36 protein-coding genes (2 of these 36 cut by a window edge) are annotated in these 57,671 nt (G+C 62.7%); 5 read left to right on the top strand and 31 right to left on the bottom strand.

What is annotated here, in order from left to right; all coding sequences use genetic code 11:
- The 10 genes from groL to glmS all read right to left on the bottom strand — a co-directional run.
- Nucleotides 1-479 carry the start of a chaperonin GroEL gene (groL, locus tag FHU29_RS20290; RefSeq protein WP_064438333.1) on the bottom strand. Its footprint begins 1,135 nt before the window's first position, so the window shows 479 of its 1,614 coding nt (coding positions 1-479); its start codon is at nucleotides 477-479; the stop codon falls past the left edge of the window.
- Nucleotides 480-616: 137 nt separating this feature from the next.
- Nucleotides 617-919 (bottom strand): co-chaperone GroES, encoded by a 303-nt coding sequence (gene groES / locus FHU29_RS20285; protein WP_013808821.1) that lies wholly within the window; start codon nucleotides 917-919, stop codon nucleotides 617-619.
- Nucleotides 920-1,142: 223 nt separating this feature from the next.
- On the bottom strand, nucleotides 1,143-2,180 hold the full coding sequence (gene tsaD, locus FHU29_RS20280) for a tRNA (adenosine(37)-N6)-threonylcarbamoyltransferase complex transferase subunit TsaD (protein ID WP_064438334.1): 1,038 nt from the start codon (nucleotides 2,178-2,180) through the stop codon (nucleotides 1,143-1,145).
- Complete coding sequence (gene rimI / locus FHU29_RS20275; protein ID WP_064438335.1) at nucleotides 2,177-2,638, bottom strand: ribosomal protein S18-alanine N-acetyltransferase; 462 nt, start codon at nucleotides 2,636-2,638, stop codon at nucleotides 2,177-2,179. The genes tsaD and rimI overlap by 4 nt, the downstream gene beginning before the upstream one ends.
- A complete protein-coding gene (tsaB, locus tag FHU29_RS20270; protein WP_064438670.1) occupies nucleotides 2,635-3,345 on the bottom strand; it encodes a tRNA (adenosine(37)-N6)-threonylcarbamoyltransferase complex dimerization subunit type 1 TsaB in 711 nt (236 codons plus the stop codon). Before tsaB ends, rimI begins: the two co-directional genes overlap by 4 nt.
- Before the next feature lie 32 nt (nucleotides 3,346-3,377).
- The gene (gene tsaE / locus FHU29_RS20265) at nucleotides 3,378-3,854 is read right to left on the bottom strand and encodes a tRNA (adenosine(37)-N6)-threonylcarbamoyltransferase complex ATPase subunit type 1 TsaE (protein WP_260152979.1); all 477 of its coding nucleotides are present in this window, start codon (nucleotides 3,852-3,854) and stop codon (nucleotides 3,378-3,380) included.
- Nucleotides 3,790-5,007, bottom strand: a complete 1,218-nt coding sequence (locus FHU29_RS20260; protein ID WP_232322830.1) for an alpha/beta fold hydrolase — start codon at nucleotides 5,005-5,007, stop codon at nucleotides 3,790-3,792. The genes tsaE and FHU29_RS20260 overlap by 65 nt, the downstream gene beginning before the upstream one ends.
- Nucleotides 5,008-5,011: 4 nt before the next feature.
- On the bottom strand, nucleotides 5,012-6,208 hold the full coding sequence (alr, locus tag FHU29_RS20255) for an alanine racemase (protein WP_064438672.1): 1,197 nt from the start codon (nucleotides 6,206-6,208) through the stop codon (nucleotides 5,012-5,014).
- A 5-nt stretch (nucleotides 6,209-6,213) separates the two neighbouring features.
- A complete protein-coding gene (locus tag FHU29_RS20250) occupies nucleotides 6,214-7,701 on the bottom strand; it encodes an NAD(P)H-hydrate dehydratase (RefSeq protein ID WP_064438337.1) in 1,488 nt (495 codons plus the stop codon).
- An 18-nt stretch (nucleotides 7,702-7,719) separates the two neighbouring features.
- Nucleotides 7,720-9,582 (bottom strand): glutamine--fructose-6-phosphate transaminase (isomerizing), encoded by a 1,863-nt coding sequence (glmS, locus tag FHU29_RS20245; protein WP_064438338.1) that lies wholly within the window; start codon nucleotides 9,580-9,582, stop codon nucleotides 7,720-7,722.
- Between the two features lie 200 nt (nucleotides 9,583-9,782).
- Here glmS and FHU29_RS20240 point away from each other — a divergent pair, with 200 nt between their 5' ends.
- A complete protein-coding gene (locus tag FHU29_RS20240; protein WP_064438339.1) occupies nucleotides 9,783-10,718 on the top strand; it encodes a dienelactone hydrolase family protein in 936 nt (311 codons plus the stop codon).
- Here FHU29_RS20240 and FHU29_RS20235 read toward each other — a convergent pair.
- From FHU29_RS20235 to eccCa, 9 genes are all read right to left on the bottom strand, one after another.
- The gene (locus FHU29_RS20235) at nucleotides 10,638-11,552 is read right to left on the bottom strand and encodes a hypothetical protein (RefSeq protein ID WP_064438340.1); all 915 of its coding nucleotides are present in this window, start codon (nucleotides 11,550-11,552) and stop codon (nucleotides 10,638-10,640) included. The two genes, FHU29_RS20240 and FHU29_RS20235, sit on opposite strands and share 81 nt — an antisense overlap.
- Nucleotides 11,549-11,851: a hypothetical protein gene (locus tag FHU29_RS20230; protein ID WP_157094853.1), complete on the bottom strand. Its 303-nt coding sequence runs from the start codon at nucleotides 11,849-11,851 to the stop codon at nucleotides 11,549-11,551. Before FHU29_RS20230 ends, FHU29_RS20235 begins: the two co-directional genes overlap by 4 nt.
- Before the next feature lie 100 nt (nucleotides 11,852-11,951).
- Entirely contained in the window at nucleotides 11,952-13,301 is a 1,350-nt protein-coding gene (glmM, locus tag FHU29_RS20225; RefSeq protein ID WP_064438342.1) for a phosphoglucosamine mutase, read from the bottom strand.
- A gap of 147 nt (nucleotides 13,302-13,448) precedes the next feature.
- Complete coding sequence (gene rpsI / locus FHU29_RS23440) at nucleotides 13,449-14,042, bottom strand: 30S ribosomal protein S9 (protein ID WP_064438343.1); 594 nt, start codon at nucleotides 14,040-14,042, stop codon at nucleotides 13,449-13,451.
- Nucleotides 14,039-14,482, bottom strand: a complete 444-nt coding sequence (gene rplM, locus FHU29_RS20215) for a 50S ribosomal protein L13 (protein WP_013808834.1) — start codon at nucleotides 14,480-14,482, stop codon at nucleotides 14,039-14,041. Before rplM ends, rpsI begins: the two co-directional genes overlap by 4 nt.
- Before the next feature lie 185 nt (nucleotides 14,483-14,667).
- A complete protein-coding gene (locus FHU29_RS20210; RefSeq protein ID WP_083962055.1) occupies nucleotides 14,668-14,955 on the bottom strand; it encodes a WXG100 family type VII secretion target in 288 nt (95 codons plus the stop codon).
- 42 nt (nucleotides 14,956-14,997) lie between these two features.
- Nucleotides 14,998-15,312: a WXG100 family type VII secretion target gene (locus FHU29_RS20205; protein WP_013808836.1), complete on the bottom strand. Its 315-nt coding sequence runs from the start codon at nucleotides 15,310-15,312 to the stop codon at nucleotides 14,998-15,000.
- 118 nt (nucleotides 15,313-15,430) lie between these two features.
- Nucleotides 15,431-16,804: a type VII secretion-associated protein gene (locus FHU29_RS20200; RefSeq protein WP_157094854.1), complete on the bottom strand. Its 1,374-nt coding sequence runs from the start codon at nucleotides 16,802-16,804 to the stop codon at nucleotides 15,431-15,433.
- Nucleotides 16,804-20,850, bottom strand: coding sequence for a type VII secretion protein EccCa (eccCa, locus tag FHU29_RS20195; protein ID WP_064438673.1), 4,047 nt, complete (start codon nucleotides 20,848-20,850; stop codon nucleotides 16,804-16,806). The genes FHU29_RS20200 and eccCa overlap by 1 nt, the downstream gene beginning before the upstream one ends.
- Nucleotides 20,851-21,090: 240 nt before the next feature.
- Here eccCa and eccD point away from each other — a divergent pair, with 240 nt between their 5' ends.
- A complete protein-coding gene (gene eccD / locus FHU29_RS20190; RefSeq protein ID WP_341478986.1) occupies nucleotides 21,091-22,566 on the top strand; it encodes a type VII secretion integral membrane protein EccD in 1,476 nt (491 codons plus the stop codon).
- Nucleotides 22,566-23,984, top strand: coding sequence for a type VII secretion-associated serine protease mycosin (gene mycP, locus FHU29_RS20185; protein ID WP_064438347.1), 1,419 nt, complete (start codon nucleotides 22,566-22,568; stop codon nucleotides 23,982-23,984). The genes eccD and mycP overlap by 1 nt, the downstream gene beginning before the upstream one ends.
- A gap of 3 nt (nucleotides 23,985-23,987) precedes the next feature.
- Here the strand turns inward: mycP and FHU29_RS20180 are convergent, their stop codons facing one another.
- From FHU29_RS20180 to FHU29_RS20165, 4 genes are all read right to left on the bottom strand, one after another.
- Nucleotides 23,988-24,611: a TetR/AcrR family transcriptional regulator gene (locus FHU29_RS20180; protein WP_064438348.1), complete on the bottom strand. Its 624-nt coding sequence runs from the start codon at nucleotides 24,609-24,611 to the stop codon at nucleotides 23,988-23,990.
- Nucleotides 24,612-24,727: 116 nt separating this feature from the next.
- Entirely contained in the window at nucleotides 24,728-25,861 is a 1,134-nt protein-coding gene (fbaA, locus tag FHU29_RS20175) for a class II fructose-bisphosphate aldolase (protein ID WP_269747815.1), read from the bottom strand.
- On the bottom strand, nucleotides 25,858-26,958 hold the full coding sequence (locus tag FHU29_RS20170; protein ID WP_064438350.1) for a glycoside hydrolase family 76 protein: 1,101 nt from the start codon (nucleotides 26,956-26,958) through the stop codon (nucleotides 25,858-25,860). The genes fbaA and FHU29_RS20170 overlap by 4 nt, the downstream gene beginning before the upstream one ends.
- A 41-nt stretch (nucleotides 26,959-26,999) precedes the next feature.
- Nucleotides 27,000-27,611, bottom strand: a complete 612-nt coding sequence (locus FHU29_RS20165; protein WP_221195264.1) for a TrmH family RNA methyltransferase — start codon at nucleotides 27,609-27,611, stop codon at nucleotides 27,000-27,002.
- A gap of 310 nt (nucleotides 27,612-27,921) precedes the next feature.
- Between FHU29_RS20165 and FHU29_RS20160 the strand changes: the two genes are divergently transcribed.
- Nucleotides 27,922-28,398, top strand: coding sequence for an alpha-isopropylmalate synthase regulatory domain-containing protein (locus FHU29_RS20160; RefSeq protein WP_064438352.1), 477 nt, complete (start codon nucleotides 27,922-27,924; stop codon nucleotides 28,396-28,398).
- Here FHU29_RS20160 and FHU29_RS20155 read toward each other — a convergent pair.
- The 3 genes from FHU29_RS20155 to FHU29_RS20145 all read right to left on the bottom strand — a co-directional run bounded on the left by FHU29_RS20155 (nucleotide 28,370) and on the right by FHU29_RS20145 (nucleotide 33,149).
- Complete coding sequence (locus FHU29_RS20155) at nucleotides 28,370-29,242, bottom strand: hypothetical protein (protein ID WP_064438353.1); 873 nt, start codon at nucleotides 29,240-29,242, stop codon at nucleotides 28,370-28,372. The two genes, FHU29_RS20160 and FHU29_RS20155, sit on opposite strands and share 29 nt — an antisense overlap.
- Nucleotides 29,243-29,350: 108 nt before the next feature.
- Complete coding sequence (locus FHU29_RS20150; RefSeq protein WP_064438354.1) at nucleotides 29,351-30,784, bottom strand: HAD-IB family hydrolase; 1,434 nt, start codon at nucleotides 30,782-30,784, stop codon at nucleotides 29,351-29,353.
- The gene (locus tag FHU29_RS20145; RefSeq protein ID WP_064438355.1) at nucleotides 30,771-33,149 is read right to left on the bottom strand and encodes a glycerol-3-phosphate 1-O-acyltransferase; all 2,379 of its coding nucleotides are present in this window, start codon (nucleotides 33,147-33,149) and stop codon (nucleotides 30,771-30,773) included. The genes FHU29_RS20150 and FHU29_RS20145 overlap by 14 nt, the downstream gene beginning before the upstream one ends.
- Nucleotides 33,150-33,288: 139 nt before the next feature.
- On the opposite strand from FHU29_RS20145, the gene FHU29_RS20140 reads away from it, so the two are divergent.
- Nucleotides 33,289-34,542, top strand: coding sequence for a YibE/F family protein (locus tag FHU29_RS20140; RefSeq protein WP_064438674.1), 1,254 nt, complete (start codon nucleotides 33,289-33,291; stop codon nucleotides 34,540-34,542).
- Here the strand turns inward: FHU29_RS20140 and FHU29_RS20135 are convergent.
- The 5 genes from FHU29_RS20135 to FHU29_RS23765 all read right to left on the bottom strand — a co-directional run.
- Nucleotides 34,537-35,112 carry a vitamin K epoxide reductase family protein gene (locus FHU29_RS20135; RefSeq protein WP_064438356.1) on the bottom strand — a complete coding sequence of 192 codons (576 nt, stop codon included), beginning with the start codon at nucleotides 35,110-35,112 and terminating at the stop codon, nucleotides 34,537-34,539. The genes FHU29_RS20140 and FHU29_RS20135 overlap by 6 nt on opposite strands.
- Nucleotides 35,109-35,819, bottom strand: coding sequence for a DsbA family protein (locus FHU29_RS20130; protein ID WP_064438357.1), 711 nt, complete (start codon nucleotides 35,817-35,819; stop codon nucleotides 35,109-35,111). Before FHU29_RS20130 ends, FHU29_RS20135 begins: the two co-directional genes overlap by 4 nt.
- A gap of 86 nt (nucleotides 35,820-35,905) precedes the next feature.
- Nucleotides 35,906-36,424 (bottom strand): hypothetical protein, encoded by a 519-nt coding sequence (locus FHU29_RS20125; RefSeq protein WP_064438358.1) that lies wholly within the window; start codon nucleotides 36,422-36,424, stop codon nucleotides 35,906-35,908.
- A 21-nt stretch (nucleotides 36,425-36,445) separates the two neighbouring features.
- Nucleotides 36,446-37,276 carry a crotonase/enoyl-CoA hydratase family protein gene (locus tag FHU29_RS20120; protein ID WP_064438359.1) on the bottom strand — a complete coding sequence of 277 codons (831 nt, stop codon included), beginning with the start codon at nucleotides 37,274-37,276 and terminating at the stop codon, nucleotides 36,446-36,448.
- Nucleotides 37,277-37,282: 6 nt separating this feature from the next.
- Nucleotides 37,283-57,671, bottom strand: partial view of a non-ribosomal peptide synthetase gene (locus FHU29_RS23765; RefSeq protein WP_064438360.1) — the 3' portion only. Its footprint extends 1,781 nt past the window's final position; 20,389 of the gene's 22,170 nt are visible here — the last part of the coding sequence; its start codon lies off the right edge, out of view — the gene reads right to left on this strand; it ends in the stop codon at nucleotides 37,283-37,285.

Below are 57,671 nucleotides of genomic sequence, written 5' to 3'. Positions count from 1 at the left end.
ACCATGTTCCCGATCTCCTCGTCACGTGAAGAAACCGTCGCCACCTGGGCAATCCCCGACTCACCTTCGACGGGTGTCGCGGTCGCGACAAGCTGCTCCGCGATCGCTTCTGCCGCCTTACCGATACCGATACCGAGGGACATCGGGTTGGCACCTGCTGCCACGTTGCGTATACCGGCGCTGATGATCGCCTGCGCCAGAACGGTTGCTGTGGTCGTCCCGTCACCCGCGACATCGTTGGTTTTGGTTGCGACGCTCTTCACCAACTGAGCGCCGAGGTTTTCAAACGGATCTTCAAGGTCGATGTCCTTGGCAATCGTCACACCGTCGTTGGTGACGACCGGACCACCGAACGCCTTGGCGAGGACAACGTGACGACCACGCGGCCCAAGTGTCACTTTTACCGCGTCAGCGAGCGCATCCACACCACGCTCTAGCGCGCGACGCGCATTTTCATTGAATTTAATCTGCTTCGACATGTCGGTCTCTGTGCTCCTGAGATTGCGGGCGGACGTTCTCAGTGGGAGACCCGCCCATGGATGCCCGACCGCCCCGGTCCCAATAGTTCAATGACTTGGGCGCCGGGGCGGTCAGTAGTGTCAGATCGGCAGATGCGTCACTTCGACACGACTGCGAGGACGTCACGCGCCGACAGGATCAGGTACTCCTCACCGGAGTACTTGATTTCGGTGCCGCCGTACTTGCTGTAAATCACGACGTCGCCTTCTTTGACGTCGAGCGGGATGCGCTTTGCGCCACTCTCATCCCAGCGGCCGGGCCCGACTGCAATAACGGTGCCCTCCTGCGGCTTTTCCTTAGCGGTATCAGGAATAACCAGACCGGAGGCGGTAGTCGTCTCGGCCTCGTTAGCCTGAACGAGGATCTTGTCCTCGAGCGGCTTGATGTTCACGCTCGCCACGATGAACCCTCCACATTTGCGATGGTGTCCGGTTTGACGACCGGACGGCTTGGTTCGTTCTACGATTCGCGACACTTCTTCGAGCCCCGTCGTCGCGGGTGCCGGGACCAATTCCGCGTCGACTAGCACTCTATACACGAGAGTGCTAGCACTCAAGGCCGGCGCCCGCATATGCGGTCAGCCTGCAGCGAACGCGGTCCCGCCGAACGGGCTTATGGCCTCGCTAACCGCGAATCTGACTCACCGTCACGGATAAAGCCGGATCTGTCGCGGCGCCGAGCCCAGACGGCTCCGCACCGGCATGCACCAGATGCGCACCAAGAGCCGCAATCATCGCACCGTTGTCCGTACACAGCCGCGGCCTCGGCACACGCAACTCGAGACCCGCGGCCTCGCAACGCTCTTCCGCCAGTTCCCGCAACCGTGAGTTCGCGGCCACGCCGCCGCTGATGACGAGCGTCGACACGCCGGTGTCCAGCGCGGCCCTCACCGCTTTCAGCGATAGGACGTCAGCCACTGCTTCCTGGAACGACGCTGCGACATCCGCTTTGCTCACCGGTCTGCCAGCGCGCTCGGCTTGCTCAACGTGGCGTGCGACAGCAGTTTTCAAGCCGGAGAAGGAGAACGCGTGCCGCGCGTCCCGAGGACCGGTCATCCCCCGCGGAAAGGTGACCGCATGACGATCGCCTGTCTGTGCAAGCCGGTCGAGTACGGGGCCACCGGGATAGCCAAGCCCGAGGAGCCTCGCGATCTTGTCATAGGCTTCCCCTGCCGCGTCATCCACGGTGGCTCCGAGTTCCGTGATCGGTTCTCCGAGGGAACGAACGTGGAGCAGACTCGTGTGGCCGCCCGAAACGAGTAGCGCGACGCACGGCGGCAGTGGGCCATGCTCTAGAGCATCCACCGCGACGTGGCCACCCAGATGGTTGATCGCATAGAACGGCACATCCCACGCCGCGGCATAGGCTTTCGCGGCCGCGACACCCACCAATAGGGCTCCAGCCAGTCCCGGGCCGATCGTTGCAGCGACCACATCGGGTTTCGAGATACCAGCCGCATCGAGTGCTCTGCGCATCGTCGGAACGATCGCCTCGAGATGCGCACGCGACGCGATCTCAGGAACAACGCCCCCGAACCGTGAGTGCTCGTCAACGCTCGATGCCACTTCGTCGGCCAGAAGCGTGACCGACCCGTCGGAGTTCAGCTCAGCGATCCCCACGCCCGTCTCGTCACACGAGCTTTCGATACCGAGAACAATCACGGCCCCTCCCTCTTCATTACATAAGCGTCGGCGCCGCTTGGCTGGTAATAACGTTTCCGGAGCCCGACCACTTCAAAGCCCACGCCGCGGTAGAGCTCCTGAGCGGCTTCGTTGTCCGTCCGGACGTCGAGCCACACTGGCCCGCCGTGCAGATCAGCAACGGCAAGCAGATCATCGAGCAACATCCGGCCGATGCCGCGGCGCTGATACTTAGGGTCCACCCCGATCGTGTGGATTTCGTTCTCAGGATCGTCAGCCGGGCCCAGAAGCGCAATTCCGGCGTAGCCGACTAACTGCCCGTCGCAATCCGCTGCGACGTAGTGGTGGTCGGGGCTCCGGAGTTCCTGCTCGAAAGCCCAGGCCGGCCATGGGTTATCGCGCGCGAAAAGCTGGCGTTCCAGATTTGCGCAGCGCTTGGTGTCTCCCATTGCTAGAGGGCGCAGGAGTACCGTCGTCATGCCGTACCTCTGGTGAGGAACCCTGGCGGCGGTATCGGATCTGGCTCACGGCGCGGTGCACCCGGTTCAGTCGCGTCGGGCCGCCGTAAATACAGCGGTACCAGCGGATCGGGTACGCGGCGATCGACAATGTCTCGTGCTGCGACAGCGACGAGACCTGCGGGGGCCGGGCTCTGGACCTCGACGTACGGCAGGCTGAACAGGTCAGCGTGATCTCTCGATCCCGCAATGACGTGTGAGGGATCCGCCTGGACGTGGGCGGGACGATGCACCGCTGGCCCCTCAATCCGGTGGCCATCCCGGTAGCGAGCCCAGTAGACCTCGCGCCGGCGAGCGTCAGTCACCACCAGGAGCTCCTGCCCCGGACCCACCTGTGCCGCCATCGCGTCCAGGCTGCACACCCCATACACCGGCACACCCAGGGCATCGCCAAATGCGGCCGCCGTAGCCATGCCGACACGCAGGCCCGTATACGGGCCGGGACCTGTTCCCGTGACAATCGCATCAATCTCGCTGCGCTGGACGTTCGCTTCCTCCAGGCAGGCCAGAATCTGCGGCGTGAGCACCTCAGCGTGCGCTCGCGCATTCACTGTCACACGCGTCGCCAGGACACGCGGACACAGTTCCGTCGAGTGTTCTGACCGGCCAAGCCGGACAACACCCGCAGTTACCGCAGGGGTGGACGTATCAACCGCAACTACCAGCACGAGTGTCCAGAGTACCGGTTCAGGGTTGTCCACTACTTCGTGTGATTGACCCACTGCCAGTGGGCTACGCGAACCTCGTCATCAGTATGACGCTCGAGACGCACGAGCAAATGCCGGTCGGCAAGCCGCTCCGCGAGCCCTTCTCCCCATTCCACGACAACCACTGCATCGTCGAGTTCGGTGTCCAGATCGAGCGCGTCAAGCTCATCGAGCGCGAGCCGACCGCCATCATGGGCGCGGTCTGAATCACCGAGCAGCCGATAAGCGTCGACGTGAACCATCGCGACCGGCGGCCCCCCGCCGCGCCGGGACACCCCGGCGCGATGTTCTCGCGCGATGATGAACGTCGGCGAACTAACAACACCCATAACCCCGAGACCAGCACCAATACCACGGGCTAACGCTGTCTTGCCGGCGCCGAGCGGCCCTGACAGGACGACAACATCACCTGCGGTGAGGTCTGCCGCCAAACGCTGACCAAACTCCTCCGTGTCCTGCACGGTCAGCAACTGCTCTGAATACACCCGTGAGAGACCTTTCCGTCCGTGCGTGTTCAAGGGAGCGATCTATCAACCGTTCGAGCGCTTCGGAAACGACCTGTGGCTGCTCCATTTCCACCATGTGCCCGGCTTTCGGCACGCGCAACAACTCTGTATGCGGCAATGCTTCTGCCATCGCGACTGAGTTCCGGAATGGGGTGACCATGTCGCCGTCCCCGCACACGACGAGCGCTGGGATCGGCTTCAGCACCGGAAGCGCCAAAGATTCGTCATGCTCGACAAGCGCAGCGAGAAAGTTGACCATCGTGAACAGGTTGGTCTCATTGGTCATCTGCTCGGAGAAGCGAGCGACCTCGGGTGTGATCCTGCGATCGCCATATGAAGTGACCTTCAAGATTGGCGACAGAATAGGCCGGATGACATCCCGGCTTTGCTGCACCACGGCCGGAGCTGCCTTAACCGCCAGCCGCGCGGCCTTCACAGCAGGCGTGTCGAGCACGCGGGCGACGCCCGCAGCCGAGAGCCCGCTTGCCGCGGTCGCAACGAGCCCCACCCCGATGACGCGCTGACGAACAACGTCGGGATACTGCCGCGCGAATGCCAGGACGGTCATGCCACCCATCGAGTGTCCGACGAGAATCAGGGGTCCGGTTGGAGCCTTCTGCTCGATCACCGCTGCCAGGTCGCGCCCGAGTTGCGGGATTGTGCTCGACTCAGCCGACGGCATACCCGATTGGCCATGCCCTCGCTGGTCGTAGAACACCATCCTGATGTCGTCACCGAAGGTGCGCTCAAGGTCTATGCGCTGAAAATGCCACGCGCCCATATGCAGACAGAAACCGTGCGCGAACACCACAGTTAGCGGTGCATCCGGAGGGCCAACTTCGCGCACGTTCAGTAGCAGGTGGTCCTCGGTCAGCACGATGCTCGCCCGGTCTGTCTGCATGAGACGGAAGTCATGTTCGAAAGCTGTTCTGCTGGAACGGCCCTCCGGGTCAGCACCGACGCTCTTTGCTGACCGCCTTAGCTTCGCCGCGCGCACCAGCCGTCCCACGCCGCGACCGACGCCACGCCTGCGTCGGCCAGGCCGCCGTGGCGGCTTTCCTTCGCGTTCGTGCTCATCAGCTAAGTCGGGTTGCTCCTGCGCAACCGGTTCCGCCACCACACTAACCCCCCACGTAGGTGCGCACTGCGCGCCCCTTTATACCGGTCACGACCTCGTAGTGAATGGTGCCGAGCGCATCCGCCCAGTCCTGGGCCAGAGATTCCCCCTCGTCCCCTGGACCGAACAGCACTGCCGTATCGCCCTCTTTCACAGCCACAGCGCCCTCAGCGCCACCTTCCGGCCCCAGATCGACAACGAACTGGTCCATACAGACACGACCCACGGCCGGGTACCGGTGACCGTTGATCTGCACCCCGAACTTGCCCGTGAGCAGACGCGACACTCCATCGGCGTACCCGACTGGAAGGAGCGCAACGTTCGTGTCTCGCGGCGCGATCCATACGTGCCCGTAGGAGACGCCCTCCCCGGCTGCGACCCGCTTGATGAGCGCTACCCGCGTCCTGGCCGTCATGGCAGGCCGCAGACCCATCTGTCCGCGCTCCGGGACGGGAGAAAGTCCATAGAGCGCGATCCCCGGACGCACCATATCGAAGCGCAAGTCCGGCCGGGTCATCGTCGCGGCGGAGTTGGAGAGATGTAAGAGCCCAGGCTCAAGACCGTGCTGCTCGGCGTCAGCGACCGTCTCCCGGAACCTCGCCGCTTGCTGATCGATGATGGGGTGGTTGGGCTCGTCTGCGTGGGCGAGGTGGGAGAAGAATGAGGTCAGAACGACCGCGTCTTCCGCTACGGCTTTCCGCAGAGCATCACGCAGGACGGGCCACTCGAAGGACGAGACACCGTTACGGTTGAGCCCCGAATCGACCTTCACCGCGATGCGCGCCTGTATTCCAGTTAGCCGCACCGACCGGAGAACACCGTCAAGGTGGCGCGGCGACGCCACACCAATATCGACGTTTCGTGACAGCACCGGCGCGAAATCAGTGTCGGGCGTGTGTAGCCAGCACAGCAGCGGCGCATCAATACCGGCATCCCGGAGGTGTACTGCCTCCTCGACTGTCGCGACGCCGAGTTGCGATGCGCCCGCAGCGAGCGCCGCCCGTGCGACTGGCACCGCGCCGTGGCCGTAACCATCTGCTTTGACGACAACCATGACGTCCGCAGACCCAGCGCATTCCCTCAATACCTCGGTGTTCGCAGCAATGGCCCTCAGATCGACCGCGGCTTCGAACTGTGGGCGGGATGCCACTTCGCTCTGCAGCGGCGATGCGAACCCGCCCGGCGTGGATGTTCCGTGCATGGAAGTCACGGTGCAGATCCTGCCATCAGCGACCGGTATCCGGCACGCTTGGTGGCATCCGCCACACCGGGTGTTGCCGCTAATCGCAATGCGCCGATGGCTGGACGCACAGCACCCATCAGCGTCGATGCTGAAGCAGGTGCGCCCGGGGCGCCCGCCGCTATGAGTGCCGCGCGTGCGTGCACGTGTGCGCCCATCGCAGCAGCGATTAGCGGTGACGCGCCGCTGGCCAGCAGTGCACCCACGATTCCGGAAAGGACATCCCCAGAACCGGCGGTCGCCGCCCAGGAACTTCCGGCCTCAACGACGAGGACTTCGCCGGAAGGATCAGCGATCACTGTCGCTCGGCCTTTGAGTAGAACCGTGACGCCCCAGTCCGAAGCGAGCTGCTGCGTCGCAGCGAGCCTGTCGGGGCTGGGCGCCGCACCCGTAAGCCGCTCGAACTCCCCCGCGTGCGGTGTCAGGAGGGTCGGCGCCTTTCTCCCGCGCACCAGGCTGGGGTTGTGAGCTACGAGCGTTAATCCATCGGCGTCGACGACAGTGGGGAGCTCCTGCGCGAGAAGCGCAGCGAGCACCTTCGACTCCTTCTTCCCGGTTCCGAAACCTGGACCCGCGACCCAGGCCTGAATGCGGCCAGCGTCCTCGATCGCTGTGGTCGCGATGACTTCTGGGTACCGTGCAAGCACCTGCTCGCGCGCGGTTCCGGCATACCGGACCATTCCCGACTTCGCTGCCACCGCGCCGCCCACGCACAGTACGGCCGCACCGGGGTAGACGTCGGAGCCCGCCGAGATGCCCACGACGCCTTGTGTGTACTTATCATCCTCAGCGGCCGGCACCGGCCACGCTCCGCCAACTTCCGTATCTGTCAGCGATTGCACCATCGACTTGGGCAGTTCAAGACCGATGGGTACGTACACGATTCGCCCACATTGATGTGCGGCAAGGGCATGAACACGTTTGTACCCGCCGAAAGTGACGGTGAGTGCAGCCTGAACTGCGGGGCCGTCTACGCTCCCCGTGTTGGGGTCGACTCCACTTGGCAAATCGACAGCCACAATTGGCGCGGTGACGGCCGCGACGTGCCGAGCCGCGTCGGGCCGCAAGGACCCTTTGCCTGAGATGCCGACGATGCCATCGAGCACGAGGTCGGCAGGCCCAAGTTCGGCAACAACACGACCACCGGCCTGCAGCAACGCTCGCAGTCCGGCTTTGTGGGCCCGCTCCGGTTTCAGCAGCACCGCCTCAACCGCGACGCCCCGTCGACGCAGGAACGCGCCCGCCCAAAGCGCGTCGCCACCGTTGTCACCAGAGCCTGCGAGCACCCCGACGCGCCGCCCCGCAATGCCACCGGTCCGTCGTCGGAGTTCGGCTGCTACCTCGGCCGCTAACCCCCACGATGCGCGGCGCATCGGTACCCCCTCCGCAACACGTGCGAAGAGTTCCGCCTCTGCGGTCCGAATTTCGTCAGCAGTGAAGTACGGGACTGTCATGCCAGCTCACCAGACCGATTACTCGACGGTGACGGACTTTGCCAGATTCCGCGGCTTGTCGACGTCGTACCCTCGGGTTTGAGCGACCTGGGCTGCGAAGACTTGCAGCGGGATGGTCGACAGCAGTGGCTGAAGCAGCGTCGGAGACGCGGGAATCTCGATGAGATGGTCCGCGAATGGGCGCACCGCCTCGTCTCCTTCTTCCGCGATGACGATGGTTTGTGCCCCGCGCGCCTGGATCTCTCTGATGTTGCTGAGCAGCTTCGAATGCAGCACCGCACGTCCCTTGGGTGACGGCATGACGATGATGACCGGCAGGCCGTCTTCGATCAGCGCGATCGGGCCGTGCTTCAACTCACCTGCAGCGAAACCCTCAGCGTGGATGTACGCAAGTTCCTTGAGTTTCAGGGCGCCCTCAAGCGCAACGGGGTACCCCACGTGGCGGCCGAGGAAGAGGATCGTCGACTGCTGTCCCAGCTCACGGCCCAGTTCACGGACGTTTTCGACGTTCGACAGCAGTTTCTCGATCAGCGCGGGCATTTCCGCCAGATCCTTGAACTCCCGCGCAACCTCATCGGGATACTTCGTGCCACGAGCCTGCGCGAGCGCGAGACCAACAAGGTAGTTGGCCGCGACTTGTGCAAGGAAGGCCTTGGTCGAAGCCACACCTATCTCTGGTCCCGCATGGGTGTACAGCACCGCATCAGACTCACGAGGGATCTGCGAACCATTGGTGTTGCATACCGCGAGCACACGAGCCTTCTGGTCGCGCGCATGGCGCACCGCTTCAAGCGTGTCCGCTGTCTCGCCTGACTGTGAAATCGCAACTACCAGCGTGGACCGGTCAAGCACAGGATCCCGGTAGCGGAATTCACTTGCGAGTTCTACTTCGACAGGCAGCCGAGCCCAGTGCTCAATCGCGTACTTCGCCACTAGTCCAGAGTGATAGGCCGAGCCACACGCCACGACGAAGACCTTGTCGATATCGCGAAGGTCCTGGTCCGAAAGCCGCTGCTCATCAAGGACGATGCGCCCGTTGGTGAAATGTCCACGCAACGTGTCCGCGACTGCGAGGGGCTGCTCCTCGATCTCCTTGAGCATGAAGAAATCGTGGCCGCCCTTCTCCGCGGCCTCGAGGTCCCAGTCAATATGGAACGGATGCCCGGCTTCGGGGTTCCCGTCGAAATCCAGAATGCGGTACTCGTCCGCGGTGATCACAACGACGTTGTCCTGGCCGAGTTCCACGGCTTCACGAGTGTGCTCGATGAATGCAGCAACATCTGAGGCAACGAACATCTCGCCCTCGCCGACACCGACAACCAGCGGCGTGGATCTGCGCGCAGCCACGATCGTGCCCGGGTGATCAGCGTGGGTGAAGACGAGCGTGAAGGCCCCTTCAAGGCGGCGCAGCACTTTCAGCGCGCTCGCCTCGAAATCACCGGCCGTGTCACCCTCCGCGTAAGCGCGAGCGACAAGGTGCACCGCAACCTCAGTGTCCGTGTCACTGAGCAACTCCACGCCGGCATCTTCGAGTTCGCCGCGCAGCGGCGCGAAGTTCTCGATGATGCCGTTGTGGACAACCGCGATACGCCGGGTTTCATCGGTGTGCGGATGCGCGTTCCGATCCGTCGGACGCCCATGGGTAGCCCATCGAGTATGACCCATCCCGGCAGTACCCGCGAACTCGCCCTGCCCTGCCTCCGCCAAAGCGGATTCAAGGTTGACAAGCCTGCCGGCCCGCTTTTCTATTGCAACGCTGCCCTGCCCGTCGAGCACTGCCACGCCTGACGAGTCATAACCCCGGTATTCCATCCGGCGTAGTGCCTCGACAAGGATGTCTAGTGCTTCGCGGTGGCCGACATACCCGACAATCCCGCACATAACGCAACAGCCTACTTCCCTTTTCAAGTGATAGCCGCGCGTCTCGTCAATCGGCGGTGCGCACTTGCCCACAGTAGGCGTTGACCAGCGACGTTCCTCACCTCGGCCGAGTGTCGCGGCTTGAATCGCCGTCACCGACATTCACGCGCGTCTCACACACTTGCCCCGAGACCCGGGGAATGTGAGCTAACGTCGACAACGTGGCGTCAAACCCTAAGAAGCTCGTTGCAAAGCTGTCGCGACGCGGGCCGCACCGCGTGCTGCGCGGCGATCTCGCGATGGCTGGCATGCCAGGACTTGTTTTCACGCCGGAGAGCGGGTTCAGCCTGCCCGCGATCGCGTTCGGGCATCAATGGATGACCAGCCCCGACCGTTACATCGGAACCTTCAAACATCTCGCGTCATGGGGTTTTGTTGTCGCGGCCCCATCGACCGAACGCGGTCTCGTACCATCCGCGAACCGGCTGGCCGCCGATCTCAACACCACCCTGGAGATTTGCACGAGTGTCCGGCTCGGGCCTGGCGAAATCAGCGTTCATCCCTCGAAGCTCGCTCTCGCTGGACACGGCTTCGGGGCGGGCGCTGCGATTCTCGCTGCGGCTGCTCGTTCCGGGAAGCAAGTCAAAACGGTGGCGTCGCTGTATCCGGCACCCGTCAGCCCCTCAGCGGAAAGGGCAGCGGCGAAACTTGACGTCCCCGCCCTCATCCTCGCGGCTGAACTGAAGTCGATTTCCTCGAACGCGCGCGCGGTAGCTGCGGAGTGGAAGGGGGATGCTGTGCTTCGTCTCGTGGAGAAGTCAACGGTTGCCGGCATCCTCGAGGGACGCAGCATGCTGAACTGGCTTGGACTTGGTAAAGGCAATCGGAAGACGCAGCGAATCACGCGGGCCCTGCTGACGGGCTACCTACTTTCCCAGCTCGCGGAAGACAAAACATACAACGTTTTCGCCGATCCCGAGGTGCCCCTGAAAGGCACATTCACGGTGGACCCCACCGACCCGTTGCCTGAGGACGAATTCATCGCGCTCTTCGCCCCGCCGACCGAGGCCCAGCCGCTAACTGGTCCGTTCACGGTGCAGGCCGAAGTCACTGGACCGATGGAGCAAGGCGCCGGAGGACTCCTCCCGCGGCGCTGACGGCTCCTCCCACAGCAGAGTCGTCTCCGTGCCCTGGTTCGGCGCCGGTGTAACGGGCTCCGGTATCGCTTCAGCCAGAAGCTGAGGCGCAGGCTCGCTCACAACCTCCACGCTCGTGTTGATTGCGGTGATGGCGCCGATGGCGGTCGCTGCCCGGATGAACTCCGCGGTGACGGTCTCGTCGCAGGACACGCACTCCGCGACGATGCGGCGCTCGATTTCCTCCGCGAAAGGCAGTAACCGCTCTCGCACCCATCGGCTGACTCCGTCCTGCACTAAGCCCAGCTCCAGGAGCGACGACAAGAGTTTGTTGTCCGAAAGGTGCTCGACAATTGCGGAGAGGTCGCGGACGGCCACCCCGTCTAGTGCCGTGTTGCTCAGTGCGCTCAATGCGCGAAACTTGTGACAGAGCGCCGCCGCCACACCGTCCGCCGCACGCTCAAGTACTCGCGCGGCTTCAGCTGTTCTCTCGCTTGCCTGCCGTGAAATCTCTGCATGCTGTAAAGCCTGCGCTGCCGCCGCACCGTGAAGGACCTGCGCTGCCGCGTGTTCTTGCATTGCAGCGTCGGTGAGGAGTTGCGTCATTCTGCTCGCCAGCGTCGCAATCGCCGCACAATCCGCGAGATCGATACGCTCTTCTGCGGTCATCAGCGCGACCAGTTCAGCTGCGCCATAGGCGGGGGCATACCCTTCGCTCGGCTCGCCCACAGTGTGAGCAGCCCGCACCGCGACGTCGCCGACGCCGGCAAGAACTCGTATTGCCTCCGAATGGGCGCCGATCAGATTGCGGACGTGCAGCGCAGCGGCCCCGGAGACCCCGGAGAGCGCTGTCACAGCTCAAGTCCGTGTGATAGTGCCACCGTACGGAGGTACCGTGCGTTGTCCTGCTCCTGGTGCGTGAGGCTGTCCATCGCAGCCGGGATGCTCACCGCGAATTGGCTGCGAGTGACAGCGTAGGCTTCGGTCCAGTTACGAAGCTCTGCACATGCCCGGTCGATAGCTGCCTCGCCAGACTGCAGAAGCTCAGCATGACGCGATAGGAGTGCGGCGTCCGCCGCGGCACTTGCGGCACGAGCGAGCCGCGCCCGCACTTCGATCGCAGCGTCAAGTCCTACCGTAATTCCGCTACCCACACCGATCCCCTTGCACCAATTGATCCCCAACGGGGGCATACCGTGGGTAGACGCATGTGCGTGCCGGTTGGTTCCACCGGCATGACTAGAGGTTGGGAAGTTAAACAGCCGAGACCGTGCGCGCGAGACCCTCAGCGAGCTTTTGCGCTTGTTCCGCGGATGCCGCCTCGACCATCACCCGGACCAGCTGTTCGGTACCTGACGCGCGCAGAAGTACCCGGCCGGTCTCACCCAGCTGGCGTTCGGCATCCGCGATAGCCGCAAGCACAGCGGTATCTCCGGCCACAGCCGCCTTGTCTGACACACTGACGTTGACGAGAACCTGGGGAAGTACAGTCATCACCGCTGCGAGATCGTGGAGCGACTTACCGGTTTCAGTCATCCTGGCCATTAGCTTCAGCCCGGTCAGTATCCCGTCGCCGGTCGTACCGAACTGCGGCAACACAATGTGACCCGACTGTTCACCACCGAGCGAAAACCCTCCCGCACGGAGTTCCTCCAGCACGTACCGGTCACCTACAGCAGTTGTTCGCAGAGCAATACCCGCGTCCTTCATCGCGAGATGAAGTCCCAAGTTACTCATGACGGTGGCGACGAGTGTCTTATGCGCCAATTCACCCGCATCACGCATCGCCAGGGCAAGAATCGCCATGATGGCATCTCCGTCGATCGCGTTGCCACGGCTATCGACCGCGAGGCAGCGATCAGCGTCACCATCGTGTGCTATACCGAGGTCGGCGCCATGCGCTGTCACTGCTTCCTGCAGCACACTAAGGTGTGTTGATCCGCAGCCCTCATTGATGTTGAGGCCGTCGGGGGAATTGTGGATCGGGATAACCGAGGCGCCGGCGGCCTGATAGGCGACAGGTGCCGCCTCTGAAGCAGCGCCGTGAGCGCAGTCGACAACCACGGTCAGTCCAGCGAGTGATTGCGGCACAGCTAAATTGAGGTGGTTGAGGTAGCGCGGCAGGGCGTCCGCTGCATCAGTGATGCGGCCCACCGCCGAGCCAGTGGGCCGCGCAGAGGATGAGCCCGCGCTTACGATGGTCGCGATCTGATCCTCAGTGGCGTCGTCTAGCTTCTGACCGCCTGGTCCGAATATCTTGATGCCATTATCCGGCATCGGATTGTGGGAGGCGGAGATCATGACGCCAAGCGCAGCATCATAGGCGCTCGTCAGATACGCGACAGCGGGGGTCGGGAGAACGCCAACGCGAAGGGCATTCACGCCCGCAGCGGTCAGACCCGCGCAGATCGCCGCTTCGAGCATCTCACCGCTCGCGCGCGGATCCCGGCCGACCACCGCCACCGGATGCCTGCGACCACGGGGGTCGTGCGAAGCGCGGGTCAAAACCTCGGCCGCAGCACCGGCGAGGGCAACTGCGAGTTCCACAGTCAGTTCGGCATTCGCGAGTCCTCGCACACCGTCGGTACCGAACAGTCGGCTCATCCGCGCTTCCACACCTTTCTTCGCTGCTGCGGCCTCACAAGATCGCAACAGCCTCCTCAGACGAGTGAGAGCAGGCGCCGCGCGCGGCTACCTGCTCTCACACACACTATCCCCGTACTCACCGTGAAGGTCAGTATCGGTGACGAATCACCGCTTCGAGTACTGGGGTGCCTTACGGGCCTTCTTGAGACCATACTTCTTGCGCTCAGTCGCACGGGCATCCCGGGTGAGGAAGCCGGCCTTCTTCAGCGCCGGACGATCATCAGGGGTGACCTCGATCAGCGCGCGGGCGATCGCGAGGCGAAGCGCACCGGCCTGACCCGATGGGCCTCCGCCGTGCAGACGAGCGTGAATGTCGAAGGAAACCTCACGATCGACTGTCACCAGCGGAGCCTTGATGATCTGCTGGTGAACCTTGTTCGGGAAGTATGCCTCGAGACTGCGCCCGTTCAGCTTGAAGTTGCCCGAGCCTGGCAGCAGGCGAACACGGACAACCGCTTCTTTCCGCCGGCCGACTGTCTGGATGGGACGGTCAAGCACGATCGGAGCCGGTGCGGCCACAGGTGCTTCTGCTGAAGCCTCTTCAGCGACGTCTTCTACGACGATTTCGTCGGCACCCTCACCTGCGGGCGCTGCAGCCTCAGGGGCCTCAGCGGCTTCGGGGGTTTCAACTGCTTCGAAGCCTTCTTCGACATTCTCGAATTCAGGCGCTGTCACGTTCTGTTCCTCTGGCGTCGTCACTGGGCCACCTGCTTGATCTCGAACTGAACGGGCTGCTGAGCTCCATGGGGATGATCCGGGCCTGCGTAGACCTTGAGCTTCTTACGGACCTCGCGGCCAAGCTTGTTGTGCGGGATCATCCCATAAACTGCCTGCTCAACGAGGCGGTCCGGACGAGTGTCCAGCGCTTCACCGAGCGTGCGGGATTTCAGGCCGCCCGGGAACCCTGAGTGGCGGTAAATCATCTTGTCTTCGCGCTTGTTGCCGCTGACGGCAACCTTCTCCGCGTTGATGATGATCACGTAGTCACCACCATCAGTATTCGGGGCGAAAGTAGGCTTGTGCTTACCGCGAAGCAATGTCGCGGCCTGCACTGCGAGCCGTCCGAGCACCACATCGGTAGCGTCAATGACGTACCAGGTGCGCGTGACGTCGCCAGCCTTAGGGCTGTACGTGGACACGGTTATTCCTCGTCTTCATGTTCTGTCTGCTGCCGGCCAGGCGATCCAGCGGGGTTACTCCGGCGGCCGGTTGAGACCCGGAACCCCTGCAAATGCTGTACGCCAACGGAAGACTTTACCGGTACTTCCGAAATCTGGTCAAACCGGCACTCTTCCGTTCGCGGATGCCCAAACTCTGAGCGCGTTTACCCTGCCCACTGATTCATCGCGGCGCGCTCCGCTGCAGCCATCTGGTCGTTGCCGCTGCCGACAGCACGGCCAATGGACTCCAGAACCTGATTAAGACCCTGTGCAGCCTCATCCCAGCGGCGCTGCTGTGCCTGGTATGCCTCAGCAGCACTGCCAGTCCAGTCCGCAACTAGTGGCGCAAGGAAGGATTTCAGGTCGGCAAGGTTTGCGTTCATTTGTGCTGTCGACACGGCGATATCGGAGCGAAGGGTCTCGATCTGGCCGAAGTTGTACTTAATCGTCACGCTGGGTCCTTTCAGACGTTGATGGCATCAGGGATTGGCAAATCAGAGGCGAAGTAGCCCGCCGGCAGTGTTCAGTGCGCTGGTGTGGCTCTGTTGCGTCTGGTCATAGGAAGAACTGTTCGACCGGATCGCGTCACTGATTGCGATCAGGGAATCATTAAGCTTTCGCGCTTCGCTGTCCCACCGGACTATCAGTGCATCGAAGGCGCGCCGCGCTTCGCCCTCCCATGCGCCGTTCACTGCGGCGGCTTTCCCGCGCAAAGCGCTGAGCAGGGCCTGCACATCAGCGTTAACCTGCGCGACCCGATCGGCCGCGGTTGTCATGGTCGCGGTGGTTGTCTGCATCTGCTGCGTCATTCGAATACCTCCCTATAGCTGGTGCTAATGCCGTCTACGGCGGCACATAAGGATCAGACGCCGCAACCGCGGCACCGGTTCCGCCGATCTTCGACTTTTTCGAAAGCAGCCTGCCCAGTCAGACAACCTGGAGAGATTCGAGGACCACCAGACAGGGATAGTCCACCGGCGCTGCGTCCGGTCCGCCATCACAACCGACTGTGAGCTGACGGCCACCAGCCAGAACCACGTACCACTGCAGTGGCCAGCCGCGGTCAGTCAACTCTTCGTACGCGAGAGCGACATGACGCGGCAGAAACGCACCACCCGCAGTTTCCGCAAGGTCCGGGTCGGCATCGAGCTCGCGCCGAAGCTCAGTAACGGCGCTATCCGAATGCACGCCGGAACGCAGTGAAGTTAGCGCGAGCAATATTCGGTGTTCCGGGTTCTCCCGCGCGCGCAGTTCAGCCCGGAAGTCTCCCGTTTCCTGCTCGCCAGCCACGTCGTTCCAGCTCACGTACCAACTCTCCGGCAGCGTAAAAGCGACGTCGCCGATCTGCGCACTGGGTTCCTGCGTGAGGCGGCTGCCGCGGAGATCATCCTGCCCAGGCGCAGCAACTTCCAGAGCGGGCGACGGCCCTTCCGTGCCACCATGCGGCTCGTCATTCTTGAGGCCGCTGACAACAGCGGCGAGCAGGCCCAGAAGGGCAACCACTGCAGCGGCCGCACCAACCCACCGGCCGGTGTATTTACGCCCCGGCATGGGCGGCAGGCCAAACCGCTCGACCGGCACGATGCCATTCCCCTCGGGAAGTGACGGTCCGGCCAGCGCGGCTGCGCCGGCCGCAATTGCGCTCACGTGCTGAGGCCCGATAAATGTCATTCCGTCCGCGTCACCGCCGGGCGACCCGCCATTGGGAGAGATCACGAAGCAATTAGCATTCGCGTCGATGGTCCGTGCGAGTCGGCGTATCGCTTCACCGTCGTCCGAGGCGCACGCGTCCGAGCCGAAGTCAATGGACGCTATCGCTGCTTGCCGGACGAGGGTCGCACAGTACGTAACCCAGTGCAGTTCGATCACCAATGCGTCACCGCGCTCGCTCACACCCTCAGTAAGAGCGAGCGCGAAGGGAACGAGGATCACCTCACCAGCCGAGGACAGGAGGACTGACTCAAGCATCGCAGTCTGGTCTGGACTCCAGTGCGTGGGATGGACTAGAACGATTCGATCGACAGACGCCGAGACGAGACCTGCGCGCGCGAGGACAGTCGCGACGACGTTCCTCATCGCGTGCGCACTGTGCCGCAGAACAAGATGAGTGTCCCTGAGATATGTCCACGGATGCGGTTCATAGTGATCGAGGTCCGCTTGTCCGCGCTCCCACGCTTCAGCCCCAGCGATGAGAGTCCCGGCATCGTCGTAAACGCCGACCGGGGTGCTTCGCGTTCCCGCCGCTGTGCACACCCAAATGTCTGATTCCATTAGGACAGCGATGACGCTGCTGCCGTTCATCACAGCGACGGCAAGGATGCAAGCTGGACGAGTTGTTCGCCTCCGCTGCGCGTGATCAGTGTGCCCCGCCCAGGAGGCAACGCCGAAGGACGCACGGTGCCCAGCAGCACACCCTCGTCACGACTTCCATTCATGACCAGGCCGATGGGCGACAAATCCCGCAGCGCCGCCATCACCGGCTCGAAAAGCGCCCGGGAGGCGCCCCCGGCGCGGCGAGCAACGATGACGTGCAGGCCCACATCTTTCGCTTGAGGCAGCAGATCGAGCAACCCGCTCAAGGGATTACCACCGCTAGTCGCGACGAGGTCGTAGTCATCAACGATGACAAAGACCTCCGGCCCCGACCACCACGAGCGGTCGCGCAGCTGCTGTTGAGTTGTTTCTGGGCCGGGCAGCCGCGCACGCAGGTGCGAGCCGAGTTCAGCAACCATTGCCTGCAAGTTCGCCGCTGAGACGGCGTACCCGGCAAGATGTTCGGTATCGACCACGCCCAGCATCGTGCGCCGGAAGTCAGCGAGCAGAATCTTCGCTTGTGCCGGGGTGTTCTGCGCCATGATGCTCGCGCAGATTGATCGTAGTAGCGTCGTCTTGCCTGACTCCGCGTCGGCGAACACAACCAGGTGCGATTGTGAGCTGAAATCGATTGAGACAGTGGCAAGTTCAGCCTCATCAATACCCACTGGTATACGCAGCCTGTCGCTCGGTCGCGCGTCAGGGCCCGGCTGCGCGGTGATAATTTCTTCACGGGGCAACTCCGTGGGGAGCATCCGAACGGGCGGCGCGCTCACGTTGCCGCAACGGTGCGAAAGTTCCTCTACCGCTGCCTGAGCAACGGTGGCCAGGTCAGCAGTGTGGGTATCTCGCGCATCAATCGCAGGCACGGCTACCACCATGTGCAGCCCCTCTTTGGTCAATCCACGGCCCGGCTGGTTCTCGGGGACGGATTTGGCGGCACGGCGATTCATCTCCGAGTCACCCGGATCACCCAGGCGAAGCTCGATGCGCGTACCTAGCTGGTCTTTGAGCCCAACCCGGAAGTCCGACCAGCGTGAGGCCGTGAGCACGACGTGCACGCCGAACGACAGTCCCTGCGCGGCGAGCGCGGTGATCGGTTGTTCCAGTGATTCGAATTCTTGACGTACCGTCGCCCACCCGTCGACGATGAGGAAAACGTCGCCATAGGGTCCGCATCCGGGCATGCCAGCGCGTTCTTCAGAATCACCCTCATGTGCCTGTGCGCGCAGGCGGCGATACGCTGCCATGGAACTAATTCCGTACTCTTTGAATTCTTGCTCGCGCTGGCGCGTGATAGCAGTGATCTCAGAGATAGTCCTGCGCACCCGATCCGGTTCGAGACGGCTGGCCACTGACCCAACATGGGGTAGCGCCGAAACCCCTCCGAGTGATCCGCCCCCGAAATCGAGACAGTAGAACTGGACTTCACGAGGCGTGTGAGTCGCCGAGAGCGCCATAATCAGGGCGGACACCGCCGTGGACTTGCCAGCCTGAGGACCGCCCACAATCGCCATGTTTCCCTGTGCCGCCGACAGATCGATGGTCAGCGGCTCCCTGCGCTGGTCGTAAGGACGGTCAATAAGGCCGAGGGGTACCCGCAAAGGGGTCCGGACGCGACTAGGTTTTCCTGCGAAAATTCGATTCACCGGTGGTACCAGCTGCCCGATCGTGGGCGACTTGTCTAAGGGCGGTAGCCAGACCTCGTGCGCCTGCGGCCCGTATCCGCGCACACCCGCCAGAACCAGTTCGAGTACGGTCTGTTCCATCAATGCAGGTTCTTGCACGGAACTGGCTTCTGCCTGCGGCGCTGCTCGCGACGATTCACCGTCGTCGGACAAAGCGACGCGCTGCACGAGGAACGGTCTGACGCGAAGGTCGGACGAGAGCGTGCGCACACTCGCCTGGCTCACGAGCGGCGGCGGCACATACTTGCCGGAAACGTAAGACGCCGAGAAACGGACCGGCTCGGCCGCGTCAATCTTCAAGTAGCCCGACCCTGGCACCGGGGGCAGATGATAGGCATCGGGAACTCCTAGTACCGCCCTGGACTCCTGCGCCGAGAAGGTCTTAAGACCCACCCGGTACGAAAGGTGGCTTTCCAGCCCACGCAGCCGTCCCTCTTCCAGTCGCTGACTAGCGAGAAGTAGATGCATGTGCAGTGATCGCCCCAGTCGGCCGATCGCCACAAACAAGTCCGCGAAATCTGGCTTCTGACTGAGCAGTTCGGAGAACTCGTCAACCACGATGAACAGCGCCGGAAGCGGTTCGAGGCGGGCGCCCCCGGCCCGGGCACGCTCGTATTCGCCTACGTTTGCGTAGTTTCCCGCGGCCCGCAACAACTGTTGGCGGCGATTCATTTCTCCTTCCAGCGCATCTCGCATCCGGTCGACCATCGTGAGTTCGTCGGCGAGGTTGGTGATGATCGCCGCGACGTGAGGGGCGCCCTCGAGACCGAGAAACGTTGCACCGCCTTTAAAGTCGACGAGAACAAGGTTCAGTGAATCTGGCGAATGCGTCGCAATGAGGCCGAGGACAAGGGTCCGCAAAAACTCCGACTTACCGGAGCCTGTCGCGCCGACGCACAAACCGTGCGGCCCCATGCCTCCTTCCGCAGATTCTTTGAGATCGATTTCGACGCTGGTGCCGTCCTCTCGGAAGCCGACTGGAACTCGTAACCGGTCCCGTCCGGTGCGCGGACGCCACATCTTCTCCGCGTTGAAACACGCGATGTCACCTGCCCCGATCATCGTCGGCCAATCGGGAAACAGCACGCCGTCGCTGTCCGTACCGAGTGGCGCGCTTCCGGGCGACGCTAGCCGGTATTTGGCGATTGTCATCGCGAAGGCCTTCGCCGCGGTGGCACTGACCCCATCTGCCGCAGCGAACATTTCAGTACCAGATGGGCCGTCGGCACCAATCTGGCCCCCGCGCGACACCAAGACGATGCCTTTTCGCGCGGAAAGATCAGTGCACGAACCTCCGATATCGATCAATGTGACACCGTCGATTCCGTCGCCGGCTAACAGGCTCTCGTCGCCGTCGACGGTGCCTCCGTCGATGATGAGCACAATGTGCGGGTTCCCCGCTGAGACCGGGGCGTTGCGCATGAATCGGGGGCGATCCGCGATGAGCGGCGCAATCAGTTCACCTGCTTCGTGCAAGGTATTCACAAACAACCGCAGTTGGCCCGCGCTGTCGCTTTCACTCGGATGCCGGGCGTGCGGCAGCCACTTCACCCACTCCCATCGTGGTGTCTGCTCCGTGCCCGCGACAATCACCACGAGGAGATCATCCGGACCGTGGAAGGTGGCAAGCTGGCAGAGCGCAGCCCGCACAAGCGCTGCAGAGTCTTCGTGACAAGGCTCCTCGGAGACGAGTGTGATAGACGCGAACCCGCGAAGCGCGAGGGCGACGGGCAAGTCAGGAACAACGGAATGCGCGCGCACGAACCGGCGGAGCGCGATGACCGAAATAGGTTCGAGGTCATCGGTGGGCCCGGTCTCTGGAGGGACTAGCCTCATCGCGAGCCGCTGGGCACCCTTTCCGATCCGCACGGAAAGGTATTCAGCGTCTTCGGGCCGCCGTTCCCACATGCGCCGAGTTCCCGTTACGGTCCACAGCGCGGCGGGGTCTGGATGGTGCCACTCGAGCGAAACCCGCTGCTCCGCAGCCGCGCCCACCACTTCTTCCCGTGTGTCGCTGAGATATCGGAGGAAGTCTTTGCGCTGCTCGTTCAGCTCAGCGGTGCGAGCGCCGCCGCCGCGACCACCGGAAGTCGCGAGCATGCCGAGCATCGACACGGCCATCATGAGCGGGAACATCAGCATCATCGGATTGGCCGCCATCCCGGAGGTGAAGAGCAGCGCAACCATGCCGAGCATCGCCAGCACCATCACGAGGGGCAACAACTTCTGCAGCAGGCTGCCCGGCACCGCGCGTGGCAGTTCAGGCGGCGTCTGCAAGCCGAGCTCACCGCCGGGCATGCGCGGCGGTTCCGCGCGAACACCACGAAAGACCTGAACTGTGCCCATCAGCACGCCCCCCTGAATTCCCGCCTCACGTGGTGAGACCAGGCAGCCCCCCAGCTGCCCGACTGTCAGAGCCCGAAACTACCGGGTGCCACTGACAGATTTCTGCACTAACAAGCGGTCCGTCGAAGTAGGAACCCGGATTTTTCGAATACCGGCTGATCACCGCATACTGGACATGCTCGGTACTGATGATGGGGGAATCTCGGTTCGGGCGCAAATGATGGCTTGCAGAGCAGCCATGTGAATATTGGGGGGAATTCTGTGGTTCAGCGCTTATCAGAATCACTGCAGCCGGCGAGTGGTCCCACACTGTGCCATGTCTGCGTCGTGACCGGTCACACCCAGGTTGACCTGGCGCTACCTGACAGCGTGCCGCTTCTGCTGGTACTGCCGCGCCTCGCCGAGATCGTCAGTTCCCGGGAAGCTGGGCCCGAAGCCGCACCAACTACAGTCGCAGCTACTCAGTGGACCCTTTCGCGCCTTGGAGAAGGTCCGCTCGATCTCGATCTTTCCCTCGCTCGACTTGGTGTCCGCAGTGGCGAGGTGCTTGTGTTGAGTCCTGTCGAGGCGGCGCCGCCCGCGCCGCTGTTCGACGATGTCATCGAGGCCGTCGCTGAACATTCCGCGCAGAAGGAAGCCGCCTGGGCAGTGGGGCGCGGACGGTACCTGAGCTACAGCTCGATGCTCGGCGCTGCGCTCGCAGCCACCCTAGTCCTTGCGACGTCGGAACCGCTGGCTCATTTGCACCTGGCGCTTGCTGGTGTGTTCCTCAGCCCCGTGCTTTTCGCTCTCGCCGTGGCAGCCCGGCGCCGGTGTGACGCGACCGCAACGGGTGTGCTTCTGCTTTCGGCAATTCCGGTCGCTGCCGCCTCCGTCGCGCACCTTATCCCAGGCAATATGGGAGCGCCCCATCTCATCGCGGCGGGTGCGGCCGGCGCGACGATGGCACTTCTGGGCCTGCGCGCGTTTCCCCTGGCAGCAGCTTTACTCATCCCGGCTTTCGGGACGGCAGTGACGTTGAGTTTCGCTGCCATGCTGCATCTTGTCGCGGGTCTGGGCTCAGCGACGATTGCCGCCATCCTGATCGCGGCCGCTCCCTTCGCCATCGCCGCCGCCCCGCGCCTCGCGATGGTGGGCGCCCGCCTGCCGATTCCGCCTGTTCCGGCACCAGGCACTGCGCTGAACGTCGCTGATGCGCTCCACGAGGACGGAAGCAACGACGAGAATGACCCCCTCCACGTCGCTTTGCGCCAGAAGGCAAAAGCTGCGGAACGCTACCTGATTGGAGTCATCGCCACTGTCTCCGCAGTCAGCTCTGCTTCTGCCATTGTGATCGCTACACTGACCGTGACTTCAGGGGAACTGTCCCTGCCCATGACCCTGCTTACCGCGATAGTGGCGGCGGCACTATCGCTCCGCGGCAGGAGCATCGCCGCCACAACTCCGGCCCTCCTGGTCAATGGAACCGGGGCTTTAATGGCAGTGAGCGTCCTGATCGCGGGCGCAGTCAGCGCCCAGGTATCTCCAGACCTGGTTTTTCTGGCCGCGCTCGCAGTGCTTGTGTTGGCGTTCGTTTTCGGGACGCTCGCGCCTGGCCGTTCCTACACGCCGCTGCAGTACCGCCTTGCGGAGCTCGCCGAGTATGGGCTGCTCGCGGCGATCGTTCCAGTCGCATGCTGGGCGCTGGGGGTTTTCATCGCTATCCGGGGTCTGTGATGCACGCTCGAGCTACCAGGATCGCGGCAGTGCTGGCGAGCGGAGTGATTGCAGGATTACTCGCGTTGCACGGGGTGTCGGCCGCGGCACCACCTGAGGTTGATGACGCGTATCTGCCGATGCCTGGCCCCGCGGCACCGCTGGATCTGACAAGTCAGCGGGAAGCCTGTTCTCACGGGTTCGCTGAACCTCCAGGGGTGGTGCTTGGCGCTCCTGACGCGCAGCAGTCGCTCGGTTTCACCCGCGCGTGGCCCCTGACGCAGGGAAACGGTCAGGTCGTCGCAGTAATCGATACCGGGGTGACGCCACACCCGCGGCTCGGTGAAGTGATACCCGGCGGCGACTACGTGAGCAACGGTGACGGCACTGACGACTGTGATGCCCATGGCACATTCGTCGCCGGTTTGATCGCCGCGCGGCCTGCCACGTCGGATGACTTCGCGGGCGTCGCGCCCGGGGCTCAAATCCTTGCTATCAGGCAATCCAGTCTCAAGTTCTCCCGGGCAGCGAGCACCCCTGGCGAGTATCAGTCGGAAAATTCTTACGGCAACGTGCGCACACTCGCAATGGCAGTTCGCCGCGCCGCTGACCTTGGCGCTACGGTGATCAATGTTTCTGAGGTTGGCTGCTCTCCGGCTGGTGGAAATCTCGACGACCGCGCACTTGGTGCCGCGCTCAGATACGCAGTAGATGTCAAGGATGCTGTCGTCGTTGCCGCGGCCGGGAATGTGAGCTCGTCGAGCTCGTGCCGCGATCAGAATCCCGGCCCCGATCCGGGGAGTGCCAGCGGGAGTCCAGATTGGCAGGGAATCTCAACAGTCGCGACGCCAGCCTGGTATGACGACTACGTTCTCACCGTGGGTTCGGTTGATTCAGACGGTCAGCCGTCCGCCTTCACGCTCGGGGGCCCTTGGGTCGACGTCGCAGCGCCAGGCACAGGCATCGTGTCACTCGACCCACGGCCAGGCGGAACGGGCCTGGTGAACGCTGCTTCCCACGGTGGAACGGTGACCATGATCGCGGGCACCAGCTACGCGGCACCCTACGTTTCGGGAACGGTGGCGCTTGTTCGCGAACGATTCCCGCATCTCAGCGCACGCCAGACAATGGACCGCATCATCGCGACCGCGCATCCTCCAGCGCACGGCTGGGATCCCTATGTCGGTTTCGGCGTCATTGATCCAGTTGCGGCGGTGACTGCGGATCTCGACCCAGAGGGGCGGCGCGGATCGCATGGCTACGCTTTGGCCCTCGCGAAGAGGACGGGTCCACCAGAACGGGCCGGAGCTGCGATTGCGGCGCCGAATCCGCCATTCGAGCCGGATCCGCTGCCCAGGACGATCGCCGCATTCACTGTGCTCGCCTGCGCCGCAGTTGGAGCGATCACGCTGCTGGTCCCTTCTCGCCGCGCGGACTGACTGCTACGCCTCGGTCGCCAGGACCCCAGCAATGTACGCGAGTAGCTCGAGTTGCCGCTCATCGGCGCCGTCATCCGGGAGGACCTGTCTCCCGATCGATTCGCCCGTGAAGTAACCAATGACGAATTCGAGTAGCGCGCGGCGAATCACATCGGGAAACACCCGGGTTTCCGGGATCGACTCGACGATGTCTTCCATCGCGCCCAGGTACTGAGCTGACAGCGTAGCCATGCGCGCACGCAGCTCCGCGTCAGTCCGAGCGTGGAACATCAGCTCATGCCACACCATGTTCGTTCGCGACCGTGTGATCCGCCGGACGGTCGAGAGGATGGCTGTGAAGTCACGCAGTCCACGGCCGTCCTTATCACCGAGTTCGCTTCGGAACTCGGTGATCTGGCGATTCGCCACGATTTCAGCAACATGGGCAAACAAGTCGAGCCTGGTAGCAAAATGCCGAAAGAGTGCGCCTTGCGAAAGACCGGCTCGGTCGACAACTTGCTGCACCGACGCGCGCGCATACCCCATCTCGGCGAGCACGTCGATCGCCGCATCGACTAGCGCAGCTATCGTCGTGTCTCGCCGCTGTTGTTGGGTGCGGCGCCGTCCCGTCCCTTCCCCCGCGGTCACGACACCCGATCATATGCCTCGGAACTGCGCACAGGTAGAAGCTCCGCGCGACACCCGGAAAAGCAGTGTCCCCACCGGACCGAGTCCGGCGGGGACACTGCGCTGCACACGCCGAATTACCGCGCGGTGATGGAACGTCCCGCGGACTTCAGATCGTTGCAAGACTCGACGACGCGAGCCGCCATAGCGCCCTCAGCAGCCTTGAGGTAGCTGCGCGGGTCGTACACCTTCTTGTTTCCGACTTCGCCGTCGATCTTCAGCACCCCGTCGTAGTTGGTGAAAAAGTGGTGCGCGATCGGACGTGAGAAAGCGTACTGCGTGTCGGTGTCGACGTTCATCTTGACGACACCGTAGTTCAGTGAATCTTCGATCTCAGACTTGAGGGAACCAGACCCACCGTGAAACACCAGGTCGAAGGGCTTGGCGTCGGCTCCGAGTCCCAACTTGCGAGCGGCGACCGTCTGGCCTTCCTTAAGCACCTCAGGCCGGAGCTTCACATTGCCGGGTTTGTAGACGCCGTGCACGTTGCCGAATGTCGCCGCGAGCAAGTAGCGGCCTTTCTCCCCTGCACCGAGCGCGTCGACCGTTTTTTCGAAGTCCTCAGCGGTTGTGTAAAGCTTGTCATTGATTGCATTTTCAACGCCGTCTTCCTCGCCGCCGACGACGCCAATTTCGACCTCGAGGATGATCTTCGCGGCTTTCGAAAGTTCGAGGAGTTCCTGGGCGATTTCGAGGTTCTCATCGATCGGGATCGCGGATCCGTCCCACATATGTGACTGGAAGAGCGGGTTCTTGCCGGCGCTTACGCGCTCCTGCGAAATGTGAAGGAGCGGCCGGACGAAGCCGTCGAGCTTGTCCTTCGGGCAATGATCGGTATGCAGTGCGATCGTCACGTCGTACTTGTCGGCGATGACGTGGGCAAACTCGGCAAGGGCGACGGAACCCGTCACCATGTTCTTGATCGCCTGGCCGGATCCGAACTCAGCTCCCCCGGTGGAGAATTGGATGATCCCATCGCTTCCCGCCTCCGCGAATCCACGGATGGCGGCATTGATGGTTTCCGACGACGTGCAGTTGATGGCGGGGAACGCGAACGAGTATTCCTTCGCGCGGTCCAGCATCTCGGCGTACGCCTCCGGCGTTGCGATTGGCATTGGGATGGCCCTCCAGATCGACAATTTGCGGTCAGTTTCGAAGTATCGCTCGTTCTCAGTATGGCACCTGCTGCCGTCGCTCAAACAGGTCCTCACGTCACGGACGCGGCCGCTTCCATCAGCATCCAGCCGGATAACTGGACTGACAGGTCCCGCTCCGGAACTGCCGAAGCGCGCACTGCACCATCCTTCATCTTCGATGGGGCGCTGCGAGCATCCGGAAAGGTCGACGGCGCAGCCCAGTTCGCCCCAAATAGTGGGCCGCCTGGAGCGTCGAGATGATTGCGCCATGCCGCCTCGGCCGATCGGAGTACGATTCCCCGCGCCATGCGGCGTGTCTGATGATCACGCTCGTGGTGTTCCGGCAGCGACGTCGCAACGAAAGCCAGATAACGTGCGAGAATTCCCTGGAAGAGTCCGCCGTCACCGCCTCCCGCGGTGCGGATCACTCCTCGTGGCGCTAGTTCCGTGGAGACCGCGGCGACGAGGGTGCGGACACGCTCGGAGTGCCGCGGCGCGGCTGTACGGATGGCCAGTTCAGTTTCGGCACCCAGGACGACACCTTGGCAGTAGGTATATATAGCCTTCTCCACCGTGCCGTCGCCGCGGACTCCGTCGTAAATGAGCCCGCGCTCCGTGTCGACCAGATTGGCGTAAATCCAGTCAGCAATTTCTTCGGCACGGTCCACATGCCCGGTGCGTGCAAGCAGAATCGCCGCCGGACCGTTCGCCGGCGTATTGAAAAAGTCGTCTTTCCGCCGCCATGGGATTCCGCCACCCTCCTCGGGGCTCCAGCTTTCCCTCAGCCGGCCGGTGAGAGTTTCGATCGACTTGCCCATGCGGGACACACCAGCTAAACGGCCACCGCGTTCCAGCGCCAGCCCCAGCCACGCCATGTCGTCGTAGTAACTGTTGGTCCAGCGGCCGGTATTTCGAGCTCTGTGGCCGCGCACTTGCGCACGAATGCGTCTGCGCCGGTCGGGATTAGGGGAACGGACTGCCGCGTCGACCATGCAGTCCAGCAAATGCGCTTGCCACCAGTAATGCCATCGCAGAAAACCCTTGTCCCGCAGAAGCGACGGCCACGCGATAACGCCTAGAGCTGTCGCCGGAAGCATCCACAGGGGGCGGACGTGCCGGGTCAGGATGGCTTGCTCAGCTGCGTCCGCCCGGTGACCCCAATCCTGCTGCATCCTCTCATCGTGCCCTTAAAGCCGGTTCCGCGCTCCGTGAACTACCAGGCTCGTGAAAGATCAGCATGTTGCTGAACCCACGCATGCATCGCGATCCCGGCGGCGACTCCAGCGTTTACACTGCGCGTAGAGCCGAATTGCGCGATCGATACCGTCATAGCTGCCACATCGCGTGCACGCTCGCTGACCCCTGGACCTTCCTGCCCGAAGAGCAACAGGCACGCCCTCGGCAATGTCACTGTCTCGAGGCGCACCGACCCGGGAGTGTTGTCTACCGCAACAACCGTCAGCCCTTCGTTTCGCGCGAAGCCGAGCAACTCGTCCACAGTCGCATGGTGGTGTATGTGCTGGTAGCGATCGGTGACCATTGCGCCGCGCCGGTTCCATCGCCGCCTGCCAACAATGTGCACCGCAGCGGCGGCGAATGCGTTCGCCGTCCGCACCACCGTCCCGATGTTCGCGTCGTTGGCGAAGTTCTCGATGGCCACATGCAGCGGGTGGCGGCGAGCGTCGATGTCCGCCACGATCGCGTCACGTTTCCAATAACGATATTGGTCAACTACATTTCTGCGATCGCCGTGCTCGAGAAGTTCTGGATCGAAACGCGGATCAGGAGGCGGCGCTGTGCCGAACTCGTCCGTCCAGGGTCCCATGCCGACCGATTGGCCCCACTCTGTTGGGCCTGCTGCTTCCTGCGTCCCCACGTCCACCCTGACTGATTTCTCCGTATTTTCTCAGCTTTCCCCAACTGGGGCTGCATCATGCAGTTTTGCGGCCTGTTCGGCCGCTGTTAGCCCGCACGTCACCAGTTTCCAGTTGTAACGTCCACGTTAACGAGGGTAGATTGCGTAGTTATGAAGCGGGTGCGCGTAGTAAGCCGCCGCAGCGGGGCCTGATCGGACTGGCCCCTCGCTGCGGGGTTTCGCGATGCCAGTCCCTCTTCACTGCTTCGAAGGAAACCCCATGAACATTCTTCATCATTCTCCAACTTTTCACCGCACCCGTGCGCGCCGAGATCCTTTCGAGGCGCGGTACGGAGCACCGCTGCCGCTGGGATTGAGGGACGAGGCCGCGGGCATGTCCTGGGACATGTTTGACCAAATCTACTCACCGCGCCGCGGCCGCTATCGCCTGGAGCACTGGCGGCTGCACCATCTCGGCTCAGGCAAAGCCGTGTTCGAAGCCGCTGTCCGGGTTGACGAGGTGCCCCACACGTCGACGGCTGTGGCATCTGGGCCGATCGCAGCACTTACCGGGATGCTGTACGAACTCGGATGCAATATCGAGATCGTCGGACTGCATCAGCGCAAGATCGGCGACCGCACCGCCACGTTTCTGCACGCGGAGCGGGACGAGCGGCGAGCGTGGAGCATGGCGATCAACGAAGACCCGGTCGAATCGTCGCTTCTGGCTATTGTGGCTGCGGCAAATCGTCTGTGACTGCCTGAACGCCGCTTTCGTTCGATGGTTCGGGAGCGGCGTTCTCGGGTGGCACGATGCCCGCACGAATATCAGCAACCGCGGCAAGAAGGAGCGCAAGGAGCGCACCGGCGGCGAGCATCTCGAAGCTCTCTTCAACGACGTTGTCGATGATGAAATACGAGTTTGCGCCCGGGTCGATCCCCGGCATCACCGGCAAGCGCCAATCGAAGAACACCGAGTTGATCCAGTTGCCAAAATGGGCGTACCAGCCCTCGATGTGAGAAGTCTGCGCGCCTAACTGCGAAACTGCGTACAACCCGTACAACGCGATCAGATAAGCGCGGGACCTGGGCGCTCGCCAGACGTGCTTGGCGTAGCGAACCAGTGCATAGAGCGGGAAGAACGCCAGAAACATCATGACCGGCAGCGTGCCGATCACGTGGAAATGCATGCCGAGAATCTCGTATCCCAGCCAGCGTCCCAGCGCCTCAGCAAGAATCAGGCGCACATCTCCAGCCTCCTCAATGAGGATGAAGGCGAAACCGATCGACATGACGAAGAAGAACGATGCGAAACCCGCATGCGGTCCCCCACGCAGGCGTCCCGCAAGGTACCCGGCACCGACCACGAAAAGCGCGATATAAATCCATTGCGCGACTTCGACGATCCCGTCGTTGAACAGCTCCCACCACATCGGCAACAGGTTCTCACTGCGGCCGCCCCAGCCCCAGATATCAACGGCGTACACCGTGAACCATGCGCCGGCAACCACGAGGATGGCTCCGACAAAAACCAGGTGCGCGGGCACACGGAGCAGTCCCGGCCAGCGGTCTGCGCGCCGCGTCTCATCGGTTTTCACCATAACCGGGCATGCTACCCGAGGCGTAACCTGCCGTTTGACACGGTATTACCGGTACATCACCTGCTGGTCACCGGTAAACGCGTCGGGGTCAGCCGCGTCACAGCAGCCTTATTCCGCTTGCGGCCAGTCTTCCAAGGTCCGTTCAAAGATCGATCGCACCGACTCGACGTTTGTGTCGAAATCTTCATCGCTCCACCCGGAGACATCAATGGGGTCACCAACTACGACATCGACTACACCATCCCGCAGCACCTTGCCGTGCTTCCACATCAACTCGCCAGCATTGCGGATGATGAAGGGAATAACCGGCACCCCCGCTTGCCGGGCGATGTGGAACGCGCCTTTTTTGAACCGGCCTAGATTCGGAGTCAGCGATCGAGTGCCTTCGGGTGCTATCACGATCGACAAGCCGCTACGGATCGTCTCCTCGACGGGGCGCAGAGCCTCCCGTGCGCGTGCCGAGTCTGCACGGTCGATGAATACGACGTCAGCTGTCCGGAGAATGGGGCCGAAGATACGGTGCGCCGCCATCTCCTTCTTGACGATCGCGGTGAACCCGCCGCGCAGCACGTGCGCGAGGATGAGTGTGTCGAGTTGGCTTTGGTGATTGAAGACGAACACGGCGGGACGGTGCGACCAGATGTTCTGCTCACCTTTGACGCGCACCGCAATCCCGGCGATGCGCAATGCCACGTCGGCACTGCTCGCGATCGCGGCGTCAACTCCCAACCGATGATCCCTTTTCAGCACACCGCGGCTGAGTCCCGCACCCACGGCACCAAGAAAACCGCCGTAACCTGCGACGGTTCTGACTGCTTGCAAGGGGTTCACCGCGCCCCTGGGCGCGAACCGGAGAATGGGCCAATGCTGCTGCTGGGCCACTCTAGTGAGCACAGTGTCCGGGTTGATGGCGACTGCATTAGCGACCGCGGACAGAACGTCCACGTCCTCGCTTCCGTGTGAGTAGCCGTAGCTCATTTCGAGGTCGAGTGCATGCGATGTTGCGAATCGTCGTACCGCCGCTGCCTTCTCACGACGCCACAGGGGAACGCCCTCGAGATCACCGGTGAGCACTCCACCGTCCGTCGCTAGCTCGGTTGCGAGGACATGCGGCACTCCGAAAGCCCGCGCCGCAGCCTCGGCCAGATAACGGGGTCCTGACGTCACAATCGCTACCGTGTGGCCCTTGCTGAGATGGGCATGGATCAGGTGCCACACTTCGGGATACACGCGACCGGCGATGGTTCTCTCGAACAGTCTCCGCGCGATGGCGTCGACTTCATCATCGGCCTGCCCTGCCCAACTGGGATAGATGGTCCGCACCATGTGCTGGAACGACTCTTCGGTCTTCGAGGTTCGCAGCGTCTTCATCAGGTCACTCGCGATGGCCGCGTTCTGCCCGTGCTGTGTGACCCTCTTCGCGCGAACGGGCCGCAGCGGCGAGTACCCCTGCAGCACTGTTCCAGTGAAGTCGAAAAACACGCCGACACTTTCACCCGACGGCCCTTGACGGATGCGGTCCACCGCCTCACGGATATTCACCCGGAAGCACCTTTCTGTTCGAAGGATCCAGCGCCTCTGCCACACGTATGCGTTCCACGATGGCGCCCAGTCCGGCCGCGAATCTGCGCCGGTCCCTGCCAACTTCCGTGCTGTCGCTCTCCACGAGGCCAAGGTTGTCAGCAAGCTTGAGTGCTGACGAGAACAGCTCTGTCGAGATGGACTCAGGTCCATGCAGGCGGGCCTGCAATACCATCTGCTGACCCACCTTCACGCACTCGCTGAGCAGTGCGTCGCGGTCGATGCGATCGTACGAATTGCGGGCGGCAAGGCGCTCGGCAACCACCAGCTGAGCGTCGAAGAACGACCGTAAAACCCTGTGCGCCATGATGAATCCAGACTGCTCGAGGCGCTCGAGGATTTCCTCGATTGGTGGTTTCCTCTCCTTCCACTGCGGGTCGATGATGAGCATCTCTTCGGTCATCTCCTGCACGAAGTTGTCGCGCTCAGGGAAGAAGAACTCGAACTTCAGCAGAGTGCGCAGATTGTTGGCATAAGACCAGCCGTCACGGATAGGGTCCACGAAACCTGCCTCGGCCGCATCAAGAATGGCAAGTTCCAGCAGCGCTCGATTGACGAACCAATGAATCCCGCTGTTGCGGTAGAAAGCTGCGACGAGATGCTGCCCGGGCTCGATAGAGAAAACTGGCTCGAGCCCTTCACTGTAGGTTGTGACGACACCGGCCGCGGTGAGTTCAGCGAGTACTGCGCGCAAACCTGACTGCGATCGCAGCACCCCAACGTTTCCGGTCGGTATGTTGCGCCGCGAAATGTAACTCAGCACAGGTTCGATCGCCGCGCTGACCTCACCTACTGTGAGGGCACGGTCACGCACTCCCAGCAGGGAGAGCGTCACAAGGGAATTCGCAGTAATAGGCGTCACCCTATTGATCCCTACTGCCACCTCGAAAGCGAGTTTCTGCAGCGCTTTCCGCTTAGCCCCGCTGCGTTCACCGGGGCCTTCCTCGCCTCGCGGCTGAACTGCTTCGAGTGAATCGCCAGCTGACAGCAGCCGGTCACGCATCGATAGTGGGGCCCCGAACCGGATGTAGACACTGCCGGCAAGCAGTCGCTGGGCCTTTGCGTACTTGGCGAGCCACGTGAGCCCCTCTGGCTTCTTTTTCCCGCCGCGCTGCTCGTCTGCGATGGCATCAAGTTCGTGCAGACGCTCGTACGCGATCGAAACCGGAATGATCACCACGTCCTTGACACGACCCACGCGAAGCGCGGAGGCGACGTAGTTCAGCAGCCCATATCGAGGTGGCCGCAATTTGCCAGTCCGCGAGCGTCCACCCTCGAAGTACCACTCGAGGTTGAATCGTTTGGAAAGCAAATATGCGAAATACTCTTCCACGCACGCTTTGTAGATCTCGTCGTCGCCAAAGCTCCGCCGGATGAACACCGTGCCGGCTCGTTTCGCGAGCGGGCCGACCGGCCAGAAGGAGAGATTCGCGCCACCCAGAATGTGGTTTCGAGGGAAGTCATGCCGGGCGAGAAAGTCATTCAGGACCAGAGCATCGGCGTAAGAACGATGTGAGGGAAGGAAAATCAGGGGCAGCTCGCGGTTGATCTTGCGTAGCGTCTCTAGCTGCGAACTGTCGGCATGCACGGTCCACGCGCTCGCGTGCAGCGGCCGCATCGTCTGAGAGAAGAGATCTGTCGCGAGTCGGCTCTGCACTGCAACGAGTTCGCGCAGGCAGTCACGGGCGTGATCAAACGCCTCTTTAAAAGAGATACCCGTATTGTCGGCGACGCCTTTGAGCCGACGCTGGAAGGCGGCTGAATCTAGAATCTGTTCGGCGACAAGACGCGGCACTTTGTAGCGATCGCCGATGACAAGGCGCTCCGACCGCTCCAGTGCCACGACAGCCGAGCGGTGAATGTACCTCGCCAGTGACTGCGGCCCGACCTCTCCCGCCTCCCGGCGGTGCCGCCGACGCAATTCGCTCAGGCGAGCAGGTTCCCCCGTCAGAACCTGGACCCGTTCCGGCGAGCGCTGCACAATCTTTCGCTGCGCCACCACATTCGGGTTGCGCGGATTTGTGAATGTCAGGAGATCCGACCATCTGGCGTAGCGGCCGTCTTCGCGCTCTGGCGGGAACCACGCGACGCGCACTGGCACGACGAGCGGGTCGTCCGTTCGGCCTGCCAGCGCGCCGGCGATCTTCGACGCTTCGAGCAGCAATCGGGACGGCCGTTCGCTCACCGTGCCGTTGAGCTTCTCCCAATTGCCCTCGTCAAGCCAGCGTTCAACGAGTTCCCGCTCGACGCGTGTACGCACATCGGCGAGGAAAACAACAGGACCTACTTCGGCACTAGGTGCGGAATCATTATCCACACCATTCATTCTGCTTAATGCCCGCGCTGCGCGTGGGAGAACTACGCTGTCACTCGTGCGCAGCGACTCCACACCAGGTCACGAGCCCGAGAAATCTGGTCCCGAAGAATCTGAGTCTGACAAATCGGGTACCGGCGAATCTCAGCAGATATTCCAGCACGGCCACGGGCACAGTCACGGGCACAGCGGAGGGCCCGCTCCACTCGGGCCACTAGCTGCCCGCGTCGTGGTCGCGCTTCTTGTCCTGATCGCGATCCTCGTCGCGATCGGTGCTGCGGTGTTGTGGCCGGGGCCCCAACGGGTCGACGTCCCGCTCCCGTTCCAGACCGCGACTGGTGAAGCTGTCGAGACGGAAGCGGGAACGGTAATCGAATCAGGTATCGGGCCGTGCGGATCTCCCGATGCGACCATGGTCTTCAGTGGCGGCCCGCAGCCGCCCCCTGGGGTGGGTTACGAATGCTTCCGCGCAGTGATCAGTATCGATTCCGGGGCAGACGCAGGCATGCTCACGCTGTTCGAGCATGTTCCAGGGCCGGGTCAGCCGGATCTCCAGCCGGGTGATTCGCTGCGGCTAGTACGCGGGACTGACGCTACTGGGCTCACGCGGTACGGGTTCTACGATTACGAGCGCGGTGTGCCCCTGACTCTGCTCGCACTCGCCTTCGCCGCAATCGTCATCCTCGTTGCACGCTGGCGCGGGTTCCGCGCCTTGCTGGGGATTCTCGTCGCGTTCCTCGTCCTGGTGATGTTCGTGCTGCCCGCGCTACTGGACGGAAAGTCCGCGGTGCCGGTGGCTCTTGTCGGCGGCGCGATGATTCTCTACACCGCCCTGTACCTCGCTCATGGGGTTAATTTGCGGACAAGCTCCGCACTGCTCGGCACGCTCGCGTCGCTCGCGCTCGCGGCCATTTTGTCGTGGCTTGCGATCGAGGCACTCACGCTGACAGGCCTCTCCGAGGAACAGAACACTCAGATCCAGGCCTACCTGCAGCACGTAAGTATCAGCGGGCTGCTACTCGCCGGATTCATCATCGGGTCCCTGGGTGTTCTCAATGACGTCACTATTACTCAGGCGGCGACAGCCTTCGAACTCTCACGTCTCGAACCTGAGGCGTCGCGTTCGCAAGTCTTCGGAGCCACGATGCGCGTGGGCAGGGACCATATCGCGAGCACCGTCTACACCCTTGTTCTGGCATACGCGGGCAGCGCGCTGCCACTGCTTCTGCTGTTCAGCGTCGCAGGCCGGTCTTTGGGCGATGTGATCACCAGCGAGATAGTCGCTATCGAACTCGCACGGTCATTTGTGGGCGGCATCGCTTTGACGCTCTCTGTCCCGTTGACCAGTTTTATCGCGGTACTTCTCGCGCGGCCACCTGGGTATGCAACCGTGGAAGCGTCATAAAAGCGTTCGCCAGTAGTCCCAGAAACGTTCGAGAATGAGCAGAATGACACCGGCATACCACAACGCGACGAGGTTCCAGCGCCACCGGAACAGCGCACCTCCAAGCCGCGACCGCGGAGCCGAGCCCGTTCTTCCCGCATGACGCAATGCCACGACGAACAGCGGCAGCTGCACGGCCCAGACAACCATGCAGTAAGGACACAAAGCACCGATTCTGTACAGGCTCTGGAAGATCAGCCAGTGGACAAAGAGGAGACCCAGTCCGCACCCCACCGCGAGGCCGCCCCAGTACCAGCGCGGCAGGCGCGCTCCCGCGGTCAAGACGACACCCGACGTAAGCACTACGGTGAACGCAACAAGCCCGAGCAGTGGGTTGGGAAACCCGAACACCGAGGCCTGGTCGGTGGTCATCACTGACCCGCAGGAAATGATCGGATTAATGCTGCACGACGGAACGTAGTCCGGCTCTACGAAGAGCCGGAAACGCTCATATGCGAGCGCCGCCGCGCTCAGGAGGCCAAGCCCCCCGAGCACGACGAGCGCCCAGCCAGCGAGAACGCGCTGGCTCACTGGGCCTCCTGGACTGCGGCGCGCAGCCCGTCCGGCATGATGTTCTCCACTGGCTCGCCGTTGAGCAGCACAGTGGGTGTTCCCGCGACGCCCGCGTCAGACGACTTACGCGTGCTCGACGCGATGAAGTCGCCATATCGCACGTCATTCACACATTCAGTGAGTTCATCCGACTCGGCGCCGGCGCTCGCGGCGAGTTCGAGCATTTGCTCGTTTGTGAGTCCTGCGCCGCCCTCGCTGGGCTGCTGCTGGTACATCGCAGCCTGCCAATCGAGCCAAGAGTCTTCCGCATACTCGGCGACACACATCGCCGCAGAAGCGGCGCGCGTCGAATACTGCGTCGTCGAAACGCGGTCGAGAATGGCGATGGGATGGTAGATGACTCGAGCCTCGCCCGAGTCTGCCAAGTCGCGCAGTGTCTCTCCAGATAGCGTTTCGAACTGCTTGCACGCAGGGCACTGAAAGTCTTCGTAGACCGACAGCGTCACCGCCGCGTCTTCGGGACCGAACGCAATACCGCCTTCTGTGCTGACATTATCCGTCACAGGCGGAGCATCCTCGCCCGACCGCTGGTTGATCACCACGACGACGATCACGATGCCGATCACCACGACGAGCGCCGTCAACGCAGCCCGGATCAGGAATCCGCGCCGCTTGTCGTTCAACTGCTGCTGCGTGACAAATCCCGGTTTGGGACGCTGGTTCACTTATTACTCCTTGCTTGTGTGCCGAAGGTGGCCGCTAGGCCGCTTCTATCCGTTGTGAAGTCAGCAGACTCTCGTGTCTGCGATGTTCACCGCGGGGGTCCGCGCGTACCTCCGCCGGAGACGCACACGAGACTCCGGCGCACCCGAGGCGGCACAGGACCGCTGCGCACTGCTAAAGCCGCCTCAGCGCGCACTGGCATCATGACGATGAGGCTGATCAGGCGCTGCACCGTGGAACTGACTGCGGCGCAACCCCGTTCAGCGGAGTGAATAAGGGTTGCCCCCGCACCGATGGCGATAATGTGCGCGGCGACCATCGCCGCACCGTGATGCCCATCGCTGGCACCGTGAACACTGCCAAGCGCAACCACGCTGTGGGTCACGATTTGCCCCACCGCAAGCACTCCGAACAGTCCAGCACGTGACGGTGATCGAGGCACCGTCGCTGCGGCACCCAGCGCCGCGCAAGCGAGAACGACCAGGAGTGCCGCAGATAAAGACGGCGCTCCCCCACCGGCGGCCGCATGTGCGGCGAGGGCGATAGCGGCCGTGGACGAACCGGCGAAGAGCCCGCGAAGGCGCTGCACGGATCGACGTCGGCTCACGTCACCACGATACCGTTCGCTTCAGTCCACGCTTCGCGGCTTGTACTCCGGCTCCGCACCTCTCATGCGTGCTTTCCGCGCGATTTTCGTGTTACTTCCCGCAAGCAGCCTCAATTGGGTCCGTCGTTCAGCGGCGAAGGTACGGTTGGGTGATTCTGACCACGTGGTGTTGAAGAGTTTCTTCGCGCCGGCCACCGCATCCGGGGACTGTTTGCACAGGGCCTCGGCGAGTTCACGAGCGGCCACATCGGGGCTATCAGCCACACCAGTCACCAGACCGATCTCCGCTGCCTCAGTCCCGCTCACCATCTTGCCGGTCATCGTGAGTAGCTTCGCAATGTCGATGCCGACAAGTTCCCGCAGCGTCGCAGTGCCGGTCATGTCTGGGATCATGCCCCACTTCGCTTCCAGCACGGAAAGCTCCGCGTCCGGTGACACATACCGGAAGTCAGCAGCAAGAGCGAGTTGCAGGCCGCCCCCAAAGCAGTGTCCATTGATGACCGCGATGACTGGAACGGGAAGTTCACGCCAGGCCCAGCACGCGCGCTGGAACATATTTGTCCCCCGCCCAGGCAATGGCACGAACGAGGGCACTGGAACGAAGTAACGCGCGATCCGCTGCGGTTGCTTAGTCGCTGACGGAAAGTCGAGGCCCGCACAGAAAGATGTGCCCTCCCCTGACAGGATGACCGCGCGGATGTCCCGGTTCTTGCGGACCTCTGCAGCCGCGTCAACGAGTTCCGAGAGCATATCGAGCGTGAGACCGTTCAGTTTATCTGGACGAGCCAGCGCGACTTCGGCGATCGCACTGTCGGCGCGGAAGGTGATGCTGGTTCGCTCGGCTGTACCCATACCGGATCAGTCTCCCTGCTGTAGGTAGCGGCGCAGGATTGGCCCAATCACGGCCAGCGCGTCGGGCTCCACCATCCGCTGATGCCGAACAGGCACCTCGTAGACAGTCATCGCAGGGAGGGTCGCCGCCCACTCCTGCGGTGTCCGCACGTTTCCTGCTGGATCGACAGTGTTGTCGGCTGCGAAGAACACCGTCTCACCAGCGAAGTCATGCGGCGTGAACGAGCGCATGATGCGGGCAGCGTCAGCGAATCCACTGTGTATCCGCTCCATGTACGCACCGGTGAGCCCGGTCGGCTGCCCGAACTCCGAGTCGATCAACGCGACAGCGGACTCGTAGCTCAGTTCAGCGCCTTCAGGGACTTCCACACCGAAGCTTCTGATGAGCTCAGCCATGTCAGGAACGTCGGTGTCTGCAGCCACATAGCTGTCGAGCATCGCGAGGACACCGACCTCGTCGCCAGCGTCGCGGAGCTGAGCCGCCATTTCCTGTGCGATCACACCGCCCAGCGACCAGCCGAGAAGGTGGTACGGCCCTTCCGGTGCCAGTGTGCGGATGTGGTCGATGTACGTTGCCGCGAGTTGCTCAATGGATTGGGCGGGCTCCGCACCCGTGAGTGAAGGCAACTGCAGCCCGTAAACCGGGTGCTCCTCCGGGATGTGCTGTGTAAGGCCGGTGTAGGCCCACGACAGTCCCACGCCGGGATGCACGCAGAAGACTGGCGCCTTCCGGCCGTTCTGCCGCAGCCTGATAACGGGGGCAAGGAGCTGCGCGGCAAGCTCGCTCGGCGCGTCGTCAGGGCGTGATAGGCGGTCAGCCAGCCCCGCTGGTGTCGGATTGAGGAATACCGCCTGAAGCCGGATTGACCGTCCGGTTTCCTTCTCCAGTTCGGAGACCACACGGGTGACACTCAGCGAGTTACCGCCGAGGTCGAAGAAACTGTCGTGGACGCTGATCTGGTCAACCCCGAGCACGCGAGCGAAGACAGCGACGACGGCTGCTTCATTGTCGTTACGCGGAGCGACGAACTCCTTTTTCAGACGCTCGAGGTCCGGCACTGGCAGTGCCTTGCGGTCCAGCTTCCCGACCGGGGTCAGCGGAATCTCGTCGATCAGCATGATCACCGAGGGCACCATGTAGCTGGGGAGGAACTCGCCGAGGTATGCAGTCAGTTCCTCAGCTGTGACCGAGTCACCCGCATGCGGCACCGCATAGGACACCAGGAGAGTGTCACCACCTGGGCCGCTCACGCCAGCTGTGGTCGCGAAGCTGACGTGCGGGTGGCTCGCCAGCGCAGTGTCGATCTCGCCGAGTTCGATACGCAATCCGCGGATCTTCACCTGGAAGTCCGAACGCCCGACGAACTCGAGTTCCGGTTCTCCCGCCCGATCGATCCAGCGAACCACGTCGCCGGTGCGGTACATCCGCTCGCCGGGCGCCCCGAACGGGCTAGCCACGAAACGCTCACTTGTCAGCGCAAACCTGCCGTGGTAGCCACGCGCAAGCGCAGGCCCCGCGAGATAAAGTTCGCCAGCCACCCCGGCAGGCAGCGGTTGCAGCCTGGCATCGAGGACCATCGCGGTGAAGCCACGAGTAGTAGCGCCGATGGTGACAGCCTCACCAGCCGCCATGGGCGCGGTGATGCTGCTCATGATCGTTGTTTCCGTGGGGCCGTACGCATTCACCATGGCGCGCCCCGGGGCCCACCGCGCAACGAGTTCTGGTGGACACACGTCGCCCGCGACCAGGATCGAACGCAGTGTGCCGACCTCGCCTTCGTCGACCGACGCGAGCACTGCAGGGGTGAAGAATGCATGGCTGATCCGCTGCTCACGCAGCAGTTCCGCCATAGGCGCACCGCCATAAACCTCGGGCGGCGCCACCACGAGCGTCGCTGCTCCGCAATAGGCCATCAGCATCTCGAAGATTGACGCATCAAAACTCGGTGATGCGGAATGCAGAACTCGAGATTCCTGTGTGACCTGCAAATGATCGCGTTCTTCAGCCGCCAGGCTGGCTAGGCCGCGGTGCGTCACCGCCACGCCCTTCGGTTTACCTGTCGAACCTGACGTGTAGATCAGGTAAGCCGGGTTCGCCAAATGCAGCGGCCTGATGCGTTCGATGTCGAGGACCGGCGTTGTGGCTTCCCGGCCCACGAGCCGAGCGAGCTCTTCGCTATCAAGTTCCAGCCACGGCAGCAGATCCGGCAAGCCCTGCTTGTGGGCCGCGACCGTCAGCCCCGCTACGGCACCTGAATCGGTAAGCATGTGCTCGATACGTTCCGGCGGGTAGTTCGGATCCACTGGCACGAACGCGGCGCCAGTCTTCGCCACCGCCCAGACAGCGAGCACGGATTCAATCGAGCGTGAAAGCCCCAGGGCTACAACACCCTCTGGGCCTGCACCCTGTGCGATCAGCACGCGTGCGAGCTGGCTGGACCGTTCGTCAAGCTCGCGGTAGGACAGTGCTGCGTTCCCGAAGATCAGCGCTGGAGCATCCGGATTCTGGGTCGCGGCATCGTTGAGCAGGTCTGGCAGCAGGCGCGGGGTGAGCCCCTCAGGTCCACGCACCGGAGCGAAGCGATCTCGTTCTTGTTCACTCAGCAGTCCGATCTCCCCGACCTTGACGGAGGGGGCAGCCGCGACTGCGGTCAGAATCTGCAAATACCGGTCGGCGAACTTGGCAACCGTTCCAGCGTCGAAAAGGTCCGTGGCGTAGGTGAAGGCCGCCTCGAGATCGGTGTGAGCGCCGGTGGCTGAGCCGTCTCCACCGAGAATGAGCTCTAGATCGTATTTGGCGATCGACGTTTCGAAATCAAGGGCCTCAAGGTGCAGTCCCTCGAGTTCAATGCTCGGCCTTGAGATGTTCTGGAACTCGATCGTCGCCTGGAACAGCGGCGAGTGCGCTGTTGAGCGCTCCGGGTTCAGCACGTCGACGAGCTGCTCAAATGGAACATCCGCGTGACCGAATGCGGCAAGGTCAGTCTCTCGCGCATGGGCGAGCAGTTCGGCGAACGACTCTGCACTGTCAACTTCGGTCCGCAGGACCAGAGTGTTGACGAACATGCCGACGAGATCGTCGAGGGCAGCCTCACCACGCCCGGCGATCGGTGTGCCAATCGCGATGTCATTCATACCGGAGAGGCGCGAAAGGAGCACGGCGAGAGCCGAATGCAGGACCATGAACAGCGTCGCACCTTGCTGACGCGCGACCTGCTCGAGTTGTGCGTGCAACTCCGCAGGGATCACAAACCGCACATCCGCGCCGCGCATCGACTGCTGCGCCGGCCGGTGACGGTCGGTGGGGAGTTCGAGCAGATCTGGAAGTCCAGTCAACGACCTCTTCCAGTAATCGATCTGCGTTGCGGCGAGACTGGCCGGATCAGTGTCGTCGCCGAGCAGGTCACGCTGCCACAGCGTGTAGTCCGCGTACTGGACCTTAAGTGGCGCCCAATTGGGTGCTGCACCTGCTTTACGCGCGTGGTACGCCGTGACCACGTCCTTCGCGAGCGGCCCCATCGAGAACCCGTCCGCTGAAATATGGTGCACGACAACGAGCAGCACATGCTGCGTATCGGTGAGACGGAACAACCGCGCACGCAACGGCACCTCAGCGGCCACATCAAACCCTGCCGCAGCGAGACGCACAATCCGCTGCCGCAGTTCCGATTCGTCGCGTACTTGCTGGGGCGCAAGATCCGGAACGACGTGGTCTGCTGGCACCACCACCTGTGAAGGACCGTCGGCGCTGTCAGGGAAAACGGTACGCAGCGCTTCATGCCGTCCAATGACATCCCGCAGCGCCATCTCGAGCGCAGGCACACTCAACGTACCTGTGAGACGGACCGCGAGCGGAACGTTGTAGGCAGGTGATGTCGTGTCGAACTGGTTGATGAACCACATCCGCTGCTGCGCAAGCGAAACTGGGACATGCTCGGGCCGTGGGCGCGGCTCCAGGGCAGGCCGTGGGCCGCCCGGAGTTCCGGCGGCCTCCGCGCGTGCCGCAAGTTGGTCTACCGATGGTGCGTCGAACAGTTCGCGGACACCAAGGGACGTGCCGAGCGCCTCGTTGACCCGCGCGATAACTCGCGTAGCCACCAGCGAGTTCCCGCCAAGATCGAAGAAGCTTGCCGTCACGCTGACGCGATCCGTGCCCAGCACTTCAGCGAAAACCCCAGCAACGATCTCCTCCACTACGTTGCGCGGGGAAACGTATTCCGGTTCCGGCAGCGCAACGTCAGGTGAGGGCAGCGCCGTGCGATCGAGTTTGCCGACCGGCGTGCGCGGCACTTCGTCGATGGGAATGATCGCCGACGGCACCATGTGCGATGGGAGCGACTGCCCAAGGAACTTCGTGACGTCTGCGGTGTCGATTCGTGCACCCTCGTTCGGCTGCACATACGAAACAAGCATCGCCTGACCGTTCGGCCCCTTGTGGCCGATCGTCGCGGCAAATCCGATGGCGGGATAAGACCGCAGCGCTGCGTCGATTTCACCGAGTTCGATGCGGAACCCGCGAATCTTCACCTGGAAGTCCGAGCGACCCACGTAATCGATCTGCAGCCCGCCAGTTGCCGTACGGACCCAGCGCACGACGTCACCCGTCCGGTACATCCGGCCCCCGGGCTCCCCGAACGGGTTCGCGATGAAACGCTCCGCGGTAAGACCGCGACGCTCGTGATACCCGCGGGTGAGTCCCTCACCTGAAATGTACAGTTCACCGGACACGCCAACCGGAACCGGCTGCAGCCTGGAATCAAGCACTACAGCGTGAGTGCCCCGGATCGGGCCACCGATGAGAACGGGTTCGCCCGCGGCCGCGGGCGGACTGATAGTCACCATGATCGTTGTCTCGGTCGGCCCATACCCGTTGTACAAGTTCCGGCCCGGCGCCCAGACGTCGATGAGGTCGCTAGGTACAGGCTCACCACCAACGCTGACGTTCGAGAAGTGCTCGAGGCCTTCTGGATCCATGGAGCCGAGCGCGAGCGGGGTGATGAATGCGTGCGTGACCTTCTTGCTGCGGATGGTCTCAGCCAATTCACTGCCGCCGTACACCGTGGGCGGGATGATCACCATCGTCGCGGCACTTCCGAACGCCTGCAGCAGTTCAAGAACTGACGCGTCGAAACTTGGCGACGAGAAGTGCATAACTCGCGCTTCCCTGCTGACCTGGAAGTGCTCACGAGCCTCGATTGCGAAGTTTTCGAGGCCCCGATGCGTCGAGACAACGCCCTTGGGCTTGCCCGTCGAACCCGAGGTGTAAATGACATATGCCGCCGTATCAAGCGTGATCGCCGAAGCGCGTTCCGCCTGTGTTACCGGGGCGTCAGATCGCGCCGCGATGTCGTCAAGGCACTCAGAATCGTCAATGACAAGCCACGACACGTCGGAGGGAAGGCTGCCCGCGTGTGAGCGCGTCGTCAGCCCCAGCACCACCCCCGAATCTGTGAGCATGTGTTCGATGCGGTCAGCGGGGTAAGTCGGGTCGATGGGCACATACGCACCGCCGGACTTCGTCACCCCCCAAATGCCGAGTATTGATTCCAGTGACCGCGCAATACCCAGTGCGACGAACGTCTCCGGGCCGACACCGCGCTCGATGAGTACACGGGCGAGCTGATTGGAAAGTCGGTCGAGTTCGCGGTAGGTGATTTCCCTGTCACCGTCGATTACAGCAACACCGTCAGGGTTCTGAGTCACCGCGTCAGCGAGGACTTCCGGCAGCGGCAGAACCGTCTGCCCTGGCTCACCGTGCACCGGCGCGAGGTCCTGCTTCTCGGATGCGTCGAGCACCGTCAGTTGCGCGTATCGGCGTTCGGGGTGCGCTCCAATGTCGCGCAGCAGCTGCGCGTACCGGCTGATCATCGCCGTCATGTCGGCAACGCCGAACATCGACGGGAAGTACTTGAGCTTCACATGCAGCGCATCGTCTGTGTGCGCAACAAGGGTCACCGGATAATGTGCCGCGTCTGCACCGTCGAGAGCAGTGACCCGCATACCTGCGAAATCCGTGTCTGCGGTCGCACCGGCAACGTCCACTGGATACGACTCAAACACTGCAAGCGTGTCGAACGTGGACCCGGCACCGACGGCGCGCTGAATATCAGCGAGCTGAACGTAATGGTGATCGAGTAGTTCAGCCTGCTCCCCCTGGACACGCACGAGCAGCTCAGCGAGCGTCTCCTGGCTATCGAGCCGGATGCGCACGGGCAGCGTGTTGATGAACAGACCCACCATTTGTTCGACACCGCTGATGGTAGGCGGACGGCCCGAGACGGTCGTCCCGAATACCACGTCGTCACGCGATGTCATCGTGGCCAGCAGGATGCCCCATGCCGTCTGGATGAGAGTGTTCAGCGTGACACCAAGATCGCGCGCAAGGACGGTCAGTTGCTCGGTTTCGGCCTTGGTGAAATCCACGACAATGTCGGTGGACGTCACGTCCATCTGCCTGGCCCGGTCGAGCGGCGCGATTGTCGTTGGTTCTTCCACACCGGCCAAGGCACTCGCCCAGGCCTTCAGTGATTCTTGCGGGTTCTGTTGCTGCAGCCACGCCAGGTAATCGCGATACGAGCGTGACGGCGGCAGCGCAGATCCATCACCGTTCATCACATAAAGCGTGATGAGTTCTCGCAGCACGAGCGGCGTCGACCAGCCGTCGAGCAGGATGTGGTGGTTCGTGATGACGAACCGATACTCGCCCGCTCCCAGGCTGATAAGCATGAACCTGATGAGCGGCGCATCACCCATGTCGAATTGCTGCTCTTGGTCGGCTGTCAGAACCTGCTGCAGCGCGCCGTCGAGGTCGCGCTCCCCACTGAGATCTCTCGTCGCGAACGGCACCTGCAGGTCATCAACTACCACCTGCACTGGATTGCCTGCACTATCCGCAGCGAATGCCACGCGCAGGTTGGAGTGCCGGTTGATCAGTGCCTGAGCCGACCGACGCATCCGTTCCGCGTCTACGACTCCCTTGAGGTGCAGCACCAGCTGCACCATGTAGGCGTCCACCGATTGCTCGGCAAGCACCGCATGGAAAAGCAGGCCAGACTGCAGAGGCGAGAGGGGCCACACATCAGCGATGGCGCGGAAACGCGTTTCCAGCCTGTCAATGGTGTTCTGATCAACGCTGACAAGTTCCAGATCCGACGGGGTGAATCCGCCAGCGTGCGGCTGCGCGGCGTGGTTAGCGATCGCGGTGAGGGCGTCACTCCACAAGCCAGCGAACTCGTCGACTTCCTCACGGGTGAGAAGACCCGTCGCGAAGCCGATCGTCGCGCGCAACACGGGGCCGCCGGTAGTCGCTGCTGTCACGGCGTTGATGTCGAGCACAGCCATCGCGGCCATGTCTGGGTTCTGGGTGGCCGCGAGGTTCGACGTGTCCTCATCGTCGCCCACCGGCATCCAGCCGAGGGTCCGAAGATCCTCTGGCAGGTCACTTGTCGTGAAGCGGCCAAGATAGTTGAAGCTCACTTGGGGCCGCCGCAGCCTTCGCAGGTCTTCTGCTACTGCAGGGCTCAGGTACCTCAGCTGACCGTAACCGATCCCCCGGTCCGGAATCGCGCGCAGCACCTCTTTGACCGCTTTAACCGCGGCACCAGCGGCTTCGCCGCCAGCAAACGCGTCGTCGATCTCCGCGGCACTGAAACTTCCGGAGCCTCCGGGACCCTCGAGGTCCAGGCGGACCGGGAAGATCGTGGTGAACCAGCCGACCGTTCGTGAGAGGTCCGCACCTGGCACGGCTTCTTCTTCGCGGCCGTGACCTTCCAGACTGATCAGCGGCGCTGATGCGCCCTTCCATTTCGCCAGTGCCAGCGCCAGCCCTGCGAGCAGGCCGTCGTTAACACCACCATGGAACACTTCAGGCACGCGGGTCAGCAGCTGGTCGGTGACAACAGTGGGCAGTTCTACCGTTATCCGCTCCACGGTCTCGTTGGTGTCAACCCGCGGATCGAACTCGCGTGAACCAACGAGAGCGTCCTCACGGCTGAGGAAGCTCTGCCACAGCTCGAGTTCTGTCTCGCGTGCGCTGGCATTTTCTTTCAGTCCATGCGCCCACCTGCGGAAAGACGTCCCCACCGGAGCGAGCTCAGGGCTCTGACCCGCCGCTATCTGACTCCACGCGGTCGCGAGATCCGGGACCAGGATCCGCCACGACACACCGTCCACGGCGATGTGGTGGATCGCCAAAAGGATCCGGCCCGATACACCTGCGCCCGCATCAAGCCACACGGCTTGCAGCATCACACCCGCGTCGGGATCTAACCGGTCCGCAGCGGAATTCAGAGCTACTTCCGCTGCTCTGGTGAACTCGGGTGTTCCCGGTTCATGGTCGACGTGGACTCTGCTCACCAGCGCGGCAGCGTCCACGGAACCTGGCGCGCCGACGCTGAGCTCCGAACCTGTGAGCCGCGCGCGCAGCAAGTCATGCCGATCGATGACCGCTTGCAGCGTGCGTGAAATCCCAGTTTCGTCGATGCCAGCGGGAAGGGTGAGCAGCGCAACCTGCGCATAGCGGTTGTAGTTGCCGCCGCGTTCCCGCATCCACTCCATCACTGGTGTCAGCGGGAGCCTGCCCACGCCACCGCCGGGAAGCTCAAGGAGCGATACCTGTTCAGCCTCACCGACAACCGTGGCGATCTGCGCGAGCGCAGCGACGGTCTTGAGATTGAACACATCGCGCGGCGACACCTGAATGCCCGCTGCTTTCGCCCTCGTGACAAGTTGGATGGACATGATCGAGTCACCGCCGAGGGCGAAGAACGAGTCATCAATGCCCACGGACGGCAATCCGAGAACCTCAGCGAACACCGCTGCGAGCTTCTCTTCGACGGGAGTGGACGGCTCGCGACCCTCCTGGACAAGAGCGCCGAAGTCCGGTGCGGGAAGGGCACGCCGGTCGAGTTTGCCGTTGGCGGTCAGCGGGAACTCGTCGAGCACAACCACCGCCGACGGCACCATGTGCGCAGCGAGTGTGTCCCCAAGTGCATCAAGAATCGCAGCGGGGGTCAGGTAACTGCCCGACTCGGGCACGACGTAGCCCACGAGTCGTTCTGATCCCGGCCCGGAATCAGAACGCATGAGTACCACCGACTGCGCGACACCGGGGTACCGCAGCAGTTCCGCTTCGATCTCACCCAGTTCGATTCGGAAGCCACGCAGCTGAACCTGGAAATCCGAGCGGCCCAGATACTCAAGCTGCCCGTCCCGGTTCCAGCGTGCCAAGTCACCAGAGCGGTACATGACTGCGCCAGGTTCGCCATGCGGATCCGCGACGAACCTGCTCGCGGTCAGGTCGGGGCGGCCGAGATATCCACGGGACAGTTGCGGACCCGACACGTACATTTCCCCGATCGTGCCCGGGGGGACGGGCCGCAACCGCTCGTCGAGCACCGCTACTCGAAGACCCGGCAACGCCTGGCCGATCACGGACGCCGATGCACTGGCCGCGAACTCCCGATCAAGTTCGAGATAGCTGACATGCACGGTCGTTTCCGTGATGCCGTACATGTTGACTAGCCGCGGAGCATCGTCTGCGTGGCGTGTGTACCACCGATCAAGCTGCCCCAGGTCGAGCGCTTCCCCACCAAAGATGATGTGGCGGAGCGCAAGAGCGCCGCCGTCAGACGCGGAGAGACGCTCGGCTTCAGCAAGCTGGTAGAAGGCAGACGGCGTCTGGTTGAGGACAGTGACACGTTCCCGCCGCAGAAGTTCGAGGAACTGTTCCGGGTTGCGGGCAGTGAAGTAATCGACAACAACAAGCTTGCCGCCGTAGAGCAGGGGGCCCCACAGTTCCCACACGGAGAAGTCGAAGGCATACGAATGGAACATCGTCCATACGTCATCCTCGGTAAAACCGAACTTCTCGTCGGTGTTCGCCATCAGCGTCATGACCGTACGGTGCGGAACCGCGACACCCTTAGGCTTGCCTGTCGAGCCGGACGTATAGATGACGTACGCTACGTTATCCCAGCTCAGTGCATCATTCCGGTCAGCATCCGTGATTGGTTCAGCACTGTAGCCGGAAACATCGGCGTCAGCATAAATGACTGGCGCTGAGATCGATGGCAGGAGAACTTCGTCCTGCGCGGTGGTCACCACAGCAACGGGTGCGCCGTCAGAGATCATGAACTCGATACGGTCTGCCGGGTACGTCAGATCCACCGGCAAGTAACCCGCACCGGACTTGATCACGGCTAGCAGCGCGACAATCAGTTGTTCGTCCCGCGGCACAGCCACAGCGACGAGCTTTTCGGGGCCCGCCCCCGCCTCAATCAGACGACGTGCAAGCCGATTCGAACGCTCGTCGAGCTCGCGGTACGTCAGGGTACGCATGCCGTCTGCTGCGGCGAATGTGACAGCCGGCCGGTCGGCGAACTCAGCCGCCCGCTCCCGGAAGCGCGCAGCAAGAGTCGCTTGCTCCACTTCCGTGCCAGGGTGGTTCCAGGCGGTGAGCATCTGTTGCTGTTCCACCTCGGAGAGCAGCGCGATGTCACCAACTGGAATGACGGGTGTCGCAGCTACAGCGCGGAGAATGCGCAGGAACCGGTCCCCGAATGTCCGGACCGTGGCTTCATCGAAAAGGTCCGTGGCGTAAACGAAACCGACGTGAATGCCAGCGGGGTTGCCCGAGCCGTCCCGCTCCTCACGCACAGACAGCTGAAGATCGAACTTCGAGATGTGATCCTCGAATTCGACGGCGCTCACCGTCAGTTCTGGCAATTCGAGCGAGGCCTCCGGGTTGTTCTGGAATTCCAGAAGAACCTGGAAAAGCGGCGCATGCGACGTCGAGCGCTCCGGGCGAAGGACCTCGACGAGACGTTCGAAGGCGATATCCGCGTGCGTGAACGCCCCAAGGTCAGTTTCGCGGATCGCCGCAAGAATGTCATCGAAGGTCGCGTCCTGGTCGATCTCAGTCCGCAACACAAGCGTGTTCACGAACATACCCACGACTGGATCAAGCGCGGCCTCACCGCGGCCCGCAATCGGTGTACCGATAGCGATGTCGTCCTTACCTGACAGGCGAGAAACGAGCACCGCAAGTGCGGCGTGCATCACCATGAACATCGTCGAGTTCAGTTCACGCGCAAGCACAGTGAGCTGACGGTGAAGCTCCGCGTCGACACCGAAGCGCACGAGGCCACCGCGCTGCGACGCCGTGACCGGACGTGGTCGATCAGCAGGCAGGTCGACCACGTCTGGCAAGCCTGCCAGCGTAGCTTTCCAATACTCCAACTGGCGCGCAGAGACTGATTCCGGGTCCGATTCCTCGCCGAGCAGCTCCCGCTGCCAGAGTGCGAAATCCGCGTACTGCACGGGAAGCGGAGCCCACTCGGGCGCCTGCCCCAGCAGCCTCGCTGAGTACGCAACCATGACGTCAGCCGCTAGCGGAGCCATCGAGAATCCGTCAGCTGCAATGTGATGCACAACGATAACGAGCACGTGCTCGCGGTCGTGCAAACGAAGCAGGCGGGCACGAACCGGGACCGCAGCCGTCGCGTCAAATCCAACGGCCACGAAGTCCTGAATGCTCTCGATGAGCTCGGACGCGTCGGCCGGGACCGGTGTCAGGTCGAAGTTGACCGCGCTGGCCGGAAGGATCACCTGGACAGGACCATCGAGTGTTTCCGGGAACAATGTCCGCAGCGACTCATGCCGGTCCAGCACGTCGCTGATCGCGCTCTCTAGGGCAGCCAGGTTCAGCCTGCCGGAAAGCCGGATCGCCATCGGTACGTTGTACGCCGGCGAGTCCGGATCGAACTGGTTGATGAACCACATGCGCTGCTGGGCAGGTGAAAGCGGGATTCGCGCAGGCCGTGCCGATTGTGGCCGTGCGCGAAGCTCTGGGCGGTCAGCCCCGCGTGCCCCGTACTGCTCGATTCGAGCGGCGAGCGACTCCACCGTGGGCGCTTCGAACAGATCCCGGACTCCGATTTGTGAACCGAACGCCGCGTTCGCTCGCGCGACTAGTCGCGTCGCGACAAGCGAGTTGCCACCAACGTCAAAGAAGTTCTCACCGACACTGATGCGTGTCAGGCCGAGCACGTCGGTAAAGATGCCCGCGAGGATCTCCTCAACGGGGTTCGACGGCGCCCGGAACTCGGATGCGGCGAAGCTGAAGTCGGGCTCCGGCAGCGCATTGCGGTCAAGTTTGCCGGTGACCGCTAGCGGGATCTCGTCGATGACCATGATGACTGAAGGCACCATGTACGCGGGCAGGAAGGCCGCAATATGGTCGGTCAGCTCTTTAGTGCTCGCGACATGCCCCGGTGCCTCGCGCACATAGGACACGAGCACGGTCGCGCCGGAGGGGCCCGTCTTCCCGAGAGTCGCGGCGAAGTCGATTGATGGATGGCTGTTCAGAGCGGCATCAATCTCGCCGAGTTCGATACGGAAACCGCGCACCTTCACCTGGAAGTCGGAACGCCCGAGGTATTCCAGCTGATAGTCATCAGACCACCGCACGACATCACCGGTGCGATACATCCGCGCGCCTGGCTCACCGTACGGGTTGGCAACGAATCGGTTCGCCGTCAAACCGAAGCGGTCGTGATAACCGCGCGCAAGCCCTAGACCCGAGATGTAAAGCTCTCCGGAGATCCCCTTCGGAACTGGCTGGAGGCGCTGGTCGAGAACGACAGCGGTGACTCCGTTGAACAACTTTCCGATTCGCACCGGTTCGCCCGGTGTCATCGGGTCGCTCATCGTCGCGACGATCGTCGTCTCTGTCGGTCCATAGCCGTTGAACAGGCGGCGTCCGCCAGCCCAGTGGTCCACCACATCGGGCGGAACCGCCTCGCCACCAACGACGACGAACTGGAAATGCTCCACTTGGTCGCGATCAACCGAGGCGAGGCCGAGCGGGGTAATAAATCCATGGGTGACGCGGTGGTCACGAATAACCGCGGTCAGTTCGTCGCCGCCGTACACATCCGGCGGCACGAGCACGATCGATGCTCCTGCCCCGAACGCCATCAGCACTTCGAGCAGCGACGCGTCGAAGCTCGGTGACGCGAACGAAAGGACACGCGAGTCCTTCGTCACTGAGGGGTGCGCCACCATGGCCGGGGTGAAGTTGTCGAGGCCCGTATGGGGGACAACGACACCTTTCGGTTTGCCGGTGGAACCCGACGTGTAGATCAGGTACGCGGAGTTCTCTAGCCGCAGCGTTTCAAGCCGGTCCGCATCCGTGACGGGCGCCGCGGATGCCTGCTGAAGGCGTGCGCGGAACTCAGGCGCGTCGAGATATCTCCACGGCACCAGTTGAGGCAGGGTCTCCGAATGTGCCTGGGTGCTCAGCCCGACGATCGCCCCGGAATCGTTGAGCATGTGCTCGATGCGCTCAGTTGGATAGGTCGGGTCAACGGGAACGAATGCTCCGCCTGCCTTCGTTACCGCCCAAAGCGAGATCAGCCATTCGAACGAGCGGGAGAAGCCGAGCGCGACGAACTTCTCCGGGCCGACGCCTTCTTCGATCAGAAGTCGGGCGATTCTGTTCGACTGCTCGTCCAGTTCCCGGTAGGTGAGCTGCTTGTCACCATCGATCACAGCGGGGGCGTCGTAGTCGCGGATACCCATCGTCAAAAGGTCTGGGAGGACTTCCAGGCGATTTCCCGGACCACCGCTGACCGAGGTGATGTCGGCTCGCTCCGCGTCATCCATGATGCCGATCCGGCTTACCGGTATGTCCGGCTGGGACGCGACACCCTCAAGGAGCAGCACGAACCGCTTGATGAATGTTCGGATCGTCGGACCGTCGAAAAGGTCAGTAGCGTAGCGGATTGCTGCTGCCATCCCGCCAGTTTCGGCGTCGCGGCTGATCTCTGACAGCACGAACTGCAGATCAAAGTTCGCTATGTCGATATCGATGTCGAGTGGCTCAACTGTCAGTCCCGGCAGTTCGAGCCGCGGCTTCTCGTTGTTCTGGAACTCGAGCATCACCTGGAACAGCGGTGAATGTGCCTGCGAGCGCTGTGGATTGAGAACTTCCACCAATCGCTCGAACGGCAAGTCGGACTGTCCGAACGCGACAAGATCAAAAGACCGGACGTTGTTCAGCAGATCCGTGAACGACTTGTCGGGGTCCACCTGTGCGCGGAGCACCAGCGTGTTGACGAACATGCCGACGAGGTCGTCGAGATCTGCTTCGCCGCGGCCAGCGATGGGTGTTCCGACAGGGATGTCAGTCGAGCCCGTGAGCCGCGCCAATAGCAGTGCGATAGACGCATGCATGACCATGAACACACTGGTGTTGTTGGCCCGTGCGAGGTCGGAGAGCCGCCCGTGAAGTTCCGCACTGATCGCGAACTCTTCGACAGCCCCGCGCAACGATTGCACGGCTGGACGGGGGCGGTCGGAAGGAAGCTCAAGGGCCTCGGGTATGCCCGCGAGCGCGTTCCGCCAGAACTCGAGCTGGGCATGCGCCAGCGAGTCCGGGTCATCTTCCTCGCCGAGTAGTTCGCGCTGCCACAGCGCGTAGTCGGCGTACTGAATAGGGAGGGGCGACCAATCTGGCTCAGCCCCGTTCGCTCGTGACGTGTAGGCGATGACGACATCCCGCGCTAACGGTGCAAGGGAAAATCCATCGGACGCGATATGGTGCGCCACCACGAGCAGGACGAAATCAGTGGGCGAAAGCTCAAAGAGCGTGGCGCGCAGCGGTACTGCCGTCGCGACATCAAAACCAGCGAAGGCGCACTCTGCGAGCATTTCGCGCAGCCGGGCTTCCCCGGACACTTTCTGCGGTGTCAGGTCGATCAGCACCTCAGCAGTGGGCACCACCACCTGGATGGGCCCATTCTGCGTCGCCGGGTAGACCGTGCGCAGCGATTCGTGGCGCTCGACGACATCACGCAACGCCTGCTCTAGCGCGACCCGATCGACGGCACCAGTCAGCCGGATCGGCATCGGCACGTTATACGCCGCCGACGCGGTATCGAACTGGTTAATAAACCACATGCGTTGCTGCGCAAGAGATACCGGCACGATCTCCGGCCGGGCTGACGCGGTCAGGGGTGGCCGTGCACGGCCTTTTGCGGTTTCGCTGCGGTGCGCGAGCGCCGCCACGGAGGGGGCGTCGAAGAGGTCCCGCACGCCAATTTCGGTGCCGAGTGCCGCGTTGATCCGCGCGACCAACCGGGCTGCCACCAGCGAGTTACCGCCGAGGTCGAAGAAGCTGTCGTCGACGCTTACGCGTTCATTTCCGAGCAGTTCGGCGAAGATCTCCGCGATGATCTGTTCAACTGGGGTACGTGGGGCGACAAAGTCACCACTGACCGACACGAGATCGGGAACCGGGAGCGCCTTACGGTCGAGCTTCCCAGTCGCGCCGAGGGGGAATTCATCGAGGACCACGAACTGCGCGGGCACCATGTAACTCGGCAGCGCTGCGGCCACCGCCTTCGCGAGCTGATCCGTATCAGGTTCTGAGCCCGCGGCGCCCACGAGGTACGCGATGAGACGGTCACCGGTGTGCTTGTCCTGGTGGACGACGACGGCAGTCTGCGTAACCTCTGCCTGTTCGAGGAGGACGGACTCGATTTCCGGCAGCTCAATCCGCAAGCCGCGCAGCTTGACCTGGAAGTCTGTGCGACCGATGTAATCGAGTTCGAGGCCACCGTTCGGCGTAGCCCTCCATCGGACGAGGTCGCCAGTGCGGTACATTCGCGCACCGGACTCCGCGAACGGATTCGCGACGAAGCGGTCAGCGGTCAGGTCGCCTCGTGTGATGTACCCGCGGGCGAGTTGAGTTCCAGCGAGGTAAAGCTCGCCCGGGACTCCCATCGGCACGGGCCTTAGCGCTGAATCAAGAACGAACACCTGCGTGTTCCATACCGGCGCCCCGATTGGCACCGACACCGTGTCAGCTTCGCTGAACTCGTGGTAGGTGACGTCAACGGCCGCTTCTGTTGGGCCGTACAGGTTGTGGACTTCGGCGTTCGTCAATGCACGGAAATCGTTCACCACAGCGGGCGGCAGCGCCTCGCCACTGCAGAACACCTTCGTCAGGGATTGCAGCGCTTTTGCTTGCCTGCGGTCCAATGCTGCGGCGAATGTCGCCAGCATGGAAGGCACGAAGTGCAGCACGCTGACCTGCGAGTTCTGAATAAGTCTGGCAAGGTAAGCAGGGTCTCGGTGCCCATCGGGCCTTGCTATGACGAGACGCGCTCCGGTCTGCAACGGCCAGAAGAACTCCCACACAGACACATCGAACGTGTACGGCGTCTTCTGCAGAACGACGTCATCATTGCTCAGGCGATATTCGGCCTGCATCCAGATGAGCCGGTTAACGATCGCGCGATGCGTGACGGCAACACCCTTCGGCCGTCCTGTTGACCCGGACGTGAAGATCACATACGCCGTGTGGTCAGGGCGAAGTGGAACGATCCGATCGGTTTCGGTTACTGGGCTAGAGGAGTATCGCTGCAGGTTGATCTCGCCGAGCACCAGAACTGGGGCCGTCACCTCAACAGCGAGGTCGTCATATGACGTGACCAAGACACATACCGGATCGGCCGTGCTCAGCACGTAGTCATTGCGGTCCGCTGGGTGATCGGGGTCGACCGGAACGTAGGCAGCGCCCGCAAGAGTGACCGCATACATGCCGACCAACAGGTCGATCGACCTGCGCATCGACAGCGCAACGGTCGTTTCCGGACCTACTCCGCGTGCGATGAGGTAGCGGGCAAGTTGACTGCTCCGTGCTTCGAACTCACGGTAGGTGAGGATGTCCCCTTCGAACTCCAGCGCAATCGCGTCTGGTGTGCGTTGTGCCTGAGCAGTAAAGAGGTCCGCGAGAGTGACTTCGGGGAGATCCGCAGGCGCACCGCTGCCCGCTGCGGCCAATTGTTCACGTTCTTGGGTATCGAGGAGGCTCACGTTACCGATGCGAACCGCTGGGTCAGCACTCACTTGCTCGAGGACACGAACGAACTGGTTGCTGAAGCGCTCGATAGTCGCCGGATCGTAAAGGTCCGAAGCATAGGTGACGGAAGCCTGCATTTCCCGCGGGCGGCCGTCCTCATCGAACTGCTCCGTCAGGATGACCTGGAGGTCGAACTTCGCGGTATCGGTTGCTAGCGGCTTCGCGTCGACCTGCAGACCTGGCAGGTCAACACGCACTTCTCCAAGGTTCTGGAACTCGAGCATCACCTGGAAAAGCGGCGGATGCGCGGTGGAACGGTGCGGCTGCAACGCGTCGACCAAACGCTCGAATGGAACATCCGAATGGCTGAAAGCCCCGATATCCACGGCACGGGCCTGGGCAAGCAAGCCGGTGAAATCAACCTCGGGCTGCACCTCTGTCCGCAGCACGAGCGTGTTGACGAACATCCCGACAAGATCGTCGAGTGCCGCCTCGCCGCGCCCAGCAATCGGCGTCCCTACCGAAATATCTTCGGAGCCCGAGAGCTTGGCCAGCAGCACGGACAGCGCCGAGTGGATCACCATGAACAGAGTTGACCCGGTCGCATGCGCAACATCGAGCAACTGGTGGTGCAAGTACGCCGGAACAGTAAACGTATGTTCCCGGCCGCTTAGTGATTGCACAGCTGGACGCGGGTGATCCAGCGGGAGTTCGAGAACATCGGGAAGGCCGGAAAGCACTTCCTCCCAGTACTCAAGTTGCTGAGCAGCAATGCTTTCCGGATCGTCATCGGATCCGAGGAGTGCGCGCTGCCAAAGTGCGTAATCCGCGTACTGGACGGCCAGTGGCGCCCAGTCGGGAGCGCCGCCGCTGATCCTGCTCGTGTACGCAACGACAACGTCGCGGGCGAGCGGCTGGAGTGAGAAACCATCGGCACAGATGTGGTGCACCACGAGTACCAGCGTGTGATCGCCAGTTGAGCGCTGGAAGAGCCGCGCCCGCAGAGGCAGATCCCTGGTGACGTCGAATCCCTGAGCCGCGAATTCAGCGACTTCAGCAGCAAGTTCATCTTCGGATGCCACCGGCAGGGGGGTCAGATCCGGAACGGCGTCTGCGAGGGGAAGGATAACTTGATGCGGCCCATCCTCGGACGTCGGGAAGACAGTACGCAGCGCCTCATGGCGCTCCACAACATCGCTCAGCGCGATTTGGAGGGCGCCGACGTCCACTGTCCCTTGCAGTCTGACCGACATTGGGACGTTGTACGCGGGGGAAGCGGTGTCGAACTGGTTGATAAACCAGATGCGCTGCTGCGCGAGCGAAAGCGGAATCCGAGAAGGGCGTTCCCACGGAACGAGCGCCACGCGCTGCGCGGAACCGTGTTGCTCAACGCGCACTGCCAGCGCACTGGCGGTGGGTGCCTCGAACAGATCGCGAACGGTTATTTCGCTTTGCAGCGCCGCATTGATCCGCGCGACGGCGCGGGTTGCGATCAGTGAGTTGCCGCCGGCGTCAAAGAAGCTGTCATCAACACCGAGCGTGTCGATGGACAGGATCTCAGTGAAGACCTGGACGACGATCTCTTCAACAGGATTCGTCGGCGCTCGGAATTTGCCTCGCGTACCGGTGCCGAAGTCTGGATCCGGGAGTGCATTACGGTCCAGCTTGCCAACCGGATTGAGTGGGATCTCGTCGAGAACCACGATCGCTGATGGAACCATGTAGGACGGCAAGAACTCCTCGAGGTGGCGAGTGAGTGCCGAAACCTCAACGTCTTTGCCCGGCTTGAACTTCACGTACGACACCAGCACGGTGTCGCCACTCGGCCCGGACCGGCCGAGCGTCGCTGCGATGCTGACAGAGGGGTGCGTCTCGAGTAGCGAGTCGATCTCGCCGAGCTCGATGCGGAAACCACGGACCTTGACCTGGAAATCGGAGCGACCGACATACTCGATGGTCAGGTTTCCGGACCTGGGCGCGTGCGCCCAGCGCGCGAGGTCACCCGTGCGGTAAATCCGAGATCCGCTCGGACCGTACGGATCTGCCACAAACCGGGAAGCGGTCAAGGCAGCGCGATCGTGATAGCCACGGGCCAAGCCCAGCCCAGTTATGTACAGCTCTCCAGCGACACCCATGGGAACGGGTTGCAGTCGCGTATCGAGGATGACCATTCGTGTGCCGCGGATCGGTCCCCCGATGGAAATCGGATCGCCTGGCACCAGTGGTTCGCTGATGGCCGTGACGATCGTGGTTTCCGTGGGACCGTAGATGTTGTGGAACGTGCGGCCGGGGGCCCATTTTGTCAGCAGTTCGCGCGGCAGTGCCTCACCGCCGACGGCGATCCGCTGAAGGTCGTCCAGGCCTTCCGGATTCACGGAAGCCAGCGCCATTGGGGTGATGAATGCGTGGGTCACGTGATGGTCATGCAGGATCGTGCGGAGATCGTCGCCGCCGAAGACAGTGGGGGGCACGATCACCATCGTGGCGCTATTGCCGAGGCTGAAGAGCATCTCGAGCATTGAAGCGTCAAAGCTCGGTGAGGAGAAAGCCATAACCCGGGAAGCGGCCGTAACGGCGTAGGCGTCGCGCTGCTCCGCTGCGAAGCTCTCGAGTCCGTGGTGTGCAACAGACACGCCCTTTGGTTTGCCCGTCGACCCTGAGGTGTAGATGACGTACGCAATATTGTCGAGTCGCAGCGGCGCGAGACGGTCCGCGTCAGTGAGAGGCTCAGCGGAGTACTCCGCGGTCAGTTTCTCGGTGGCGGGATCGTCGATCACGATCCACTGGATCGTGTCCGGAAGCAGATGGCGCTGGTCACGCACAGTGAGGCCGACCACTGACCCTGAATCCTCGATCATGTGCTCGACCCGGTCGCGCGGATAGTTCGGATCGACCGGCACGAATCCCGCACCAGTCTTCGCGATAGCCCAGGTTGCGAGGATGGATTCGAGTGACCTCGCGACACCCATCGCGACAAGTTGCTCCGGCCGGGCGCCAGTACGATCGATCAGGTGACGCGCGAGGCGGCTGGACAGCTGATCAAGTTCACGGTAGGTGAGCTGGCGGTCACCGACGATGATGGCGATTCCATCCGGGTTCGCTGATGCCGAGCGGGCGAATACGTGGGGCAATGGCAAGGTGGTTGCCGACTCCGGGCCGCTCACCGGCAGAAGGGACACTTCCTCCGCTGCTGTCAGCATATCGAGATCACCGACCGGCTGATCAGGAGTTTCGATCGCGCGGACGAACAGCTGCACCAGTCGTTTGCCGATCAGTGATGCAGTTTCAGCGGAGGCAACATCATCCGCGTAGCGGACCGTAAGCTCTGGGTTCTCGCCCGTGAGAGAAAATATGAACTGCAGGTCACACGCATCAAAATCAGGCCCCAGAGAGGCGCCAACGACGCGGTCCGTCACGTTGCCGTTGTCAGTGACCAGGACCTCATCTACGGCGGCGATAACCGCGTGGCACGGCGCTTTCCGGTCCGAACCACCGTCACCGTCGATCACGCCAGCGATGTCCTTCAGC

The sequence above is a fragment of the Hoyosella altamirensis genome, from assembly GCF_014191505.1.
GTDB lineage: Bacteria > Actinomycetota > Actinomycetes > Mycobacteriales > Mycobacteriaceae > Hoyosella > Hoyosella altamirensis.
This window is presented reverse-complemented; position numbering and strand designations above follow the sequence as displayed.

Excerpts from the sequence above, each read along its gene's own strand:
- FHU29_RS20120 (WP_064438359.1), bottom strand. The coding sequence starts at position 37,276 with ATGGGTACAGCCGAGCGAACCAGCATCACCTTCCGCGCCGACAGTGCG.
- FHU29_RS20145 (WP_064438355.1), bottom strand. The coding sequence starts at position 33,149 with ATGAATGGTGTGGATAATGATTCCGCACCTAGTGCCGAAGTAGGTCCT.
- FHU29_RS20250 (WP_064438337.1), bottom strand. The coding sequence starts at position 7,701 with ATGACAGTCCCGTACTTCACTGCTGACGAAATTCGGACCGCAGAGGCG.
- rimI (WP_064438335.1), bottom strand. The coding sequence starts at position 2,638 with ATGACGACGGTACTCCTGCGCCCTCTAGCAATGGGAGACACCAAGCGC.
- FHU29_RS20155 (WP_064438353.1), bottom strand. The coding sequence starts at position 29,242 with ATGGTGAAAACCGATGAGACGCGGCGCGCAGACCGCTGGCCGGGACTG.
- FHU29_RS20165 (WP_221195264.1), bottom strand. The coding sequence starts at position 27,611 with ATGGGACCCTGGACGGACGAGTTCGGCACAGCGCCGCCTCCTGATCCG.
- eccCa (WP_064438673.1), bottom strand. The coding sequence starts at position 20,850 with ATGGGCACAGTTCAGGTCTTTCGTGGTGTTCGCGCGGAACCGCCGCGC.
- FHU29_RS20170 (WP_064438350.1), bottom strand. The coding sequence starts at position 26,958 with ATGCAGCAGGATTGGGGTCACCGGGCGGACGCAGCTGAGCAAGCCATC.
- FHU29_RS20205 (WP_013808836.1), bottom strand. The coding sequence starts at position 15,312 with ATGACGCAGCAGATGCAGACAACCACCGCGACCATGACAACCGCGGCC.
- glmS (WP_064438338.1), bottom strand. The coding sequence starts at position 9,582 with ATGTGCGGGATTGTCGGGTATGTCGGCCACCGCGAAGCACTAGACATC.
- alr (WP_064438672.1), bottom strand. The coding sequence starts at position 6,208 with ATGCACGGAACATCCACGCCGGGCGGGTTCGCATCGCCGCTGCAGAGC.
- mycP (WP_064438347.1), top strand. The coding sequence starts at position 22,566 with ATGCACGCTCGAGCTACCAGGATCGCGGCAGTGCTGGCGAGCGGAGTG.
- FHU29_RS20200 (WP_157094854.1), bottom strand. The coding sequence starts at position 16,804 with ATGAACGGCAGCAGCGTCATCGCTGTCCTAATGGAATCAGACATTTGG.
- FHU29_RS20160 (WP_064438352.1), top strand. The coding sequence starts at position 27,922 with ATGAACATTCTTCATCATTCTCCAACTTTTCACCGCACCCGTGCGCGC.
- glmM (WP_064438342.1), bottom strand. The coding sequence starts at position 13,301 with ATGAGCCGACTGTTCGGTACCGACGGTGTGCGAGGACTCGCGAATGCC.